Here is a 57,671-nt window from a genome sequence, read left to right as displayed (position 1 = left end):
ACCACTATTGTGGAAGAAACCGCAAATGATTGTTTAGCAATAATTAGTAATATCTCTAATTAATAAATATGAAAACCGCTAACCCTACATTTGGACTCGTACTCACCGGTGGAGGTGCAAAAGGAGCATATCAAGCCGGTGCATTAAAATAGTATATCTTATGTTGATTTGAGCGATCGCTAAAGTTTGGTGCAAAAGGAGCATATCAAGCCGGTGCATTAAAATATATTGCTGAACTTGGTTTAGTTCCTCACATCATTGCAGGAACTAGCATAGGCGCTCTTAATGGTGCTGTTTTATCATCCTATCGCCCCTTTCCTCAAGCAGTACAGCACCTAAATCAATTTTGGGAAGAATTAGCCGACGCGAAGATTTTACGCCCCAACACGGGGACAATTCTCCGCACATTGAGTTACACTGCTCAAACTTTTATTCCCACATTTCAGAAATGGATGCTTCATTTTTTAATAGAACAAGGATTATTAAAAGATACTACTGCTATTTTTGATCCTGCACCTATTGAAAAATTGTTAAGAGAAAAAATCCATAGCAACAATTTGAGAAATGGAATTGAATTATGGGTTACAGTATTTCCTTCTTTAAAAATTCCCGGTTTAGGTTATGATTGGTTAATAGATTTTGTTCGCTCCCGTACAGGAACAGATGCTCACTGGCTTTGTGTACAAGATTTTAAAGATGATGAAACCTTATACAATTTGCTTTTAGCTAGTGCTGCTCTTCCTTTAGCATTTCCTAGTCGAGAAGTAAATGGAAAATCCTATGTTGATGGTGGTTTAGCTGATAACGTTCCCTTAAAAGCTTTAGCTGCGCGTGGTTGTACTCATGCAATTATTATTCATCTTAATAATGGAGTAACTTGGAATCGTCATGATTTTCCCGAACAAACCATCATTGAAATTAGACCAGAACAACCAATTAATAAATCAGATATACCAGTTATAGGTTTAGTTGATAGTTGGTTAGACTTCAGTTATGAACGTATTACCGAACTTAAACAATTTGGATATGAAGATGCAAAACGTTGTTTAACTCCCATTATTCAAATTTTTAGTACAATTAAAGAGCAACGTCAAATTCATAATCAATTGATTAATTCAACAGAGCATTTACTCAATGATTTTCATTTATAATCCTTTTGACTCCTGTACAAACTTCTAATTATCATCAAAAAACTTTTTTAGCAACTCTTAATTATGAACTTTACTTGGTTAGATAGCAATAGTTGGTTGATTGAAATTGGTGAACAGCGGATACTAATTGACCCTTGGTTAATTGGTAATTTAACCTTTAATAATTTAGATTGGTTATTTAAAGGTTCTCGTTCTCAGGATCGATCAATACCAGATCATATAAATTTAATTCTACTTTCTCAAGGCTTAGAAGATCACGCACATCCACCCACTTTAAAGCAACTTGATAAAAATATTCCTGTTGTTGCTTCTCCCAATGCAGCCAAAGTAGTAGAACAACTGGGTTATCAACAAATAATCAGCCTCAATCATGGTGAAACTTTCACCTTAAATAATCAAGTAGAAATCAAAGCTTTTCCCGGTTCTCCCATTGGACCAACCTTGTTAGAAAATGGCTATTTGCTCAAAGATTTAGCAAGTAATTCCACATTGTATTATGAACCTCATGGCTATCATTCCCCCCAACTAAAAGAGGTAGCACCCATTGACGTAGTAATTACACCAATTATTGATTTGGGATTACCTGTACTCGGTCCGATTATCAAAGGCATGAATAGCGCCTTAGAAGTGGCAAAATTAGTAAAACCTCAATTTATACTCCCTACCGCAGCAGGAGGGGATATTTTGTTTGAGGGACTGCTGATCAAATTTCTCCAAGCTAGGGGAACAGTGGAAGAATTTCAGACATTATTAGAGAAAAACAATTTAACAACCAAGGTAATCGCCCCTAACCCTGGTGAAAAAGTCAATCTTCAATTAAAAACACTTACCCAAAAGTAAGCTCAAAACTAACCACAGAGATTACGGAAAAATGAGAGTTGACAATGATTTCTGGATAGGTCACAAGAATGTTATCATTTACGATTTAAAGAGTTAATGCAGATGTATCTGTATTAAGTTTTGTGAATATATCAGAAGTTAATCTCTCTATGTTAAGACCTCGTGTTTCCCTAGCTTTAAGTATAGCTACCCTAGCCAGTGGGTTGTTTCTAGCCGCTTGCGAAAATCCTAATCCTTCATCACCTACCGGAAGTAATACTACCAGTAATGCTAAAGGATTAAAAATTGGTAGTTTATTACCAACAACAGGTGACTTGGCTTCCATTGGCCAACAAATGGTAGGTTCAGTTCCCTTACTTGTAGAGACAGTCAATGCTTGTGGGGGTGTGAATGGTGAAAAAGTCAGTTTAGTCGAAGTAGACGACCAAACCGACCCCAAAGCGGGCGCTGCGGGGATGACGAAATTAGCAACTTTAGATAAGGTAGCTGGTGTAGTCGGTTCTTTTGCTAGTAGCGTTTCGACTGCGGCGGTTTCTGTGGCTGTTCCGAATAAGGTGATGCTAATTTCTCCTGGAAGCACTAGCCCCGTATTTACCGACAAAGCTAAAAAAGGCGACTTTCAGGGATATTGGGCGCGGACTGCGCCTCCTGATACTTACCAAGCATTAGCTTTAGCCCAACTTGCTAAACAAAAAGGTTTTAAACGAGTTTCCACAGTAGTGATTAACAATGACTATGGTGTGGGTTTTGAAAAAGCATTTGTGGAAACTTTTGAAAAATTAGGAGGAACAGTAGTTAATAAGGATAAACCTGTTCGCTACGATCCCAAAGCTCAAACTTTTGATACAGAAGCAAATGCTGCCTTTGCTGGAAAACCAGATGCAGTTTTAGGTGTGTTATATGCGGAAACTGGGAGTTTATTTCTCAAAGCTGCTTACCAGCAAGGTGTGACTAAAGGAGTACAGATTTTACTCACAGACGGTGTAAAATCCGCTAGTTTCCCCGAACAAGTAGGTAAAAGTAGTGACGGCAAGTATATTTTATCTGGGGCTATTGGGACAGTCCCTGGTTCTAGCGGTAAAGGGTTAGAAAATTTTAATAAACTTTGGCAAGAGAAAAAAGGTGGTTCACCAGGAGAATACGCACCTCAAGCTTGGGACGCTGCGGCGTTATTGGTATTAGCAGCCCAAGCTGCTAAGGATAATACAGGGGTGGGTATTGCTAGTAAAATTCGGGAAGTATCCACTGGCGATGGTACACCTGTAAGTGATGTCTGTGCAGGATTGAAGCTACTCAAAGAAGGGAAACAGATCAATTACCAAGGCGCAAGCGGTGATGTGGATGTTGATGCTAACGGCGATGTCATTGGTACTTACGATGTCTGGACTGTCGGAGATGACGGTAAAATTAAGGTGATTGATAAGGTTAGTCCTAAGTAGATTGGAAGCAGGGGAGGAATTTTCTTTTTTCCTCTGATATGCTGGGCGCAGACCCTGCGCCCCTACGGAACTCCTATCTTTTAAAATCCACTGAAGTTATAACCAACTCCTAATAAAAGTCCAATATCAGTTTCATTAAAAAAGCCAGCGTTTACAGCAGCCGTGGCTGTAAATCTATTATTTAGAGGTACGTCTACACCACCAGTTACTAGAAAAGCAGTTTCTGATTGATCACCAGTTTTAATGACTGCACCTACTCCTACATAAGGAGCGATCGCTAAAGGTTCAGCAAATGGATCTGCTGTTTGAAAGGAAAAGTCGTAGGTGACAGGAATCAGAATTGTTGTGTTGTTTCCGAGGAGGACGGATGGTCTAGCTGATAGAGTTCTGGTGATACCAATTTTACTAATAACGCTGAAGTTACCATCACTCAAGTCGGAAGAGCCTCCAGAGATACCAATGTTTCCACCAACACCAATATAGCTACTACCACCACGAGTTCCTCTTCCTATTTCAATGTCAGCTTGTGCTACTTGATTCGATGGTTCTGTTTGTGCGCTAGGTTCTGTAAAACCAGGATTGAGCATGGCTGATGAAGTTTCCACTGTTCCTGGTTGAGGTGTCATTGTCCGGTTGGCTATTTCTTCGGTAGCAACGGTGGATATTAATTCTTGGTTTGTGGATAAGTCTATTGTTTCTGGTTCGGCTGTCTGAGCATTTACAGATAATCCGCTACCTAAAATTGTCAGTACGGCCAGACTTGGTAAGGCTAAAAAACTTTTACGAAGAATAATATTTCTCATGTTCAGTCCTCAATAGGTTAAGATTGACACCTTGTAGATATCATCTTAAGTTAACAAATTTCGTTAATACTCACCATTTAACACGAATATCCAACGGAAAGATAGAGACTAGAGGCTGAAAAGGCAATAAACAAAAGATAGAGACTAGGGACTTGATAACTGTGGTTTACTCTTCCGGATCATCTCCAAGACGCATTCTCTCAGGGTGTTTGTAATAAAATATATAGTCCTCTCGGTTTTTAAGCACTGGTATGGGAATGTTGATCAGCACCACAATGATGACAATAAGGTAATTCTTTGTAGGTCAAATTATGACAATTGTGGCATTCTACATATTGATAATAACCGCAGTGTGGACAGTGGTTATCTTGAGGACGGATTTTCTTTCCACACCGAATACAGCGGGATTTTTGAATTCGGCTAACTGCTTGAACTTTAGGATTAAATACAACTGTTTGGAAGAATTTAATCATGCCAAAGCCAATTAAGGGAATTAGCAAAATATAAGCGTAACTAATTAGGAAAATTAATCCCCCAAACAGGGAACTAATGACATCAAATAAAAATTGAAAGATAATACCAATTTGTAGAAATTGGAATATTTTCAGAATTAACGGAATTAAAAATATAACTAGCAAATGCCAGCTAATTAATGCTATTAATCCATATCCTTTGTTTTGGCTAAAGTTGTTAACTAATAATGCAATCAAAATTAATGGAACTAAAAAGATAGATTGAAAAAATAGTTGGATGCTAGGATACCAAAATGAAGCGTCTTCATAGCCTTTTTTAACTTGATTAAATTTAGTTTCATCTTTGAGAAAAGACAGAAAAGCGATACTTTCAGGTTTTGTCAGCAGTTGATTCTGTAGATTATTAATTTCCTGTTTTAAAGTAGAAATTTTCTGGCTATTTTGTGCTAATTCCTGTTTAGCTTTTTCTGCACGCACTTGATTAATCGAATTTGCTGAAGATTGTCCAGCAATTTTTTCTAATAGCGTAGAATCATATTGCTGACGAATAGTAGCATTTGCTTGTTCAAGACTATTAATTTTATCTTGTGTCTGATTTATTGTTGTGAGAATTTTCTGATTTTGCGGATTATTCAGTTTATCTTTAGACTCGCCATAGTTCAAACATATTTCGGAAACTTTACCTAAATGTCCAACTTCTACATCTTGATATCTTTGCCGAACTCTTTGCTCATTGCTACCGTAAGGTAATGAATTTCTCAGGATTTCATAATCTTTATTTTTGGTAGTTTGTGTTTTGTAATTATCCCATTCGGTATAACATGGATAAGCTTGGTATGGGCTAAGATGCCATTCACTAATATTATTTAAACCTGTAAAAACGTTGATGAGAATGAAAATATCAACTAAGATAATTACAATTAAACTTACTTTATTTAGTGGTTCATTGTTAACTGTCCGAGAGTTATTAAAAAAACGACTTAAAAGACGACGGATTCGAGTAAACATATAAACAGGATTTAGAATAGTTACAACTGAAATTAATTTACCATTTTCTGGTTACTTGTTTATTTTAGAGAATTTTTAGTTGGCTTCACTTTTTTTATCTCACGCAGAGGCGCAGAGTCACAGAGAGAAATCAAGAGTGTGGTATAAATATTAAGTTTAAAATGACACTATAGTGATACTATACGTATAATTTACTTTGTAGCAGTTATGACTAAGCCGAAGCCGAACAAATCTACTTGGCCAGAGTGGTTTCCATATCCTAGTTCCTGGTTAAAAGCCTTTATTTTAGCCTTATTTTTAGGAATTATTATTAGAATAATATCATTTACTGGTAATATTGGCTATAAAATGGCTAATTTTGCCAATAGTCCAGAATTATTCATGATAGTTACAATCTTGGTAATTATCTTGCCAATTTTTATAATTACTTTTACTCACCATATATTTCATATATTTATCAAAAAATTATTCCCTAAAATTCAATCTCCAGAGATGCAAAATGTTCAAGGATATATACCAACAATAGTGAGTATTTGGGAAGGTTTATATGGTTGGTTAGTTATTTGTTTATCTTCACTAATAGCATCTCTTCTCACTATATTTTTAAGTCCTATTTCGGATATAAATTTTTATGAAACCACCAAGTTTTATAGAGATTATGAAAGTTATCAAGAAACTATATTAACGATATTGGGATTAACTTGGATAACTACTGGGGCATTAATTTATCAAGTTGATTTTTTATTTAAAAGACGTTTATTGTCAATCTCATTAACAAATACTATTCCTAACCAAGAATCTCAAATTGATCATGTAAAAGTAGAACCAAATAACCTAAAGGGAGATAATGATTTCACTCAAATGAAAGAATCAAAAAAATCATCAATAACTTCCCCAATATCTTCAATTTCACAACAAAAAAATAAATTTGAAGAAGCTATGAATTTAGCTAAAAGAGCAGCACAAATAACTCGCATTGCTAAAAGTAAAGCCGAGTGGTATCAATCAAGTATTGCATGGGAAAAAGTTATAGAAATGATGAAAAAAGTACCAATTTCTGATCCTAATTATGAAGCAGCACAGCAAAAGATAATTGATTATCAGAAATACATAAATTACGCTCAAAAAGCAGTTAATAGTCAAAATATTAACTGAAAATTCAAATAAATTCCTTCCGCGCTCTTCTCCATGCCTCTGCGTCTCTGCGAGAAAAAACTCTTATCTAATCTAACTCAAACCGCCAACTTCACATCCCATAAAGGTAAGGTAATAAAAGCGATATGTAAAAATTTATTTTTCTTCCTGTTTTATTGGCTGGGTAATAGCTTGACAATATTTGCTTAAAGTGTCAATACGTTCTTCAATGGTTTTCAGCCTCGATTGTGATGTTGTTAATTGCTTTGCACCTTGGAGAAACATGACATCTACTTCCAACAGCCGCAATTGCTTATTTATCTCCGTTTTATAGGACTGTTCCAGGTAGTTAGCATCAACTAAAGGGACAATTTGCTGCACAAAAAATTCCTGTAATTGGGCTAAATTCTGCTTTAATTCGTGTAAATTAACTTTACCTACCGTTACATTAGCCCGTAACTCATCTAGAAATGTTGCCAATTCCTGATATTTATCACAATTAAAAGACATCTGTTGCTAGTTAAGATAGTATTAATGTCAAGAAAATTTTCTTATACAACCAACTTTCTTTTGTTTCTTATCAAAACCACAAGTCTCAAATTTTAGTTTGAGGCTTGGTTTGTCGTCAATAGTTTTTTTGATTATGTTTGAAGGAAACTGACTATGGATGATGACCACAGGCAATTAGGACATCATCATCTCCAACTTTGTTTCTAGACCACTAGACGACAGCATCTATTTATAGAGGTGCTGTCAATTTGACTTATCTCCTAACCTATCCACATATCACCTTTTTGATTTTATGAGTAGTGTAGCTATCAAATCCCCCATTGATGTCGTTCTCCCAGACTGGCTTAACAAATGTTTAATTGAACCACCTGCACCGATACTTACTGAGGAAGAAGACCGAACGTATAACGGTAACGCCTTAATTTGTCGGGCATTTCAGTTTGCCTATCAACTACATGGGGGTCAAACTCGTAAATCGGGAGAACCGTATATTGCCCATCCTGTTGCTGTAGCTGAAATACTCCGTGAATTAGGTGGTAGTCCTGCTATGATAGCAGCCGGTTTACTCCATGATGTAGTTGAAGATACAGAAATTACAGTTGAAGATATAGAAGCACGTTTTGGTCCAGAAGTACGGCTGTTGGTAGAAGGCGTGACTAAGTTATCGAAAATCAACTTTACTAGCAAAACCGAAAGTCAAGCGGAAAACTTCCGGCGAATGTTTTTGGCTATGGCGCAAGATATTCGGGTAATTGTGGTGAAACTGGCGGACCGTTTGCATAATATGCGAACTCTTCAATATATGTCAGCAGCTAGTCGTCAACGCAGCGCCCAAGAAACACGAGATATTTTTGCTCCTTTAGCGAATCGCTTGGGAATTTGGCAAATTAAATGGGAATTAGAAGATTTAGCATTTAAATATTTAGAACCAGAAGCCTATCGAGAAACTCAGCAAAGTGTAGCTGAAAAACGCACGGCACGGGAAGAAAAATTACTCAAGGCTACGGATACTTTGCGCCGTCGGTTACTCAAAGCTGGTGTTAATTGTCTGGAAATTAGCGGTCGTCCCAAACACCTTTATAGCATTTATCAAAAAATGCAACGGCAGCAAAAGGAATTTCATGAAATTTATGATTTGGCGGCGCTGCGAATTATTGTCCAAACGAATGAAGAATGCTATCGGGCTTTGGCAGTGGTTCATGATTCTTTTCGTCCCATTCCTGGTAGATTTAAAGACTACATTGGATTGCCTAAACCAAACCATTATCAGTCCCTCCATACTGGGGTAATTGGCTTGACTGGCCGCCCTTTAGAAGTGCAAATTCGCACCTTGGAAATGCACCATATTGCGGAGTATGGAATTGCTGCCCATTGGAAATATAAAGAAACCGGTGGTTCTGATCATACTAATTTAACAAGCTCTGAGGAAAAGTTTACTTGGTTACGCCAGTTGCTAGATTGGCAGAGTGATTTAAAAGATGCTCAGGAATACTTAGATAGTGTTAAAGACAATCTATTTGAAGATGACGTTTATGTCTTCACCCCTAAGGGGGATGTTGTGCCTTTAAGTCCTGGTTCTACAAGTATAGATTTTGCCTATCGGATTCATACAGAAGTTGGAAATCACTGTGCTGGAGCAAGAGTAAATGGACGCATTGTGCCTTTGTCAACGCGACTGCATAATGGCGATATTGTTGACATTATTACCCAAAAGAATAGTCATCCTAGTTTAGATTGGTTAAATTTTGTTAGCACTTCAGCGGCTAAGTATCGGATTAAACAATGGTACAAGCGATCGCGCCGAGAAGAAAATATCGCTAGAGGCAGAGATTTATTAGAAAAGGAATTGGGTAAAACTGGTTTTGAAAGTTTGCTCAAATCTGATGCTATGCACACTGTGGCGGAAAAATGTAATTATCACAGTGTGGAAGATTTACTTGCGGGTTTGGGATATGGGGAAATTACCTCAAACTTAGTGCTGAACCGTTGGCGGGAAGTCGTTAAAGCGAGACAACCTGTTACTGATGTCATTACATTTATTCCCAAAGAATCAACAGCAAAAACTTCACGGGATACACCACCAATTAGTTCTCGTGCTAGTGATTCTCCCATTATTGGAGTGGAGGGTTTGGTTCATCATATTGCTGGCTGTTGTACCCCTATTCCCGGTGAACCAATTGTGGGTGTTGTCACACGCGGTAGAGGAATATCAATCCATCGCCAAGGCTGTCATAATGTAGATCATGTTGAGTATGAGCGGTTAGTTCCCGTGCGTTGGAACTCAGCTATGGAAAATCGCGGTCGTCCTCATACTTATCCTATTAATTTACAAATTGAGGCGCTTGACCGTGTGGGGGTATTAAAGGATGTTTTATCACGGTTGAGTGACCAAGGTATTAATGTCCGTCATGCTCAAGTGAAAACTTCTCTGGGACAACCTGCTTTGATGGATTTGGGTATTGATGTCCGCGATTGTTCTCAATTGGAACATTTATTTGCTCAACTTAAAAAAATGAGTGATATTCTGAATGTTCGTCGTCTTTGTGAGGCTGAGGATTGCGGTTAGTGGGGTGTTACAGCTATTTTCATATTTTTTATCTCACGCAGAGGCGCAGAGGCACAGAGAAAGAGATACAGAAAGATTCATGAAAATGGCTGTAATTTAGAAGTTTTACATAATTTCATTTAAGGTTTGCAGAAGTTGATCTATTTCTGCGGCTGTGTTGTAATGGGCTATTCCTATTCGCAAGAATCCTCCTGATGTTTCTAGGTCTAGTTTTTCGGTGAGGTTGATTGCATAGAAGTTACCGTACCACGCAAATATTCCCTGTTCTCCTAATATTTGGGCTATGGTTGCTGGTGTTTTTCTTTCTATTCGCATAGATACTGTTGGTGTGCGCCATGTAAATTGGCTGGGTTCGGTAATTCCATATAAGGTTAAATTAGGGATTTTTAGTAGTCCGGAAATGAGTTTTTTGCTTAGTTCTCTTTCATATTGTTGAATGGCTGACATGGCTGCGACTAATGCGGCTCGACGGCTATGATAAGCTGATGCTAATTCATGGTTTGGTTGTTCTATTTCTGTCAGAAAGCGAGGACAATGGAAGGTGGTTAAGCCTTCTCTATCGGCTTCTATTAAGGAGGAAAGTAATTCATTATCTAAGGTTGGGGAAACATGACAACCTAGTTTTGCTAAATAATTAATTGCTGCTACTAATCCGGCTAAACCTTCATGATTTAATGTTCCTGTTTCCCATTTTGAGGGAATTTCATCAGATGCGGCTTTAACTTTATAAGGGGAAAATCTGGCTAAATGTTCTCTTTTTCCGTAGAGAATTCCTACATGAGGCGCAAAGAATTTATAAGCGGAACAGGCTAAAAAGTCACAGTCTAAATGATGGACGTTAATGGGTGCATGGGGAGCATAATGGACGGCATCTACATATACTAAAGCTCCGACTTTATGGGCGAGTTTGACTATTTTAGTAATATCATTAATTGTGCCGACGGCGTTGGAAGCATAAGTAACTGCTACTAATTTTGTTCGGGAATTAAGTTTTTGTTCTAAATCATTTAAATCTAATGTACAGTCGGTAATGTTGATATCAACAACCCGAATAATTACACCTTTTTCTTCTAAAGCATACCAGGGAGAAATATTGGCTGCATGATCTAGGTTTGTGACGATAATTTCATCACCTGGTTGTAATTCTCTACCGATAGCGCGACTCATAGAGAAGGTGAGAGTAGTCATGTTTGCGCCAAATACTACTTCATCATTATCGCATCCTAAGAAGTCGGCGATCGCTGCTCTTGCGGAAGTAATTAAGGCATCGGTTCGCATACTGGTAGCAAAAGCACCGTGAGCATTGGCATTTGATCTGACTAAATAATCACTAATTGCGTCTAATACTCCACCGGGTACTTGTGTTCCACCTGGTCCGTCAAAGAAAATTGCTGGTTTTCCGTTGATTGTTTGTGTCAATGCGGGAAACTGAGAACGAATCCATTTTATGTCTAGAGATTCCATGATTTTTCTTCTTTTTTTTGATGAAGGTTTCACGCAAAGGCGCAAAGGAAGAAATATAAGTAGTGAGACAGAATTAATTACACAATGTCATTGCGTTCGCGGAGCGTGGCGTTAGCCATATGGAAAGAAGTGGAATGAAGCAATCGCAAGGGTTGGGATTGCTTCGCTTCGCTCGCAATGACTGTAAATATTTTTGTCCAATTACTTATTAACTTAGATTGTAATCTAATACCAATTTTATGTGGGACTGCACAAAATTATGAAATCAATTAATTCATCCGCGTTTATCTGCGTTTATCTGCGGTCAATTATTATTTTTAATTTTGTTGTTTAGTAAACGCAACTTTGCTTAAAATGTTTATGGGTTTGATATCTTTAAGTAATTGCATTTGTTGTTGATTTTTTACTAATAATGCTCCTGCAAATCCTAGCGAATTGATGGAAATGTCCGCAAATTCTTCACATTGTCGAGGGACTATTAACATCCATTCTCGCGTAATTAAAAGATTATATGCTCCTGATTGGATATTATTTTCTAGAGGTTTAATTCCTACATTTTCCAGTAAGGTATGATATTTTTTTAATGTTACTTCGGCACTTTCTCCACTATCAAGAGTAGTGAATGCGTGTAAAAAGGGAAATTCTGGGATATTTCCCAGAGAATTTGCTAATTTTGTGGATTTGATAAGTGGTGAAATCGGTATATCTGTTTCTGCAAACGGGACAATTTGTAAATGTTTATGACGTTGACTTGCACCTGCAAGTTTACCACCATTATAAAATACTAAACCCTCAAATTCTTCTAAACAAGCCCACATAGCTGTAAAGTCTTCTAGGGTAAGTAAGCTTTCTTGTTCTGCAAAAGCACGGGTGATAATTAGTAAGTGATAATCAACCACATTAAATTTATTTAAAATACAAACATGGGTATGAGAAATATCTGTGACAAATAAATCTTCTTCGTAAGGTAAAAAGGGATTAAATTCTTTCCCAGTTTGAGCAGCTTGTTGATCTTTTTTTTCTTGATCAACTTTTTTACGATTTATATTTTCTAAAATTCTGACAACGAATTTTACTCCTGCTTCTTCAACAACTTCTAACTCTGTAGGAATAGATTTTAAAGCCCCAGATTTTAAAGCCAGTTCTGTTGTTTTTTTAATCTTTGTCCATAAAGTACCTGGTTCAAGTAGGATTTTTTGCTGATTCATCTCTTTTAAAATTGATCTTATTACTCATACAAATTATTATATAGCAATTCTCAAATAAATATCTCTTATTCCTCCATCTCTGCGTTCTCTGCGCCTCTGCGGTTCGTTAAAATTATATAATAAAAAAACATAAAATCAAGCAATTAAAAAATAAGTAATTAATTCTCCCCTCCCCTTAACCTTAATTATGCCCCGTTCCTCTAATTTAAACTCATCTTTAATTAAAAAATAAGTAGTTTCAGAAACTTGGATTTTGCCGGGAATACCATGAGATTCCATGCGACTAGCTAGATTTACTGCATCTCCCCATAAATCATAACTGAACTTTTTTAAACCGATCACACCAGCCACTACAGAACCTGTATTAATGCCAATTCTGAGTTGAAAAGATTGACCTGTAGGGGTTTGAAATTTAGTAATTTCCTGCTGCATATCTAATGCCATTTTAGCGACGGCTACAGCATGATCTGGGTGGGGATTTGGTAAACCACCAACTACCATATAAGCATCACCAATAGTTTTGATTTTTTCCAAACCGTAAGTTTCTGCTAAACAGTCAAAACTGGAAAAAATCTGATTTAAAGAATTGACTAATTCAATAGGTGAGATTTGAGCCGCTAATTCTGTAAAGTTAACAAGATCAGCAAAAAGGATTGTCACTTCATCAAAACGATTAGCAATTGCGCTTTGTTGTTGTTTTAATTGTTGAGCTATTTCTGCGGGAAGGATATTTAATAGCAAGCGTTCAGATTTTTCCTGTTCATTGCGTAAGGAAATTTCTACTTGTTGGCGATCGCGTATTTCTTGTCTAACTCTGGTAAACATTTGGTAAAATGCTAATATTACCTCTCCCATTTCATCTTCGCGTTTCTTCGACATAGTTAAAAAAACGGGATCATCACCATTTTGACTAATGGCTTCTCCAGCAATGATCAAATCATCCCGCAATTGTAAAATTGGTCTAATTACTGTTATTCCCAAAATTAATATAGTGGTTAGAGTCACAAAAACTGAGATGATAAATACCAACCCTGCTACCCTCAAGGAGAAAGCAAATAATTCCTCTTTCACTGGTGCAGAATTATGACGAATAATTAATATATATTTTCCCTCAAACATTGACGCAGACCAAGCTACATCATACCTTGTCCCATTTTGACTTTGTACCCGAATCATATGTGCTTGACCCAGATCATTGCATGAAGTAGTCGGTTTTTCACCAAATGTTCCTACTAAGTCTCCATTAGCGTGATACAATGCTCCACCTAAAATCACAGAACTAGGTTTGAGTTTTTGACTGATCATCTGGAGAATTTTCTGAGAATCTTCTCCCTTTTGAATATTGACAAGAATGGAAGAAAGAACCTCACTAGAAACATTTTCTAAATTGGTAAGTAATTCCTGTTCCCGACGAAAGTAAGAAGGTATTAAAATTGCGATTTCGACAACAACAATACTAGTAAATACCCAGCCAACTATATACCTTGATAGCTTTGCTTGAAAGAGTTTTAGGCAAGTTTTTACCGGTTTGAGCATCCGCTATTTTCTCCAGTATGATTGAATTTGAGGAAAAGAGACTCTCGACTTCTTTGAAAAGTCGAGAATCTAGATATCAAATCATCTAAGGACAATCTAAAGTTTCTCTGGTATCCCTACCTGTTACAGGATTAGTGCCTTTAGCCAGTTTACATAGTTTCTTCTGTTCATCTGTACGCAGTAATACATCGGTAAAATCTGCTCCCTCAACTATAGCACCATCAAATTTGGCGTTAGCGGCAAATGCACCTTCTAAAATGGCGTTGGTTAAATCGGTTTTAATCAAACGCGCTGCATCTAATGTAGCATTAGTTAAATTAGCTCCCCGCAAATTTGCTGATTCTAGATTGGCTGCGAAGAAACTAACACCACTTACATTAGCATTACTAAAATTGCTGTAGCGAAGATTTGCTTTAGTAAAGCTGGAGTCTGTTAAATCACGTCCAGAAAAATCTGCTTGAACAAGAATTTCTTTGTTATATTCCAGTGCTAACGCTGTAGGTACGCTACCTATTGCTGTTATGGTAGAAATGATTGCCCAAAGTAATAAACTGAGTATACTTGCCCAATTTCGATTCTTAGTATTCATGATATTTTTGATAAATGGTTAATCCTTCTCCATCTAATTATGCAGAGATTGGCAACATAGGTGAAGAGCTAGTAGCTAAGTGGCTAAAATCTACAGGTTGGAAAATTCTGCACCGTCGCTTTTGCTGTCGTTGGGGAGAAATTGATATTATTGCTCAATACCAAGACACAATGGTGGCATTTATAGAAGTGAAAACCCGCAGTGTCGGTAATTGGGATGAAGGGGGGATTAATGCTATTACTCTCCAAAAACAGGCTAAACTGTGGCGGACAGCGGAAATATTTTTAGCTGAATATCCGGAAAAGGCTGACTATCCATGTCGCTTTGATGTCGCCTTGGTTCACTATGAACGCATATCAAAAGAGCTAGACAATAGGAAAATTATAGAGGAAGGATTTTTAGATAGTTTATCTACATCTGCATATAAGTTTAAGCTGCGACAATACATTGAGGCAGCTTTTGGACAATAACAACGGTTAAGAAAGAATTATTTTTCACTTCATGACACTACGCAAATAATTTTGTTGCTGATAGCTTAATGTCAGCACTCTCTGGAATTCTTTAAGCCAGTGTTTCGGGACAATATCCTAAGCCTCTAACAAACTGTTGGCGAAATGCTTCAATTTCTTCCCTTTCTGGGCTACCATGAGAAACAATTGCTACTTGATAACGACGCATTACGTCTACAGGAGCTTGTCCTGCTTCTAAACTCCAAAGTGCCATTTGCACTCTCATTGGTGGTTGATAGCTAATTCCTAGTTCATTCAGAAAAGCCCGAAAATCGCCATCTTGTTGTTCTGAAACTGGTTGTGTAAATTTAATTCTGACTACCCAACCATCAATTTGATGAATTACAGTCACAAAGGAAACAGGAAACTCAGGTTTACCATGTAAATGTTGAACAATTCTCAAGGTGAGACTGGCATTTGCTAGATAGTATAGGTATTCCATCATAATATTTTGGATCAAGGCTAGTTCTACATCTCTATCTTCGTGAATAAAGTAGTGATCCCGGTAGGGTAAAAGCACCCGTCTTGCTATGGGGAGGTTTACCCAATCTGGGGAGCAGGGGAGCAGGGGAGCAGGGGAGCAGGGGAGCAGGGGAGCAGGGGAGCAGGGGAGCAGGGGAGCAGGGGAGCAGGGGAGCAGAGGAGCAGAGGAGCAGGGAGAATATTTTTTCTACTGACTACTGACTACTGACTACTGACTACTGACTACTGACTACTGACTACTGACTACTGACAATTACCAATCACCAATCACCAATTAATATGGAGCAAAAAATACTACAAGCTGTAAATTTAGATTGTTCATTATCTGGTTATGACTACCAACTTCCACCAGAACTAATTGCCCAAAACCCTGTTGTTCCTAGAGATAGTTCCCGGCTATTAGTTATCAATTCTCCTGAAGCTGGTAAAACCATACCACCTCTACATCACATTTTCCATGATTTGCCGGGATTGCTCAAACCGGGGGATTTGTTGGTAATGAATAATACAAAGGTAATTCCCGCTCGTTTGTATGGCTGTAAGTCTACGGGTGCAGAGGTGGAGGTGTTGTTGTTGGAGGAACGACGGCATAATTGCTGGTTGGCTTTGGTAAAACCGGGTAAACGGTTTAAGGTGGGCAGTGAGATTATTTTTACAGGGGAGGAAGAGGGGAAAAAACAGATATTAAAAGCGACGGTGGTTGAATCAGATCCGGAGACAGGGGGGCGATTATTACAGTTTGATTTACCGCCAGAAGTTCCTTTAGTACAGGTTTTAGGGAAATTTGGACAAATTCCCCTACCGCCTTATATTACGGCTTCTACTGCTGCTGATGAACAGTATCAAACTGTGTATGCTCAGGAACAAGGAGCGATCGCTGCACCAACGGCAGGGTTACATTTCACACCGGAATTACTGGAAAAATTGCGTAGTAGTGGCATTAATCAAGCTTTTATTACGCTCCATGTTGGTGTCGGTACTTTCCGTCCAGTGGAAGTAGAAGATGTTACTACTCACGCCATGCACGAAGAATGGATTGAAGTCCCTGCTGATACTGTGGAGCAAATTCGGGCTACTCAGGCGGCTGGAGGGCGAATTATTGCGGTGGGGACTACAGCGGTAAGAGCTTTGGAAGGTGCGGCGCAATTGGGAGATTTACAGCCCTTTGTCGGTAAGACAAATTTATTTATTTATCCTGGCTATGAATGGCGCGTTGTGCAGGGTTTAATCACCAATTTTCATTTACCCCGTTCTAGTTTATTGATGCTGGTTAGTGCTTTGATTGGTAGGACTAGATTACTAGATATTTACCAAGAAGCGATCGCTTCTGAATACCGCTTTTATTCCTTCGGTGATGCAATGGTGATCTTACCAGAAGGGAAAACAATAAAATTATAGTTTTCAATTGTCAATTATGAATTTTTGATGTAGTTATAGATAATCTAATTTGTATTAGATCAATATAACTAAAGGGTTGCAAACCATGTATCAAAAATATCATAAGCATCCGCATTTAGACGGAACTAAATCTGCATATAGACAGGCATTAGTGGGAGTTGTCTGTGCTTCGTCAGCATTTTTAATCTTGACTTTACCAGCAATTATTAATTCTTCCAGCAGCAAGCTGTTAGCAGAAACAGTTATTTCTCAAGATTTAGATGCAGCAATGTCTTTTCAACAGGGAGTAACTTTTTATAATCGTCAAAATTTTCAGGGTTCGGAAATGGCTTTTCGGAAAGCCTTACAGCGAGATCCTAATATTGGAGAAGCGCGGAATTATTTAGGTAATATTCTTTTACAGCAAAATCGGTTAGATTTAGCAATTCAAGAATATGGAGAAGCGATTAGATTGAATCCCAATTTGGGAGAAGCTTATTATAATTTGGGGGTGGCTTTACAAAAACAAGGACAAAAAGAAGCCGCTATTACCGCTTACCGTCAATCTTTAGTTGTCACTCCCACACTGGCTAATGCCCATTATAATTTGGGAGTTTTGTTGTATGAACAAGAACAGCGCCAAGATGCGATCGCTGCATATGAACAAGCGATTAATTTAGATAGAAATCATGCAAATGCTTACTTTAATTTAGCCATTGTTCAACAACAAGAAGGTGAAATAGAATCAGCAATTTCTGCTTATCGTCAAGTCCTAAAAATAGCACCTGAAAATACTGTAGCTTACAATAATTTAGGTAGTCTTTTAGTAATTCAAGGCAAAACTGCCGAAGCAATTAATATTTATCAACAAGCAATCCGCCAAAATCCCAATAATGCTTCAGCTTACTATAACTTAGGAGTAACTTTATATAATCAAGGTGCTTTCAAGGAATCTGCTCAAGCATTTAGACGCGCTCGACAACAATATACAACTGAAGGAAATACTGAGCAAATTGCCAAAACTGAGCAATTAATAGAGCAAATTGCCCAAGTTTTAGCACCAAAACCATCGCCAGTCAATCAACCAAGTAGCGAAACAGCAATTACTACTCCACCTGTTGAACAAGCACCCGCAAATCTTCCCCCCATGGAAGAAGCACCTGCGAATACACCAACATTTGGAGAATCTACATTACCTGATTTGACACCAAAGAAATAGATAAAAAATCTCTAATAATTGTCAATTGTCAATTGTTAATTATTGCCTCAAATTGGTAAACGATTAATATCTTTATTGCAACCAATTACTACCATTGCAGAACCTTTTTCTAACCGTTTAGTTGGTTCGGGATTAATGATAAATTTACCATCATGACTTACCGCCAACATATTTAAACCATAACGGTTACGAAGTTGAAGTTCAGCAATGGTTTTCCCATTAAATTCATCAGGAACAATCAACTCAACAATACTATGATCTGTGTCAAGATCAAATCTGTCTAAAATGCCGGGTTTAGTAAGTGTACGTGCTAAAGCACAACCAGCTTCATATTCAGGAAACACGACATGATCTGCTCCCACTCTTTTTAATAATTTCTGGTGAACTTCACTTGAAGCTTTTGCAACTACGTGAGGTACACCACCTTCTTTTGCATTTAAGGTAGTGATAATACTTTCCTGAACGTAGTTACCAATAGCAACAATCACAGTATCAAATTCAAAAATTCCCGCTTCCTTTAGGGCTGCTGGTTCGGTTGAATCTAGTTGTAAAGCATGACCAACAATTTCTTCATTTAAAGCTTCAGAAACCCGTTTTTCGTCAATATCTGTAGCTAAAACTTGATATCCTAAATTATGGAGTGTTGAACAGACAGAGCGACCAAAACGCCCTAAGCCAATTACGGCAAATTGGTGGTTATCTTTACGTAAACTGCGAAGAAATTTTAATGATGAAAGATTCATATTCATAGTTTGTCAGTTGTTAGTTACTAAACCATTTTATCCAACAAGTAGATTTTCTTCGGGGTAGTGAATTCTCGTAGGACGAGGATCGCCTAGTATGGATGACATTAATAATAAAATACCAACTCGACCAACATACATTGTGAAAATTAATATTACTTTGGCTGCGGTAGAAACAGTAGCTGTAATCCCTGTGGAAAGACCTACTGTAGCAAAAGCTGATACTACTTCAAAAAGAATTTGAATGAAAGCTAAGTTGGGATCAGTAATACTAATTAAAATCGTGGCAATAATCACTGTAGCGAGTGAACCGAACACCACACCAACAGCTTTTAAAATTAATGAAATGGCAATTTTACGCTCATATAATAACACGTCTTCTTTGCCTTGAAGAATTGATTGTGTACAACTGGTAAGAACTCGTAAAGTAGTTGTTTTGATTCCTCCTCCCGTACCTCCAGGACTTGCACCAATAAACATGAGGGCAATGATAATGAATAATCCAGCATTAGTCATTTGACCAATATCAATGCTATTAAAACCAGCCGTTCTGGTAGTTACTGACTGAAACCACGCTACTAATAATTTTTCGAGTAAATTTAATTGCCCAAAGGTACTATCGTTTCTAACTTCTATAAAAAATATGGCAATTGTTCCTAAAACTAATAATATTAAAGTTGTACTAGTAGCAACTTTAAAATCAAGAGAAAATACTAAACAACTGGTTTTTTTAATAAGGCGATCGCGCAACCATAGATACATATCTAAAATCACCTGATAACCAATACCTCCAAAGATAATTAAACCGCTGATAGTTAGTGTTACCAAAGGAGAAGACTGATAACCAATTAAGCTATCTTTAAATAAGCTAAATCCAGCGTTATTCCAAGCACTGACACTATGAAAAACTGCCAACCAAATTCCTTCTTGCCAACCTTTTTCAGGCACAAAGGCTGCCATTAATAAAAATATTCCCGTGATTTCAAAAAATAAGGTAGTCGCAATAATAGAACGGATAATTTGCGTACTCCCACTCATACCTGGGCGGTCTAAAGCTTGTTGAATTGCTACTTTTTGGCGAAGATCAAATCTTCTGCCAATTAACAAAATCAAAAATGTGGTAGTTGTCATATAACCTAAACCACCAATTTGTGCCAATAGTAAAATAAACAATTGACCTAAAAAAGAAAAATCACTACCAGTATCCACTACCGCTAAACCTGTGACACAAACCGCCGAAGTTGCCGTAAATAGTGCCACAATGGGATCATTCCAATCACCACTACTGGTAGAGAAAGGCATTGTCAAGAGAATTGCTCCCAATACAATGACAGCTACAAATCCCAAACAGATTGTCCTAGCAACAGTCATAAGTAATAAAGAATGAATAAACGTTGTATATGCAAGCCTTATCATCAGGCTATTTTGAATTTTCCCCAGGGTTTGGTATCTTCACAAGGTAGAATTAGTGAGTTATTCCCAGGCAAAAAAATATCCCTATCTAATTAGAAACATAGATGGTAGCCTACAAATAAGTTTTTTTTGAATTTCCTGTCATCTTTTTATTGATAAATTAATGAGTCAAATACTTTACAAGCAAATTCAGCAATTTTACGACGCTTCCTCCGGTTTATGGGAACAAATTTGGGGCGAACATATGCACCACGGTTATTATGGTGCAGATGGTAAACAGCTAAAAGAACGTCGTCAGGCACAAATTGATTTAATTGAAGAGTTGCTAAAGTGGGCAGATGTTAAAGGTGCTGAAAATATCCTTGATGTCGGCTGTGGCATTGGTGGTAGTTCTTTATACTTAGCTGAAAAGTTTGGGGGCAATGCCACGGGAATTACATTAAGTCCTGTACAAGCCGCTAGAGCTACCGAACGGTCTTTAGCCATGAATTTGAGTCAAAAAACTAGATTCATGGTTGCCAATGCTCAGGAAATGCCCTTTGAGGATAATTCTTTTGATTTGGTGTGGTCACTGGAAAGCGGTGAACATATGCCAGATAAAACTAAGTTTTTGCAAGAGTGTTACCGCGTGTTAAAGCCGGGTGGGACTTTGATTATGGTAACTTGGTGTCATCGGCCGACGGATAAATCACCACTGACAGCGGATGAACAAAAGCACTTAGAGGATATTTACCGAGTCTATTGTTTACCTTATGTAATTTCTTTACCTGAGTATGAAGCGATCGCTCGGCAACTACCATTAAATCATATTCGCACGGCTGATTGGTCAACCGCTGTTGCTCCTTTTTGGAATGTGGTAATTGATTCTGCATTTACACCCCAAGCATTTGTAGGTTTATTGATGGCTGGTTGGAGTACAATTCAGGGGGCATTATCTCTAGGGTTAATGCGTCGAGGTTATGAAACTGGATTAGTTCGGTTTGGGTTATTGCGTGGGACAAAATAAAACAGGAGTCGTAGGGGCGAAGCATTCGGAAAATAACCTTGGACAAAACTTGATAATTTATCGCCCGAATGCTTCGCCCTTACAGGAGTCAGGAGTAAAAGTCTTGTATGACATAGCTTTTTGATCAACTTTTTTACCTCATATAGCTACAATATGCTATGAGTTAAATCCCTTAAGGTGCAGAAAACAAAAAAGAGCAAAAGATGAATCAATTTTATAAACAAAGTTCTGCTATTTTTCCAGGAAGTTGGTTTTCAGCTTTTTGGAAATTTTCCCGTCCTCATACGATTATGGGGACAAGTTTAAGTGTTTTGGGTTTATATTTAATTACCCTTGGTGTCACTTCTACAAAATTTTCTAGTTTGCATATTAGTCAAATTTTAGCAACATGGATTGCTTGTATATGTGGCAATATTTATATTGTGGGGTTGAATCAATTGGAAGATATTGATATTGATAAGATCAATAAACCTGATTTACCTTTAGCGTCAGGAGCATTTACCAGAGGACAAGGACAATTAATTGTTATTATTACTGGTATTGTCGCTTTAGCTGTAGCATGGCTAACTGGTCCATTTTTATTAGGAATGGTAGTGATAAGTTTAGCAATTGGTACAGCTTATTCTTTACCACCAATTCGTTTAAAACAGTTTCCTTTTTGGGCTGCTTTATGTATTTTTTCAGTCCGGGGAACAGTAGTTAATTTAGGGTTATTTCTGCATTTTAATTGGTTGTTGCAGGGAAGCCAAGGGATACCGGGTGCAGTCTGGGCTTTAACAGTGTTTATCTTGGTATTTACATTTGCGATCGCTATTTTCAAAGATATTCCTGATATGGAAGGCGATAGAGTTTACAATATCACAACTTTTACCCTCCAACTCGGACAACAAAAAGTATTTAGTCTCGCACTTTGGGTATTAACAATTTGTTATGTAGGCATGATTTTAGTAGCGTTATTCCGTCTTGCGGAAGTTAACACTATTTTTATCTTAATCACCCATACAGTAGCTTTAATTGTCATGTGGTGGCAAGGTAATGGTGTAGATTTACAAGACAAAAAAGCAATTACTAATTTCTACCAATTTATCTGGAAATTGTTTTTCATTGAATATCTAATTTTTCCCATCTCCTGTTTATTAGCTTAAATTCATGTTAGAAACATTTTCCAACTCGTCTGATATTATAGCCATTTCTGTAGTCATTATTGGTCTTGCCATTCTTGGTTATTTGAGTATCAAAACATTGATTACCTCTAATTTATTTCAGAAAGGAATCAATTTATATCAAGCCAAAGATTTTGAAAATGCCGAAATAGTTTTTAGAAAAGTTATTGCTATCAACTCTACTAATGATATGGTACGGTTGTTATTAGGAGATATTTTAAATCAGAAGGGACAAGTTGCCGAAGCAAAAGCGTTATTTTGTGAAGTAATTGATAGCAGTCCCAAAAATCCTGATGCTTATTTACGTTTAGCAAATATTCTCATGCAGCAAGAACAAGAAGTAGAAGCCAAAGCTAATTTAGTTCAAGCAAAAGAGTTATTGCAAAAACAGCGTCAACCAGAAAGAGCGAAAAAAGTCTCTCTTTTGTTAGATAAAATGACTGCTAAATTACAATAGATATCTCCTTGACACTCTCCGACCTAAAGGTGCGGAGATTCTTAAGACCTCACAGTCTTAATATTCTGTTTACACAGATTCCCAGGCTGACCACGTTTGCCTTGTAGGGCGTAATCATATCTCCTCAAGAGTGTTTTGGGCGTAGACTTTCCCCCAGTCCAGGGGTAGGTTTTTAAATCTTGTACTGATTAGAATATTTTAACATGGCTGAGTCCTTTAGGACTCATCTAGCTTTCATCCCCTGCCTAAAGTACGAAATACGCAACTGCGTTGCTGTTTCTCAGGGGTTTTCAGCATTTCCCTTATAAATTAAATATGCGTCACCGAGAACCCTTGTAGATGTCTAATGATCAGGCATATTTTGAGATTGCTGCTTGAGTAAAATGCTCCTGAAAAAAGTATCAAAAATATCAATTGATGTGCTAACCATTCTGTCAATTGCTATAAATATTGTTAAAGATTCTGTCGCTTTTCTGTCCTGTTTTTCGAGCTTTCATTTGCATAAGTTAGGAGTAAGCCATCTTATCGGCAATGTCTAACCTAAAAAGAGTGAAATCAATAGTCATCACAGAAAATTCATGGTTGCAGAAAATCAAAATACAGTAGTGGTTACAGGAGCTTCAACAGGAATCGGTCAGGCCTGTGCTTTGCTTTTAGACCAGTTGGGCTTCTCTGTTTTTGCTGGTGTGCGTCAAGACGTGGATGCTCAAACACTTAAACAGAAAGGGTCTCAAAGACTGATGCCGATTTTTTTAGATGTGACTGATGCGGAGTCAATTGCATCTGCGGTTGATACAGTCACAAATGCAGTAGGTGGTGCTGGGATTTTAGGTTTAGTGAATAATGCCGGAATTGCCGTCCCTGGACCTTTGGAATTATTAGCGATCGCTGAATTTCAACAACAAATGCTGGTTAATGTCACTGGTCAATTAGCTGTAACACAAGCATTCCTGGGTCTATTACGCCAAAGTCGCGGTCGAATTGTCAATATGGGTTCTATTGCTGGTAGAAGCCCGACTCCGTACTTAGGAGCTTACAATGCGTCAAAATTTGCCCTTGTTGCACTCACTGATGTGATGCGGATGGAATTACGACCTTGGGGAATCTCGGTTTCCATTATCGAACCTGGTGCGATCGCTACTCCCATCTGGGAAAAGTCCCTAAGTCAATCGGAAATAGCACAGGATAATCTCCCGCAATCGGCACAAAATCTCTATGGTCAGTCCATGAATATTGTCCGTAAGAAAATGCAGATTCTCGCATCTGGGGGAATTTCTGCGGATATTGTCGCTCAGACTGTTGTCCATGCGCTAACTGCAAAACAGCCAAAGACACGCTATCTCGTTGGCAAAGATGCCAAAATTGGAGCGATACTGAAGCACATTTTGCCGGATCATCTCCATGATCGGTTAATTTTATACTCAATGGGTTTGTAGATCACTTGGTACAGATAGGGATCATTGTGACATTATCTCTTATGCTTCTTCCCAGACTTGGCGAATTTTATCAGGTAGCCAGGTAGCAATTTCTTGAATTCGTTCTGATGACAATTCGTCTTTAGTGGCTGAAAATACGGCTTTAACTACTTCTTTTGTGTCTACATTTGGTGGCATTCCCCCTTCATTTTCAACTCGAAATAAAAAGCGATCGCTATCAATTCCTCTAAAGATACCTGCCGGTTGTAAAGGTGGACGGACTCGACTTAAAAAGGCGACAATTGGGTTGGTATCATGCCATAAATCTGCAACTTCTAATTGCAGGGATTTATCTTTAGTTACTTCGGCTGGTTCATGCAGTTCTGCTTCTACTCTGTCCGCTGCTTCTGTTGTCATTAAATCGCGCATCACCCGGAAGACTACTTCCGTTATATCTCTGGCATCAAAAATATCTGGTAAGCCACTTTTTGCCATGACTTTTTCTAAAAAAGGCAAATTTTTATCAGCAATAGCCACTGATGGTTTTTCTGCTGATATTTGTGGAGGATTAGCTTCCATCTTGTTTAATAGCTGCTGTCCTTTTTCCGTCATTTCTGCTTTTTTAAAGGTAATCAAATGCGGTAATGGTCCATCCGATGCGCCCAGAGTATTAGCAATTCGCAAGTCAAATTCCTGGGTATGAATAAAATCAGGAACGTCTTCTTGATTGGCATAAGCATTACCTGTAAATTCAGCATTGATATAATGCTTTTGATTTAGGTAATCTAAATGTCCCAAAAATTCGGCTATTGTTATTGGATGATTGGAAAAATCAGCTTTATTAAAGTGAACTTCATGCATTCCTTGCCCAGTTTCGTTAATTTTCTTGAGTAAGGTGTAGGTAATATTGTCTCTGATAGTAATTGGCATAAGTCGCTTTCCTCCAATTCAAATCTCAACATCTAAAGTAATTGTAGTAACCTAACCTAGATGTGATATTTATTTTAGTTTCAACTACTTGTAACGTAATCAATTAATATATTGGTCTTCATCTATCACAAGAAACAAATATAAAATCAATAATTAATTCTCAAGAGTTATTTAGCAAGTAAAAACTTCAGAAAAAAATAGTGCAATATGCTTGCAAGCAAATATTAATTGCACTTGCAAGCATCCCGATCTTACACCTTTCTGAAACTATTGATAGTTAAGGATTACCAAGGAAATCTCGCTTACCCAGTTCTACACCACAATGTCTAAGAATGTCATAAGCAGTAGTGACATGAAAATAGACGTTAGGTAAAATGAAGTAAAGTAGATAGGGCAATCCCTCAAAATTCATGGTTTCTTTACCTACTGGTAGGGAAATTGACCTTTCTTCTGAGCCATCAATTTGCTCAGGTGTTAATGTTTCCAGATAAGCGATGGTTTTTTGAAGACGCGCAATAAGCTCAGGAAAGGTGGTTTCAGTGTCTTCCATCTGGGGGGCTTCCAATCCGGCCAGTCTAGCAGCACCTTTTCTAGCAACATCAGAAGCGATTTGAATTTGTCGCGCTAACGGCAACATATCAGGATAGAGTCGGCTAGTGATCAGTATTGATGGATCTATTTTCCTGGCTTCTGCGTGTGCAGCACCCTTTTCCAGAATTGCTATGAGATTATTGAGAGAGCGAATGATTGATGGAACTAAGGCTTGATACATGGAAATAGTCATAAGAATCTCTCCTAAAAGCAGGTCTTCAAGACTATTCTCTGTTGATAAGGGACAAAAAAGTTAATATCTGAGTAAAATCTGGTTTAGGATTTTTTCAATAAATTAATTCAGTTAGCAGATATCAATCAACCACTAATAGTAATCCCTCCAAACATTTGGAGACAAAATATTAGATAATTAAAGAAACCAACAGTAAATGACAATGGATAATTTTTTGTTCTTGACCAGTGTATTCCCATCAGTTGATATTTTTGTAGGCTTGAAACCAGCTTTAAAAAGAAATACCAAAGGCAAAACAATTTTTACTTTTTCTGATGTTGATGACAATTTAATAGGTAGTCGAGTATTAAAAGAAGCAAGAGGTCTCAAAAGACTTGCAGTTCCTTCAATAACTCATAAAATACATATTAAATCATTCAATGAAGATTACTATCTTGTTGATGTCAAATTAATGATTGAGGACTGCATTAAAGATAAAATTGCCTGCGTGAAGAGAGATTATGGATTATCACCTGAAGAATATTATCAAGAAATCCTAAAAAGTCGTGCAAAAGCAGCTTTAATTAAAGAGTCTGCTTTAAGAAGAATTGATGAGTTAAAATTTTCAGGTAGTGAGAAATTGGAAGTTAAAACTGATTAGATAAAACTAGCCTCTATCACTAAATATAGAGGCAGTAAATATCGCTATTATAATAAACCATACCGCGAAATTGTTCCATTATGTTGTATCCAAATTTTACCATCTTTGATATCAAAAAGACGCAAAAGAAGAGTTTTTTTTAAATTCATTGTAGGGATTTAGCAAAAAATCAAATCCTGGATATCCTGATTCACACATTCATCAATTTTACCTACTACTAGCAGTTATGGGTATCATATCAATTATCACTTTTTGATTAAGGACATGAGCTATTTTTTGCAACATTGATAATGAATGTCCCTCATAATTAGCATCTTCTAATCTAGCAATTACAGGCTGTTTTGTCCCCATAAGTTCTGCTAGTTGTTTCTGGGTTAAACCTGCTTTGGTTCTAGCTGCATAAATTAGTTGTGCGACTTCTGCATTGATAGATTCTTCGGCTATCATTGCTTCTAATTCAATATCGTTACCAGTCATTTTGTCAAGGATTTTAATTGCATTATTACTCTTGGTCATTTTCAACTTCCTCTATATAGGTGTGACTTTCTGGGTTCTATGCAAATAAACTCTTTCTATAGCTTTTTCGGCGTTGCTGATAGCCTGCGTGGCGATAGCCATATTGAGGTATGAAATTCCTAAATTGAACCTTTAAAACTCTTACCTTTGCGTCTTTGCGCCTTTGCGTGAGACTAAAATTCATACCGTTAATCAGCAACGCCCAATATTGCTATAATACAGCAGCCAGAGTTGTTTATTTTTTAATTAATATCTCCACTGTCAGAATCAGGATACTCAGGATTAAAGGATTTTCAGGATTTTTATTTGATTAACTATCATATATTTTCAGATTCATTTAAAAATCATATCTTTCCTACATCATAATTCAGGTAACATCCAAAAATCCTCACATTCCAAAAAATCAAACTTCACACAAAATCCTGTTAATCCTCAAATCCTGGATATCCTGATTCAGACATTTTCGGTTAAAAATATTTGAAAGGGTAAAGTGCTACTAAGTTATGGGAGAGAAGACGACTCGAAAACCGCAGTTAAAGTAACGATAAGCACGGGAATTTCCACGACGACTAGCCGAGCAACAATACTTAGCATCATCTATCCAAGAACCACCACGCATTAGCTTAATATTGCGTTGACTAATCAGATTACTCCCAAAATCAGGTGCTTTTATATAATTTTCATACCACTCATCTTCACACCACTCCCATACATTCCCGTGCATATCATACAAACCAAAAGCATTAGGAATAAATTTTCCTATATCTGTGGTTTGTTCATACTTCCCATTGTGATTCACTAAATCTGTACTGATGGTATCACCGAAGTGATAGGGAGTTGTAGTTTTGGCTCTACAGGCATATTCCCATTCAGCTTCGCTCGGTAAACGATATATTTTACCTGTAGTGTTACTTAGTCTAGTACAAAATTCCTGTGCATTAAGCCATGATACATTTTCAACGGGGAGATTTGTCCCTTGGAACTGTGATGGCTTGGGATTTAAATCTATCTTCACTTTTGGTAAAACTGCTACCCTTTCCCATTGTGCTTGAGTGACAGGATATTTCCCCATATAAAAAGGTGGAACTGTAACTTCATGTTGGGGTTTTTCATTATCATTTCCTTCTCCTACTGGTGAACCCATGAGGAATGTCCCTCCAGAAATAGCTACCATTTCTAAAATCAAACCATTCCCTAAATTTTCGTTATGCGTAGGAGAAACTGGTAGTTTTGGTGGTAAAGAAATAATTTTTGGTGGAACTGTTAGTACAGGAATAGCAGAAACTGGTAATTTTGGTGGTGTTGGAAATTTCCTATTTTGCAATGCTAAGAAAACTTCTTTAGCAGACTGAAAACGATTAATAGGTAAATCCTGCAACATTTTATCAAAAACTATTTCTAACCCCTTACTTACAGAAATCTTTTCTTTCCATACCCACTGCATTCTCATAGAATCAAAAAGTGCATCAGAATCATCAGCGTTTTGGAAACATCCCGTTAATAATCGAATACAAGTTACAGCTAAACTATAAAGATCACTATTAGGAAAAACCATCCCGCGAAATTGTTCCGGTGGTGCATATCCCGGCGTTCCTGTAATCGTCCCCACTCTAGTCAGAACACTTCCCCCAACTTCCTTAGAAACTCCAAAATCAATTAAGAATAAAGCGCCAGTTTGAGAACTTCTAATAATATTTTCTGGTTTAATATCTCTATGAATGACCTTATTATCATGGACAAATTGTAAAATAGGTAATAATTCAATTAATATCTGTTTAACTTCCGACTCGCTAAATTTCCCTTTTTGTTCTAATTCATCTAACAGATTTTTACCTTCAATAAATTCCTGAATTAAATATAATCTTCCTTCTTGGGGAAAGAAAGCCAGTAAATCTGGAATATGTGAATGTTTCCCTAAATCTCGCAGTCGAAAAGCTTGTTGTTTAAATAACTCCGTCGCTTTTTCTAAAGCCGCACTTCCCGACTGTTGGGGTAAAAATTGCTTAATTACACAGGGAGTATCTAATCTTTGTTCGTCTACTGCTAAAAAGGTTCTCCCAAAGCCACCTTCACCAATAACCCGTACACCACGATACCGTTCTTGTAATACCAGTTTACTCCCACAACGTTGACAAAATATCGTCTTCGGTGGATTTTGCTGTAGACAGTCGGGGTTAAGACACTGACTCATAAATGCTCGTTGGGGTTAATTATCTCAGTATAATTATACAATATTGTCTATTTTTACCCCAAACCTAATTAACTCACCGCAAAATCACTATACTTTCTTCTAGTTGGTGAATGAAATGCTAAAACAATATCTTGTTTTGGTACTCCTAATTCTAATAAATCTTGAGCAATTCTTCTTTCAGTTCCATTATGTTGTATCCAAATTTTACCATCTTTGATATCAATATGTAGCATGATTCCATAAATGCGTTTTTCTCCATTCCATCCCACAGTCATTAATTGATAATGATTATGTTCTTTATCAAGAATTACCTGTAATTCTACATCTCCATAGGATGGTTTATATTGACTATATTCTTCGAGAATACTTTCAATATAATGTTGATATCTTTCTAATTTATCCATGTATAGTCTTGTAAAGACTTCATAAGAATTATATCATGTTTGAGTAACTTTATTATAATATAACAACCTTTATTGAGGAGTAATTACTAAAAATGATTACAGAAATGGGTAAAGTTTATCTAGTTGGTGCTGGTCCTGGAGATGTAGAATATTTAACAGTTAAAGCCTATCGTCTTTTGGGAACTGCTCAAGTATTGGTTTATGATGCTTTAGTTGATAGTCAATTATTAGATTGCGTCCCTGCTGATTGTCTAAAAATAGATGTTGGTAAACGGGGTGGTAAACCCAGCACTTCCCAAACTGAAATTAACGATTTTTTGGTAAAATATTTTTTAGAAGGCAAACAAGTTATTAGACTAAAATCAGGAGATCCTTTTATATTTGGTCGCTGTATTTTAGAAATTGAAGCTTTAAAAAAAGCAGGTTGTGAATTTGAAATCATTCCCGGAATTTCTTCCGCATTAGCAGCACCATTATTAGCCGGAATTCCTCTCACAGATAATGTACTTAGTCGTTGTTTTACAGTCTGTACAGCCCATGAACCAGAAACTTTAAACTGGGAAGCATTAGCAAGCTTAGAAACCTTAGTAATTTTGATGGGAGGAAAAAATTTACCAGAAATAATCCATCAACTGATAAAATATAGAAAATCCTCTTCTACACCCATTGCTATTATCCGTTGGGCTGGAACACCAAACCAACAAATCTGGACAGGAGAATTGGGAAATATCCTCCAACAAACCGCTGGTTTATCTCTCTCTCCCGCAGTCATAGTCATTGGTGAAGTTGTACGATTACGCAATTACCTGTAATCTAAAAAATCTCTTCTTTGCGTCTTTGCGCGAAACCAAAAATTATTAATGCAACAACCGTGAATTATAATCTTTCTCCCCTTGCTGGTAAAACCATCTTAGTTACCCGTTCCGTGGGACAATCAAATCAATTGAGCGATCGCTTAACGGCAGCAGGTGCTAAAGTAATAGAAATGCCAGCTTTAGAAATTGGACCCCCTAGCAGTTGGGAAGCTTTAGATCAAGCAATTTCGGATTTATCATCTTTCAATTGGCTAATTCTCACTTCTAGTAATGGTGTAGAATACTTTTTTAGTAGATTAGAAAAATCTGGTCAAAATAAAAGTGCTTTAGCTGGTGTAAAAATTGCCGTTGTTGGTGAAAAAACCGCCCAAAGTTTGCAAAAACAAAATATTCAACCGGATTTTATTCCTCCTAATTTTGTTGCTGATTCTTTAGTTGAAAACTTTCCCGAATCACTAACAGGTAAAAAGATATTATTTCCCAGAGTTGAAACTGGTGGAAGGGAAGTATTAGTTAAAGAGTTAACCGCAAAAGGTGCAGAAGTAATTGAAGTTCCCGCTTATGAATCTTGCTGTCCTCAAAGTATCCCTGCTGCGGCTGAATATGCCTTGGTTAATAATACCATAGATATTATTACTTTTGCTAGTTCTAAAACAGTGCAATTTTTCTCCCAGTTAACAGCGCATATCTTTACTTACAACCCGGAAAATTTAGCTAGAGTTTGTATCGCTTCTATTGGTCCCCAAACTTCAAAAACTTGTCATTCTGTCTTTGGAAGGGTAGATATTGAAGCGGAAGAATATACTTTGGAAGGTTTAACAAATGCTATAATTAAATATCTAAGAATAACGAACCGCAGAGACGCAGAGAGCGCAGAGACGGAGCAGGAAGAGGTTTAAATATCCTTATTTATAACTAACTAATGAATAAAAACTTAATTGGTTTAACTGGTGGTATTGCGACTGGTAAAAGTACAGTTGCGAATTATTTAGCTACTGCTTACAATTTACCGATTTTAGATGCAGATATTTATGCGAGAGATGCGGTATCTGTCGGTTCTCCTATTCTGTCACAAATTGCTGAAAAATATGGGACAGAAATCATATTACATGATGGTAATTTAAATAGAGCCAAATTAGGAGAAATCATTTTTAATCAACCAGAAGAACGTGATTGGGTAGAAAGTGTAATTCATCCTTATGTGAGAAATTGTTTTGATCAAGCTATTAAGGAATCATCTGCAAATACGTTGATTTTAGTAATTCCCCTATTATTTGAAGCCAATTTAGAAAGCCTAGTTAATCAAATTTGGGTTGTATCTTGTTCAGCACAACAGCAACAACAACGATTAATAGAAAGAAATAATTTAACACCAGAACAAGCAGCAGCAAGAATTAACAGCCAATTACCCATATCTGAAAAAATCGCCCGTGCTGACGTAAATTTAGATAATTCTTCAACTCTAGAATCACTATTACAACAAATAGATCTAGTGATAAGAAAGAGTATTTAAATACCCTCTTTCTTCCTTTGTGGTATTTAGAAGTTATAGCTTAGAAAAAATCAGAAATAAAATATTTACAGAAAAGTACCTATTAAATTCTCATGAATTAAATGTCCTAAATTTGATTATTTCTTCCTAAACACCTCCCATAAGTTCCCAAAAATCAAATACCCGACTGCTTGGAGAAGTCGAGTATGTAAAATGAATGATAATTTTTCGCGTTTTATGGGTTGAGGCTATTGACTTGCGCCAAAAAATATGTTAAAGTTAATCTTGATAAGGAAGAACTATTCTCCTCCCACCACAACATCTCGAATGCGTAAACTTGGACCACCGCAACCGACAGGTAAACCATTTTGTCCACCTTTCCCACAACCCCCGGATTCATCCCAGTAAAAATCATCACCAATGGCTTCGATATCTGCGAGGGTTTGGAAAACGTTACCGGAAAGAGTGACATCCTTGACAGGTTCAGCAATTTTGCCATTTCTAATCATCCAAGCTTCCCCCGCACTGAAAGTGAACATTTCCCCATTCGTCATTCCCCCTAACCAATTTTGAGCAAAAACCCCTTCTTTAATCCCTGTAAATAAATCTGTGACTGGAGTTTTACCACGTTCAATCCAGGTATTCGTCATTCTGACAATGGGGGAAAAGTGATAATTGAGACAACGAGCATTACCTGTGGGTGTTTCTTCTAATTTACCAGCAGTTTCACGGGAATGCAGTCTACCAACTAATACACCATCTTCAATTAATTGCGTAGTCGTTGCAGGTGTACCTTCATCGTCATAAAAATAGCTACCGCGATGTCCTTGGGGTGCAGCACCATCAAATATTTGCAGTTCTTCGGGTCCAAAACGTCTTCCTAAAGTCATAACTTCGAGAATATCCGGGTTTTCATAGGCCATATCTGCTTCGGAAAGATGTCCAAAAGCTTCATGAACAAATAAACCGCTGAGAATAGGATCAATGACGACGGTGTACGTATTACCTTTGACTGATGGTAAAGATAAAGACGTAACCGCTCTTTCGGCTGCACCTTTAACTTGTTTGTCTAAATTAGTTAAGTCTTCATAAGCTTTGCGAGAACCTGTGGTTTCTCTACCAGTTTGGACGGTTTCTCCATTCCTGGCTGTAGCAGCAAAGCGCATTTCCATATCTACCCAGGATTGATCTATGAAAGTCCCTTCTGATGTGACGATAATTACACGCTGGGTGCTGTCATTATAACGTACAGAGGTAGTAGTAATTCGGTGATCAACTGTTTTGAGTAAGTCTGTATAGCGATCGCATAATTCCTTTTTCTGCTTTAATGAAACCTGACGGGGATCAGTACCCAATAGCGGTAATTTACATACAGCTTGTACGGGATCAATCGCTGCGAGTATAGTTTCTTCATCACCCACTATCCGGGCTGCGGCGATCGCTTCTTCTATGCGTTCTTCAATGGTTGCTAATTTATTAAAACTACTTAATCCCCAGCCACCTTTGTAACAAGTGCGAACATGGCCACCAATGGAAATTCCCTCGCTGAGAGTTTCCACTTTATCACCACGCAAAACAATATCTGTTCCCTCTGCTTCTTCCAAGCGAATCATCAAATAATCCACACGGGAAGAGTAACGGGAAATTAAATCTGAGAGGAGATTTTGAACATCAGTAAGTTTAGTTGTCATTTCCGAAATCACTAATAAACAATATTTATTCGTCGTTTTAGTTGTAGAGACATTCCAGGTAACATCTCTACACAATATTTATTTTTTTATTCAAAAACATATTTTTTTGCTACTTTCCAATAACGGGAAAACCGCTGTAAATCAATATATCCATCATATTCAAAAAATGGTTCTACTGACAAAATTTCTAGCTTTATAGAATTATGAATTTGATTACAAATATCATTAAATCTCGGACTGGGGCTATCTGTAGTCACCACTAAATTAGCATTATGTTCTTTCGTAAAATTTAAAATTTCTGCTGCTATATTTCCCCGCCGAATTTCCACAGGTAATTCTAGCAAACATTCATAAATAAAAGTTAGGCGTTTGATACCAATTTGCCATTCAGAAATTAAAACATCATCCCAAACCCAAAGGGCGGGGGCTTGGGGATATTCTTGAAGTGCAGGGTTATGGGGACTTAGACAGTCTCCATTTATCCAAATAACTGGGTTATTCATTATCTTTGCTTATCTATGTGAATAGAAAAATAAATATATAACTATCCTAAATTATAACGGTGATAGTTGATCATTTTCCAGAAACATCAAATCTTTTAAATGCTGATTTTATAAGCATTTTGAGCCTTAACTCCACACATTCTGGTTGTTGTTGCCAATTAATTTTTAATCATTTATGAAAAATCGTAACTATAGATACATACAATTTTAGCAACCGTAGATAACATGATAAAAATATTCCCCTAGCAAAAAAACATCAAGAACCAAAATCATTGTTCTTGTTCATCTTAATAAACAGCAACCCACAGGAGTTTATCTTCCTAAATAATTTATCTGACAAAAATAATCTTTACAGCCTTAACCATCAGGCCAAAACAACTTTATCACAATTCAGGATGACATAACCAAAACTAGTCATACCAATTTGGGATTTTAGATCGGGAACAAAAACAATTTTACAGCAATTTCCCACACTACTAAATATCCGCAGTTAGCGTCATTGTGATATTTCAGCTAAAAAATTAAGGAGTTGATCATGCTTCGACAAATGTGCTGGTTATCTAAGTCTGGCGGCGATGATGAAAAGATTTTACACCTGCAAACTGCACCTGGACAACCTTGGCGGCCTTACACAGCTTTCCCCCAACTTTCAGTTCCAGATTATCGCATTCCTGGCGGTTCTAAGGGTTGGGCAACTTATCAAAAACTCTTGAAAGCAGGTTGGACTTTAGTACCTAGCGCCAGAGGTAGCGAGTTTGGTGCTAGTAGCTATGCAGAGTCAACTGTGCAGCGTTAATAGCCTATAGTACCATCTGGGGAACGCCATCAAGATGATCTCATCCCCAGATCGGTGTATTTGAGCAAGTAAACCCCAAACACCTTAAAATAGATAGGTGTATTTACTTCTGTCTCGAACATTTATATTTATGCCTCCTCGTTGGCCTCGCAAACCAGATCGCAAAGATCCAGATTTCCGTAAACTAGATGATCGCATGAATTTCGCTGTTCATGTCGGTATTTGTGCAACTGTCAATTCCGGGTTGTGGTTTTTCCACATTTTGAAAAATACCACCTGGGAATGGCTACCCGGAGTAACAATTGGTTGGGTGGGAGTATTATTACTGCATCTAATTTACATTGGTGCGATCGCTAATTACAACCCAACGCCACCAAAATCTACCTAAAGAAGGAAGAATCAAGCTAGGGTATTGTAACCTATAGTGGTAGATCAAGCCTAGCTAATTGCGCGATAATATAAAGAAAGGGAACGGGGAATCAGAATTTTATCTCTTCCCCAATTACCAACCCTTCGGCTACGCTCAGGGCAAGTCACAAATTACCAATTACCAAGAGATTATACCTATGGCTAATACTAGTACCACAGAATTATTAGAAGCCCTAGCAGCAGAAATCGGTGAAAGTGTTTATATAGATATTGCGAAATGGCATCTTTATCTATCTGATGCTAAATTGCATACTACTGTTGCTGAAAAATTGTATCCTTTAATTACTGCTAAGGGTATTAGTGAAGACAAAGTTATTGCAGCTTTAGAATCTATTCCTGTAAAAATTGGCGGTGGAAGAAAGGAAATATATTTAATTGATTTATTACCCTTGCAATGCCAAGTTACTTTAGTAGATATTGTCGAAAAATATCAACGAGAAATTTAATATTTTTTCTCTTCCCATTAGTAAATTTACACATTTAAATAATGGAGGGTTATCAATATGTTTTTACAAATCAAAAATAGCCAGGATTTGGTGAAAATAGTTGATATTCAAGAACTATTTGATCCCAATAGTGAGATTGTCCACGGCCAAGATCAAGAAGGACAAGAAGAACAGGAAACGGATATCTATCAAAAAGAAGAAATAGTATTTCCTTCTGGGGAAAAACTACCACGCTGTTGGTTAGATGCCCACTATAGAGAATCTGTAGCAGCTTAATATTAATTACGTAGGGTGAACTAAACCACCCTACATTTATAATGGGTATTAACCCTAGAGATTGAATTTAAGATTAACTAGAAATGCCAGCCAAAGATATTTATCATAATACAGTTAAAGCAGCTTTAGAAAAAGACGGATGGAAAATTACTGATGATCCCTTTAAACTAAAGTGGGGTTTACGAGAATTATTCGTTGATTTAGGGGCAAAAAAATTACTAGCTGCTGAAAAAGCAGAACAGAAAATTATTGTAGAGATTAAAAGTTTTATTAGTCCATCTGCAATCGCTGATTTACAAAATGCACTAGGACAATATCTTTTATATACAGACATTTTGGAAGAAAGTGCAAACGAATATTTATTATATCTAGCTATTCGTGAATCAACATATAAAGAAATTTTTTCTGAACCTATTGGTACGTTAGTTTTGAAAAAACATAAAATCCACTTACTTATTTTTGATCCCAATCAACAGGAGATTATTCAATGGATAGACTAAATGAATATCAACAAATTATTCAAGAAGTATTAAGTGAATATGCTGCAATTCCTTATCACTATAGAGAATTGAAAACAGAATTAATTATTAGTAAAGACGATAAAGATTATTTATTAATAACTTCGGGCTGGGAAAAAAATGTAAGAGTTCATGCTTGTATTGTGCATATCCAAATTATTAATAGTAAAATTTGGATTCAAAGAGATGGAACAGAAGATGGAATTGCAACTGATTTAGTTAATGCTGGTATTCCTAAAGATCAAATTGTTTTAGGTTTTCATCCTTTGGAAATTCGTCCTTATACAGAATATGCTGTAAGTTAAATAAGGGTAAAGCGCATTGCTAAACCCCTACATGAATTTAACTAAACCCCAACTTTTTCTTCTACTGTCACACCTTCAGAACTTTTAGAAAAAGCTTTAGTAATCCAAGATGTGAAAATATGAGAAAGTACACCCATTGGACCAGCAAACAGACACAAAGCTAAAGAGTGAATTGTCCAAATATTGGTTTTTTGTCCTTCCCAATAAATCCATCTACCGACAAATAAATCCATTACCAAAAAATGAATCCAACCTGTAGCAGCAGCAGTTTCATTACTAAAAAACTTGGCTATATCTGCTAATTGAGGATTTGATAAAGCAGCGGCATTTTCTGGGGTAATGCTAATGACAAATAAATACACATAAGCAGCAGCTAAAACCACAAAAGGTAGATAAGATTCCATTACCTTGCGGGTGACATTCCAGTTAGGTAATAAAATCATCAAAGCCCAAAAAGGCAAAACAAAAAGATTGGCAACGTTAAATAAATCTGTGATATTCATATTACAAAGATACTAATTGAGATTCTATTTCTGAAGATTGTAAATTACGACCGATAAAAACTAAACTGGTTTGTTTTGTTTCTTCTACTTTCCAAGGACGATCATAAAATTTATCAAACCTATTTCCTACACCTTGCATAACTAACCGCATGAGTTTATTCTCAACAGCCACAAAACCTTTAATTCGGTAAATTTCTTGTTCTTGTGCCAATTTTTCTAATCTTGCTTGTAGCTTTTCTGGGTCAAATGTCCGGTCTAAAATTACATGAGTTGAGTTAATTTCATCATCATGATCATGGTCTTCTTCTGTGTCATGATGACTAGGACGATCATCTAAATTATCTTCAACTGCGGCTGCAAATCCTAATAAGATAGATGGGTCTAGTTTACCATAATCGCTTTCGACAATTTTCACAACTCTAGGTAATTCATGCTTGACTATTTCTAGGACTTTGGCTTGAGTTTCATCATCAACTAAATCAGTTTTATTCAAAATCACTAAATCAGCACAAGCAAGTTGATCTTCAAACAATTCTTGTAATGGTGTTTCATGTTCTAGACTATCATCTTCTTGTCGTTGGGCAGCGATCGCTTCTAAATCACTAGCAAATGTTCCCGCTGCAACTGCGGCACAATCTACAACTGTAATCACTGCATCTACTGTAGCAGCATTGCGGATTTCTTGCCAACGAAAGGCTTTAATTAAGGGTTTTGGTAATGCTAAACCAGAGGTTTCAATGATAATATAATCAATACTATCTCGGCGTTTAATTAATTCCCGCATTGTGGGATAAAATTCTTCTTGAACCGTGCAGCATAAACAGCCATTTGTCAGTTCAAATATATTGTTATTATTTTGGGTTTCTTGATTTGCTTCTGTTTCATCTTCGGGGCAAATTTGGCAGGATTTCAATAATTCTCCATCTATCCCCAGTTCGCCAAATTCGTTGACTAATACTGCTATGCGTCGTCCTTGGTTGTTTTGGAGGAGGTGACGGATAATGCTGGTTTTACCGCTTCCTAAGAAGCCTGTGATGACGGTAACGGGGATTTTTGTGGCCATGTTTTGTGTGTGGTTTTGAATTCAATTTTACACTATTTCCGTTGTGATGGAAGAATATGGAGTAAATGAACCACGAAGGGACGAAGTACACGTTCGCGAAGCGTCCCGAAGGGATAGGAAGAAAGAAGAAAGGAAGGAAGTTTTAAGAATATCCAATTTCTATCATCTTGAAAAATTCCTGTATGACTTGATCAGGATTGTTATAACATCTTTCAGAATCAAATCTTTCTACAACTTTGATACCGTTTTTTTTGAAAATGCGTTCTCTTTCTTGTTCTTCAACTCTGCGTTCTGCGGTGTGAAATAGTCCATCAACTTCTAAAACTCCCCATTTACCGTTATAACAAATGAGAAAATTAGCTTCTTTATTTTCTCTACCTTTGGGTGTGTTGAATCGTGCTAAGTAGGTAGGTGGGAAAACTTATAACTATGTCATTGCGAGTGGAACGGAGTGGAACGCAGCAATCCCAAGAGTTTTGGGTAATTTACAGTTCGTTACATAGTTGGGTTGATTAGCATCTACCTACTTAAATTCCCAATTGGGTAAGAGGAAACAGGGGGAAGAGACAATATTATGGTTTATTTCCTATACATAGTAAGTTTCCTGAGATTTTTCATATTAGGTATTGAAGAACCTTTGGCGTTAAGTTAACTAGTTTTTTAAATATTTTCTATGACACAATAATTTACAGCACTTCCCGGTGTTATGAGGTACAAGAACCCTTGCTAAGAAATTACCAAAACGATTGGAAATTTGTTTACCTGTTCAATGGTAAATAACTATAACTGTATGTTGGTGACACTCAAATATCTTGGCAATTACTGCTACTTTTCAACCTTTTGCATTTCATCGCCACATCTGCGCTCGGTAAAGGGTTCGTTTACGAACACATCCAGCATGGTGCAGTTCATTATAAGGTCAATTCTTCTTCTGGGTTGAGAATTATACATAGAGGGGCTGGTATAGCACGTTAATTGAATAGCCGTTCTATTTTATATTTAATTACGACCATCTATTTAGTGTGATGCTATGAATAAGAACATTAAATCATACTTTAATAGTATTTCATAAAAGTGGGTAGTTTTTTAAAGATTGTGTAAAGTCAAACATATTCTATTTCGGATATTTCAGTAATAGTGTAATTTATAAGGACATTCAACACCGAACAATTAACTAACTACTATGTTTCTAAAATTTTCAGTCGCTGCTTTAACCCTTATCACCTTCGCCTCGATTGCTGATGTTAAATCAGCACAAGCATCTGGCCTCATTAATGGTGGATTTGAGACTCCTGGTACTCCTTATCAACAACCTGGAACCTTTTCTTTTAGAAATGAAAGTGATGTTCTTGGATGGGAGACAACTGACTCTCAAAATAAAATTGAGATTTGGGGAACAGGTTTTAACGGAGTGTCTGCTGCTGAAGGAACTCAATTTGCTGAGTTAAATGCTAATAGTGCTTCTACCCTGTCTCAGGTTGTCAGTGGTATTGCTTCTGGGTTGGAGGTTGGATTTGAATTTTTCCATCGAGCCAGAGTCGGTACTGACGTTATGAACCTAACTATTACTGACTTGGGACTAGACAACATATTTGGTAGTTCAGATGATACTAGCTTGTTCACCAAAAACTACTCTGCTACCACAGCAGCATGGGTACAAAATACCAATGCAGGTGAAGCTCCCATTATAACCCTGGGTAATAATCTACGTTTTGCTTATTCAGCAATTTCCACTGGTTCTGGTAATGCATCAGTTGGTAATTTTCTTGATGGAGTTAGTTTCGGAGTAGGAGTAGGAGCAGTTAATAGTCCTCAAAGTGTTCCTGAACCTGCTTCCATGTTGGGCTTGTTAGCTTTTGGTGCTTTGGGTGCAACTTCCCTGAAGCATAAACAAAAAGAAAAGGTGTAAGCATCCAATTCTCATGCTCAGGCTTTTAACATTTTATTAATAACAAAATATTTCAACCATTTTGTTATTAATAAATCGCCAAAAGCTTTTTTAAATAAAGAGTTGAAATTTCGCCTTTCCGAAAGTGACGAAAGAGGGATAGCAAATCTCCTACTCGCAAGGGTTTTAGCTCTTTACTTTTATTATATAGCAATCCTATTGGAATTACAATACTATTGCCAATTTTCCTAAATAGGTCTGAAACCCAATCAAATCGTGACGATATCAATAGGGTTTCAGGGTTTTGGCAATAGTATTGAATTATGAACGGATTTTTTTTAACTAACCGCAGAATATCGCGCTTCTATACCTGATGGTTATAACTCCCAAGTTTTATTTGATGATGAACATGGACGTTATCTAGTGTTAGATATTGGTTGGAATGATGATCAATATCTACATACCACACCTATTCATGTAGATTTAATTGATAATAAAATTTGGATTCAATATGATGATACAGAAGAAGGTATTGCTAATGATTTTATAGCAGCAGGTGTTCCTACACAGGATATTGTACTTGGTTTTCGTCATCCTAAAATCAGACAATATACAAACTTTGCTGTTAGTTAGTACATCATTTTCGCCTGATTTACTTTTTAATTTTTTTCTTGTGATTTATTTTCTGGAGAAAAATTTGATACTATCTATAAATAGACTGTAACTCATATTTTTATGACTCAAGTAAACCTAGACTTACCCCCAGAAGTATTTTCTGCTCGTCGTCTTTCTCCAAATGATTTTGTGCGCGATATGCGCCTAGCAGCAGCTATATATTGGTATCAAAAAAATGAAATCTCTCAAGAAAAAGCCGCACAGATAGCTGGATTAAACCGCCGTGATTTTATTGCAGCCCTTACCCGTGAAGAAATAGATGTGTTTTCTGTAGACTTTGATGATTTACAACAAGAGTTAAATCGTGGTTGAACAATTACTGAGTGAAGCTATCAAACCAGCAATTAATACCTCACCCTTGATTTTTTTGACATCTGAAATGTATCTATCTCAGAAAGTTATCAATCAAGCACTGGCATTGGTGGGAGAATAAATAACAATATTATCTGTATCTCTGATTTCAAGAAAGTTGGCGAACTTCTCGCACAAGTTCACAAATTTCTTCTGTTGTTAAAGGATGAGTATCACTTAATTCTTCTCTTCTTTTTCTTAATTCCTGCCAATCAAATTTAGGAGCTTTTTCTTGTTTGATAGCATCTGTAACAGTATGGGTGGAAATAGTAAATTCTGCTTTAGTCATAAAATTATAATTCTTTGTAATTTTTCATTCTCAAAAAGCTTAATACTATTATAGGGCAGCGACTATAGTTAATCACTGCCCCATAAATGTGTTCTCTATCTAAAGACTTGCTTACGCAGGCATCAAGACTGTATCAATAACATGAATAACACCGTTATCAGCAGCAACATCTGGTGTTGCAACCTTAGCATTATTGATCTTGACACCATTGGAAGCGTCAATTTTTACATCTGAACCTTGTACAGTAGTAGCTGATTTGAGCTTAACTACATCTGCTGCGAGAACCTTACCTGAAACAACATGATACGTCAGGATTTTCTTGAGCTTGGGAATATCATTCAGTAAAGCATCTAGCGTACCTGCTGGAAGTTTAGCAAATGCCTCATCAGTAGGCGCAAAAACTGTAAATGGTCCAGGACCTTTGAGAGTATCAACTAACCCAGCAGCCTGAACCGCAGTAACTAAGGTGTTAAAAGAGCCAGCGTTTGCAGCGGTATCAACAATGTCAGCCATGTTTTCTCACTAATTTCTTTACATTTCCTGACAAATCTAAACTTTTTTAGGCTGGATTGTATCTATCCTTAGATATGTGCCTAAACTCAATTTGTTGATAACAATGTTGAGTTGATAAAATGTAACTTTTTATTCACCAAATAGTTGAGCTAAAAGCTATGGTTTATTCCCTAATAAAATCTATATGAGCAGCTACAAGCATCTGTGCTTGTCTTAAAACGTTGCTAAATAAATAAGTAGGAATTTGCCAAGCTGCTACTGTTCTTTCTTTAGTAATATCCTGTACGCTAATTGCTATTAATTCATACTCTGATGGCTCTTCTTCAACTGTACTAGACCAAGTAAAAGCTAATAAAAAATCGTCATGTCCAGGCAAAGATGCAACCAAGCACTCTTCTGGAACTGCTTGGCAATTAATCCCGTGTTCATTTGCAAGTGTTACTAATTTCTGGAACTTCTTGGAACTCATCATTTCTCTTGTGCGTTGTATCAACAGCAGCTATAGCAATCCAAATTCAGATATGAGAAAATACGGAAATTAAAAGTATATATTTATAACTATTTCACGCGTCTTCTCTCTCCAGAAGGATTTAAAATTGCTATATTATCAAATTTCCTCGCGGGGTGTGCAAGAATTTCGGCTGCTGAATGAAAAAATTTAGGGGTAATCTCCCTCCGGTTGCTTTCATGCACAGAAAACAATCACAGGGAAATTACCCCTATATAATTCGACATTCGTTAATTATAGCTGTGACAATGAAAGGTTTTTCACACTGTCACCTAATTACTCAGCAGTCACCAATTCAGTGCTACCTTTAGCACGCTTCCGGGTTAAGGTGTTGAAAACCATAATCCCGATCGCTTTAATCAAATTACCTTCTAATTCCTGGAACATCTTCATATTCACACCAAAAGCAGCATTTGCTTCTTCTACAATGCGATCGCCTGTAGCATCATCAATAGCCATTTCATCCAAATTCTGCCGATACTGAGATTTAAATGCCTTTTCATCGGTAATATCTGCAAATTCATAAAAAGCAGTCCCTTCACCTTCACCCAGCTTCATCGCTGTGACTGCAATACCTTTAAGAATTTGCCCACCCGATAAATCACCTAGATAACGGGTATAAGAATGAGCAATTAATAATTCTGGTTCAGTAGCGGAAATCTCCCGAATCCGGTTTACATAAGCCGCACCCGCAGAAGATAATTTGATTTCCTCGCGCCAGTTGTAACCATAGTAGTAAGTTAAGTCTTGCTCTAAGGTATGCTTGCGGTTAAGTTGCGGAAAATAAATTTTACTGAGAATTGGGTGATGCTTATGTTTTTCCATCTCCTCTTCCATAGCCGAGTAGATGAAATAAAAATTAGCAACCAATTTGCGGTAGGAGTGTTTCTCTACAACTCCTTTTAAAAAACACTTGACAAAACCTACGTTTTCTGCCATAGTGTGTGCTTTCTTCGTACCTACACGTAATTTGCTTGCTAAATTGCTGCTCATATTAAAATTCTCAACTGTAAAAAAATTAACTGTTGGAGTTTTTTGTTCACAATGATTAAAAAACCCCATTAAAACGTTACATTAGAACTATTTGATGAGAATTTATATTAAAAATCATTAAGTAAAGAGTGGATTTGGTGTTTCACCACCGTCGAGAATGATTGAAGAAAGTGCTATTCTCCTGTGTGATTGTGTGGAGTGTTTAAAATTATGGTTTCATCAATGGCTCGGACTCAAGGCTATACTTCGGGATTGGTAACAGAAGTTGATAATAATTGGATGTTAAATTCCATACCATTACCAACCAATCCTTTATTCGGTACAGATGGTATTCGTGGTCAAGTGGGAGAATTGCTAAATGCACCTTTAGCCTTACAGGTGGGTTTTTGGGCGGGGATTGTCTTACGTAGTCATGTTACTCATCCAGGACCAATTATCCTGGGACAAGACTCCCGCAACTCCAGCGATATGTTAGCCATGGCCTTGAGTGCTGGATTAACCGCCGCCGGTTTAGAAGTGTGGTATTTAGGATTATGTCCGACACCTTGCGTAGCCTATCTGGCCAGCATTACTAATGCTATTGGCGGAATGATGATTTCCGCCAGCCACAATCCCCCAGAAGACAATGGTATTAAAATATTTGATGCTGATGGTGGGAAGTTGTCTCAAGCCCTACAAAGCGAAATTGAGGCGGGACTCAGAGGTAAATTATCTCCAGATTTTACTATAAAGAATTGCGGTAGACATTATTTACGCCCAGAATTAATCAAAAAATATAGCCAAGCCATTCAAACACCTTTAGAATCTGGAATCAATCTCCAGGGGATGAAGATTGTTTTAGATTTAGCTTGGGGTGCAGCCGTGGGTTTAGCACCAGCGGTATTTACAGAAATGGGTGCGGAAGTTATTTGTTTACATAATGAAGCAGATGGCGATCGCATTAACGTTAATTGCGGTTCTACACACTTAGATATTCTCCAAGCCGCCGTCAAAGAACACCAAGCGGATATGGGTTTTGCTTTTGATGGCGATGCAGATCGGGTTTTAGCTGTGGATAATACGGGTAGACCAGTTAACGGTGATTACATTCTTTACCTTTGGGGTCGTCATTTACAACAACGGCAACAACTACCAGATAACCTGATAGTTTCCACAGTCATGGCTAACTTAGGTTTTGAACGAGCTTGGCAACAATTAGGCGGTAAATTAATTCGTACTGCTGTAGGTGATCAATATGTCCACGCCGAAATGCGGAAAACTGGGGGAATGTTAGGGGGAGAACAATCAGGACACATCCTTTGTAGTCATTATGCCATGACTGGAGATGGCTTATTAACAGCCTTGCATATTGCCGCCGTGGTGAAAGAAGCAAATCTCTCATTGGGAGAAATGGTAGATCAAAGTTTCCAAACCTACCCCCAAATATTACGGAATGTGCGAGTATTAGATCGTGAGCGGCGCTTAGGATGGGAAAATTGTCAACCAGTCCAAAAGGCGATCGCTAAAGCCGAAGCTGCAATGGGTGATAATGGCAGAATCCTTGTCCGTGCCTCTGGTACAGAACCTGTAATTAGAGTCATGGTAGAAGCAGCTAACCCTGAACTTGTCAACCATTGGACAAATGAACTAGTCTCACAAGTTCAAGAACATCTGGCATAAAAACGCAGGAGGTAGGAGTCAGGAGACTGTAACATGGCAAAACTGAAAAAATCCCCCAAATCGAAAAAACAGTCGCAAGTAGAGACTCCTACTCTTAGCCTTAAAGAACAATTAGCCCAAAAACGTCAAGCCGCAAAAGCCCGCAAAGAATTTATCAGCATCTTGAGTACGACTGTAGGATGCGCTTTATTTTTAGGAATGATAATTTTTTTCGTAAGCGGAGTGAAATTAGCCGTTCCCGCTGCTTTAGGAATCATCGTTCTCACTCTTTCCTACAAATACCCCCGTCCTGCTCTATATGCCTTTATCATTTACCTACCCTTTGCCGGCACAATAATCTATATGTTGGGGAATAGTCCCATAATGCAATTAGCCAAGGATGCTTTTTATGTTCCTGCTCTAATTTCTATATGGCAAACTTATAAAAAACAGAATAAACCCTTTGTAATTCCTAAAGCCATTAAAACCCCCCTGCTCATTCTCTGGATTTGCTGTTTATTAACATTAGTTTTTATCAACGGTGGACAGCAATTCGCTCCACCCGATATTACACCACTGTTGGGTGCAAAACCACCGACGGAAATGCCCATAGGACTGGGAATTTTAGGGTTAAAAGTATTTATGGGTTACATACCCCTAATTACTTGTGCATATTATTTAATTCGCAATAAACGGGATTTTCTGCTGTTAACCCGGCTTCAGATTGTCCTGATACTAGTCTGTTGCGTGCTAGGATTTATTCAATACATATTATTAATAACTGGCGTATGTAAAGGAACAACAGAATTAGAGGGAGCAGCCTTATTTAAAGCCACCCTAGAAGCTCGATGTTATTTTGGCGGGGCGCTAGTATATAGTCCTCAACAAGGAGTAATTCGTCTTCCAGGCACTTTTGTCGCCCCTTGGCAATGGGCATGGTTTTTAATTTCTAGCACTTTTTTCACCTTTGCAACTGGTTTTAGTGATCCCTCTGTTCTCTGGAGATTGATCAGTTTAGGTTCTTTAGCATTAGTTTTTGTCAATGCAGTTATTTCTGGACAGAGAATTGCCTTAGCCCTAGTCCCAGTTTGCTTCATATTGCTACTATTATTAACCGGTCAAATTGGTAATCTTAAACGGTTTATTCCCTTGGGTGGTGGACTGGCTTTAATTTTAGGCATAGCCATGGCCACTAATCCCGTCGTTGTTCAAGAAAGGTTGGATAGTTTTACCACTCGCTGGGAAGCTTCACCACCGCAAGCATTTATTGTGGCTCAATTTGAAGAGAATTGGAAAAATGTAGATACCCCTATCGGTTCTGGTTTAGGTAGAGCTACTAATTCCGCTCGTGTCTTAGGTGAGACTAAACTCGTAGAAACTTATTACCCCAAAGTCTTGTATGAAGTTGGCATTGTTGGTGTATTGGTATTTCTAGCTTTAGTTACTGCCTTAACAGTCAGTGCCTTTAAGACATATAGAGGACTTAAAAACCGTGTATTCCGCATTTATGGGGCTTCTATGGCAACTTTTGTCCTATTTATCAGCTACAATACTTACTATTATCCTTTAGATGTTGATCCCGTGGCTGTTTATTATTGGTTTTTTGCAGGACTAATATTTAAATTACCAGAACTTGACCGACAAGAAACAGAAGATATTAACTCTCAAGCACCTGAAGAAAAAAAGCGAATGAAAATAAGAAAGTAGTTAAGTTATTATCAAAGAAATAAATACTAAAAATATGCTTAATTATCCTTTGGTTTCAGTCATCATCCCCACCTACAAAAGAGAACAACTCCTTTGTGATAGTATTATAGATGTCTTAAAACAAGATTATCCCAACTTTGAAATTTTGGTGGTAGATCAAACTAAAACCCACGAACCAGAAACGCAAACTTTTCTAAAAGAAATGGCTGCCACAGGTAAAATTAAGTTATTTAATTTAGATTGGGCAAGTTTACCAGGAGCGCGAAATTATGCGATCAAAAGATCAGCAGGTGAGATCATATTGTTTATTGATGATGATGTGCAGTTACGTCCAGAATTTTTAACCAGTCATGTCAATAATTATCTGGAAAATCCAGAAATTGGGGCTGTAGCTGGACGGGTTTTAGATAGAGAAAAACTAGCTACATCTGGGGGGAAACTAGAAATTGAATATTTACCACCAGCAGCAATTGATCCTGCACTTTTTTTATATCATCTTGATTTAGTTCATACTATTAAACCTCAGCAAGTTTTAACTGCTAGAGGCTGTAATATGTCTTTTCGACAAGAAGTATTTACTAAATACAATTTGAGGTTTGATGAAAGATTTCGCGGGAATGCAATTCGAGAAGAATCAGATTTTTGTTTGCAATTTAGAAAGACAGGATATAAAATTTGGTATGATCCAGAGGCTTATTTGGTGCATTTAGGTGAAGAAAGCGGCGGTTGTCATAATATTAGTACCCAATCTCTTGAGTATCAGCTAAATTTCTACCATAATCATTTTTTATTATGTTTGAAAAACTTGACTTTTTCTCAAATTGTACGGTTTTGTTTTCGGATATTTGATTGCCATGTTCTCGGAAATCCACCTTGTAATAAAAGCGGTTCTCCTATTAAAGTTTTATCTCGCAGTTTTTTCTACTTTTTAGGTTTTTTGAAAGCTTTAGCGACTATCATTCAATCAATCTGGAACAATGGACAAATTTATAGCAAGTTAGATCAATATTCTTGAAACTGACAAAAAATGAAAATCTTACATATTGTTCCTTCTATTTCTCTGATTTATGGTGGTCCTAGTCAAATGGTATTAGGATTAGCCCCTGCATTGGTAAAAGCAGGTGTAGAAGTTACTATTCTGACGACAGATAGTAATGGTGATTCTGGACAAAAACCTTTAGATGTTCCTTTAAATCAACCAATCAAACAAGATGGTTATGAACTAATTTATTTTCGGTGTTCCCCATTTCGCAGATATAAGTTTTCTTTAGATTTATTGAAATGGTTAAAAAATCATGCTAAGGAGTTTGATATTGCCCATATTCATGCTTTATTTTCTCCTGTTAGTAGTGCGGCTGCGATAGTCTGTCGTCAACATAAACTACCGTATATTTTACGCCCTTTAGGAACTCTAGATCCGGCTGATTTACAAAAGAAAAAACAATTAAAACAGCTTTATGTTCAACTGATAGAACGTGGTAATTTAGCTGGTGCAGCCGCAATTCATTTTACTAGTGTTCAAGAGTCCAAAATCTCTGCTCGATTTGGTGTCAAAACTAAAGATTTAGTGATTCCTTTGGGTGTGATTCCTCCCCAATCAAATGGGAGTAGCTTAGTCAATCAATGGAATATTCCCAATGATAAACCTTTGATTTTATTTATGTCGCGTATTGATCCTAAAAAAGGGTTAGAATTATTAATTCCGGCATTAGAGAAATTATTAATAGCAGGTTTTGATTTTCATTTTGTTTTAGCAGGGACAAATCCCCAAGATCCCAGTTATGAGGATAAAATTAAATCACAAATTGCTAATTCACCTTTAAAATCCCAGACAACAATTACAGGGTTTGTGACGGGAGAAGCAAAAAGAAGTTTATTGCAAGCTGCGGATTTATTTGTGTTACCTTCTTATTACGAAAATTTTGGGATTGCTGTCGCTGAAGCAATGGTAGCAGGAACACCAGTGGTTATTTCTGACCAAGTGCATATATATCAGCAAGTGTTAGATAGTGAATCTGGTTGGGTGGGAACTACTGATGTAAATTCAATTGTAAATTTATTAAAAACAGCTTTGGCAAATCCTGAAGAACTTCAACAGCGGGGATTAAATGCCCAAAGATACGCTCTAGAAAATTTTAGCTGGGATGCGATCGCCCTGCAAATGATTCAAGCATATCAACAAATTATCACGTCTAATTAGCTGGCTTGTCCTCTAATGTTTTTTTGTAGTATATTTTTATCAATTTCATCGCTGGCATTTCCACAGTAAATGTTAATATACTGGCAATTACAACTGCTATTGCTGCTTTGAGGATAACAGCAATTTCTGAGGGTAAAACATCAAAGCTAGATTTTAATAACCAACCAACTTGGATATGAATTAGATATAAACTATAAGATATACTTCCTAAAAAAATAAATGGTTTGATGGCTAAAATCTTTAACTTATCAGCAATTGCTAAGTAAATAATTATCATAAAGATTGTAAATAGAATAAAAACATACAAATGTGCATCCCCAGCATAATCAAAAGCTTTAGCTACAATACATAATCCTATGATCAAAAATCTATACCCAGAAAATCCCATGATTTTAATTTGATATAGCATAATTCCCGCGATAAAAAAAACTGCTCGACCTTGCATAAGGATAAAATTTATTTTGATGAAATCCTTGAAAAAGCCGATAATGTTGATAGCACTCAAGGAAAGAGGAGGAAAGTTAAATGTACTAATTAAACTAGGATATATAAAATTAAAACTATTTATTTGATAATGTTCCAGAGAATAATTTAATATATGATTCGCATTTCCTGCTAAATTGCCTTTGGCAACATCTATTAAAATAATGACTATCCAGCAGCCACAAATAAAATCTATATACTTAACTGCTTTGAGTTTATATATTATTAACATAATGATATAAAAACATATTTCTAGAGTTAAAGTCCAATAAACAATATTTACCGACTTACCACCAATGAAATCTTGCAAGAGGAAAAAATTACAAAGAATATCATATATTTTTTCAGTTCTTGGTTCAGCCATTCTCAAAATATTGGTGATTAAAACAGTCGTGATCACGGAAATAAGATATACTGGATATAACCGCGAAAATCGCCCCACAATAAAATCCAGACTTCTATTAATACGTTTAATACTAATTAAAATTACAAATCCACTAATAATAAAGAAAATTTGCACACATTGTTCGAGATAAGTAAAATTATTATAAAAATGACTATCAGCCCATTTATAGGAACTAGCATAATGAAATAAAACAATACCCAGAGCAGCTATTCCCCGAATTGCATCAACTTCTAGCATCCTATTCATATTTTTCATATCTTATGTACTTCTCCGGTGAATTATTGAGTACAGCTGCGTAATAGCTTATCTCAGTAATTCTATCACACTCCATAGAGAGGATATTATAGGAATTCCTATCTGCTCTATAGTTACTTCTCGATAAATTCTGTGAGAATAGTTAAAATCTTGTTGCCAACAGCGACAGCCCAATGCCATAATCTTCCTTCTGTGTGATCATGTCACAGTAGAATATAGATGTCTTTTTAGAATACAGGGAATCTTGCATGACTCTTCGTCTTGGTGATACAGTACCTAACTTTACTCAAGCCTCTACCCATGGGGAAATTGACTTTTACACATGGGCTGGTGATAGCTGGGTAGTGCTATTCTCTCACCCTGCTGACTTTACACCAGTTTGCACAACCGAACTAGGAACTGTTGCAAAACTAAAACCAGAATTTGACAAACGCAACGTTAAGGCGATCGCTCTGAGCGTTGATGATGTAGAATCTCACAAGGGCTGGGTGGGCGATATTGAAGAAACCCAAAGCACCACTCTCAATTACCCAATTTTGGCAGATCCAGATCGTAAAGTTTCCGAACTTTATGATATGATTCACCCCAACGCTGCGGCTACAGTGACAGTGCGTTCCGTCTTTGTTATTGACAACAATAAAAAACTGCGTCTTTCTTTCACCTATCCTCCCAGCACCGGACGCAATTTTGATGAAATTTTGCGAGTCATTGATTCTCTGCAATTAACTGATAATTATAGTGTTGCTACTCCAGCCGACTGGAAAGATGGTGAAGATGTTGTCATTGTTCCATCTTTGAAAGATCCTGAAGTCCTCAAAGCCAAATTCCCCAAAGGTTATCAAGAAATTAAACCTTATTTGCGGATGACACCTCAACCTAACAAGTAAATTGACCAAAAATATGGGGTATAAGCCTCATTCCTTCGACAAGCTCAAGACAAGCTTTCTAGGACGGCTCGATGGTAAACTATATCTAGTTGCCATAGGTCATTAGTATAAATGAACGTCAAGGGATGGTAAGACTAAATCGAAATAGCACAACCCAATGAAGCGTTAAACAATCCTCGGACTTTAGGACGGGGATTTATGTCAATTGATACTCCCCGCATCTATAAGGCGGGGATTATTGTTTTATGGTGCAACTACGACTTGGTTGCGTCCAGCAGACTTAGCACGGTAAAGAGCAGCATCAGCAGCTTGTAGAAGGGCTGTGCCTGTTGCGCCGTGTTTCGGGAAGCCTGCAATGCCGAGTGAGATAGTGAGGTTGCCCAAGTGCTGTCCATTGTATGCAAGAATCAGTGTAGCGATCGCCTCTCGAATCTCTTCAGCCTTAATATTTGTTTCCTCTAGGGAAGACTCCGGCAGAATTAGGGTCATTTCTTCTCCTCCATAGCGACAGGCAATATCTGACCCACGCACGCTTTCTTTGAGTAGTATGCCAATGGTTTGCAGCACATAGTCCCCCACATCATGACCGTAGGTATCATTAAATCGCTTAAAGTGATCCACATCAATCATCACCACACCGATTGGGTGTTGCTTACGTTGGCCACGGGCAATTTCTTGAGTCAAAACTTCTTCTAAATACCGGCGGTTAAATAAACCAGTGAGAGGGTCACGGATGCTTTGATATTGTAAGGTTTCGCGCAGATTTAAGTTAGCGATCGCCAGTGCCACCTGTTCTGCAACAGTGCGAGCAATTTGCCGTTTAGCTTCAGGAAGGGCATTAGGGTGATTGGTACTCAGATAAAACAAACCCAAAGTCTCACCCTGGGCAATCATCGGGATGCAGAGAGTGGTGGCGATCTCCCGACCTGCCGGGATATGCTGACAGCGTAGCCCCAATTGATCGTGGTTACAAGTATGCAACCTACCCCGCCGCAAAGCCCAGCAATCCTGGGGGTGAAAGTCCGGTGCAGATTGTAGGGAATCGCCCCAAGATGAGATAACTTCCACACGGTTTCGAGACGGATTGGTAATGAACACTCCCCCGGAACAGCCAGGAAAAAGGGGTTCTACCAAACTGCTGAGGGTTGCACAGGCTTCTGTCACCGTCAGACAGGCTTGTAGAAAATCGCTGATTTCGCTCAAAATCAACATTTCTGCATGGCGTTGGTCAAGATCGGCAACCCGTTCTTGCAGTTGTTGATTCACTTGCTGAATTGCCTGTTCCGATTGTCTCATTGCCGTTATATCCCGGAAGGTAACAGCAAAACCATCTTCCAATTTGACCGCAATATTTTCAAACCAAGACTCAATACCATCATGGTTGTAGTAGAATTCTCGCTTATAAGGTTTCTCTGATTCCACCACATTGACATACTCATCAAATAGTCCTTCTTTGAGGTTTCCAGGCATTTCCACCAGTAAATGTTTACCAATCAGTTGTTCCGATGAGCGCCCCACCAGTTGACAGGCGGCGGGATTACTTAACAACCATTCAAAGTCAATAATCATCCCCTGGTGATCGCGTACCGCCCGAAACGCCATAATCCCATCCAAAGAACTATTTAAAACACTGGTGAGTTGGATCTGGGAAGATTTGAGAGCCTCTTGAACAGTGACAAGTTCCGTAATGTCAGTGAGTAAGCCAGTTATGCCCATGAAGTTGCTTTGATCATCTAACATCGGTGTAGCTGAGACAATCGCCCACAGAGGAGTTGCATCCTGGCGCTGAAACTTGAAAGGATGCTGTTCCTCAATGCCCTGCTGTCGCCGTTCTAGATAGATTTGGGCTTGGGGGCGATCAGCCAGAGCAATGAAGTCCATCAGCGTAGTACCTGCCATCTGATCCGCAGTGTAGTCCAACATATCTGCCATCCTCTGATTGACAAAGGTAGTCTTGCCCTCTGCATCTAGCATCCACACCCCTTCTAGGGTGGTTTCAATGATGTTACGATAGCGGGCTTCGCTGGCGGCTAGTTGCTGTTGTCCGTATTTGCGATCGCTGATATCTTTGAGAAAACAGTAATGTCCGATGAATTTTCCCTGCTCATCATAATCAGTAATCATGATCACCTGCTTGTAAAACACAGAACCATCCTGACGTATGCCTCTGGCTTCAGCCTCGACTTTGCCCGTTTCCAGCATGGTTTTATAAGCCGATTCCAGTCCTGGCAAATCCTCTCCATAAACTGTCACCGTCCATATCTGACCGATTAATTCATCGGGACCATAGCCACAAATCTCAGCATAGGCGCGGTTGACACTGATATATCTCCCAGTAGTATCTAAGCGAGCAATACCTTCTACAGCGTTTTCCAATATCAGGTTAATGTGGCGGAGGTTATTTTCCGCTAGTTTGCGAGCAGTAATGTTTATATGACAGCCAATCATCCGGAGGGGTTTGTCGTCCTCATCCCAGGAAATCACCTGCCCCGAACTCATTACCCAAACTGTTGAGCCATCTTTGTGAAGATATCTGACTTCGTTATAAAAGGGAATCTCCCCATGACTTTGAATATGTTGCTCAAAACAGGCTAATGCCCTGCTTAAATCCTCTGGAAAAATCAGTTTTTGCCAGCTATTTGGTAAATTTGGGAGTTCGTGATCATCATAGCCAAACATCCGTTTAAAGCCGGAACTGAGGTATTCTTGATTGCCATAAATATCCCAATCCCAATAGCCTGCAAAGATGATTTCTAAGATTTTCTCTAGAAGTTTGAGTTCATAACTGACTTGTTCCGCCTGGCGCTGCATTGCTTCGGCACGCTGATGTTCAATTTCCAGTTGTTTGCGTTCACTAATATCTTGCACCGTATAGGAAAATTGCGATCGCCCACTGTCAGCAATGCCAATAAATTGAACTACTGTTGACAACCAGTAAGTCTGATCCTCGGTTTGATGTTCATATTCAAATTGAATCGGCTGTTGCATCTCCTGGCTTTTATGGTAGTGAAATAACCAACGTTGAATATGTTCTGGTGGAACTCCAATTTCACTAGCCCATTTATAGTCGAGGGCTGCGGGCGAAACCCCAAAAAACTGGAGGTTGGCTGGATTATGGTGTGTATGGAGAATGTCATTGTCTGACAATTCCACCACTCCCAGAATCAAGGGGGACGACTCATAGAAGATGCGGAGAATCGTTGCTTGCTCTTGGAGAGTTTTTTCCACCTGACGTTGGGCTGTCACATCCCGCAAGATGGCGCGGGTGGCAATAGGTATCCCTGCTTCATAGCGGACATTGATACTACCTTCGAGGAGAATCTTCTGCCCTGTTTTACTGACAAAGGCAATTGCCAATCGCTCAACATGGTCAACTGCTCCCGATTGCAATTCCTGAAATATCCTTTGACAATCCGGGAGGCAGTCAGGGGCAATCAGGTTAAATACAGTCAAGGCGGCAAGTTCATCTCGTTCGTAGCCTAGAGTAGTGAGCCAGGCGTGGTTAACATAGAGAAACCGCCCATCCTGCAAAGAGACGCTCTGGATTAGGTCGCTGGCACTGTCGAAAAAATCTTCGAGTTGGGCGTTACTCTGGCGCAGCTTCAGTTCGGCTTGATCCCGTTCGGCTTCCAGGCGTTTATGTTGGCGAATATCCCTGGCAATTTTCGATGCGCCAATTACCACACCGTTTTCATCCCGAATCGGGGAAATGCTCAACGCTACATCCACTAAGCTGCCATCCTTGTGTTGCCGTTGGGTTTCATAGGTATCAACTCGCTCCCCTCGGAAGATGCGCTGCAAAATCAATGCGGCTTCAGACTGGCGCTCTGGTGGGATCAGCATCGTAATTTGCTGACCAATGGCTTCGGAGGCAGTATAGCCAAATAATCGTTCTGCTGCCTGATTCCAACTGGTGATCCTGCCATCAAGGGTTTTGCTGATAATCGCCTCCTGAGACGATTCCACGATCGCTGCCAGTTGAAACCGTTCATCTTGGCTTTGGCGCAGGGCAATTTCTGCTTGTTTGCGTTCGGTGATGTCAATACCGGAGGGAATGAGATGAGTGATCTGCCCGGTGGCATCGTGCAGGGGATTGAGGGAAAAGTCAATGATGATGCGATCGCCTCCCCGCACCTGTATGGGAATATCAAACCGCACGGAGTTTCCTTGCTGGGCTTGGGCGATCGCCTCTCGAATTTGTGCCTGTGCATCCGGTGAGTAGCTCCACCAGTAGGCATCGGCAAAGGGCTTGTTAATGACATCCTCACGGGTAAGTCCAGCGACATCCAGGGGAGCTTGGTTAGCCTCGATCAAAACCCCATTTGGGTTCAATACCCCCACAAAAGCAAAGATACTGTTCAGCACTTGACGCAAAAACTTTTCGCCCTCGCTGACTACTCCCTCAAGCTGGTGACGCTCTCTTACCTCTGCCAGAAAATCAAGATTGGTTTGTTCAAGTTGCTCTGTTCGCATTGCCATCAGAGCAACCAATTTGGCCTTTTCTGTCTGTAATTGTTCAATCAAATATGCTTGGTGAATGGCGATACCCAGATGGACAGCAATCTGCTCCAAGCCTTCCATCTCTTCTATCTGCCACTGACGAGGTGCTGTGCAGTTATGGGCAATCAGCAACCCCCAAAGCTGAGATTCGCGCAGCACTGGAACAACCAGGTTGGCTTTTACCTGAAATTTAGCCAGAAATTCAGCATGGCAGGAGGTGAGGTTGGCGGCTGCAACGTCGGCGATCGCGCGTATCTGTTTCTCTTGATAGGTTTCCAGCCAGCAGGATTCAAAGCAGGTATCATGTACCACCAGATCCACTAATGACCACTGGGGGTCGGAAATAGCTTCTACCACCACTTGACCGCTCCAATCTGGTTCAAACTGGTAGAGCAGAACGCGATCGCACTGAAGAAGCTGATGCACTTCGTCCACAGTGGTTTGTAAAATTGTTACCAGGTCTAAGGATTGACGGATCTTGAGAGCGATGATCGCAATTAAGTAATCCCAATTAAAGTGAACTGAGAGAGTATTGTTATTTTGGTTATCAATATAGATATTCATATTGGTTTGGTACAGTTTTTTCTTGGCATCCAGGCGTTTCCAGCATCTTATCAATTTCTAATCATCACTAGGATTTAAACAAATCGGCTTGAATATTTATAAATCATTGTTTTGAAAACAAGATTGCAGCTATTATATTTGGATGGAATGCGGGGTAAAAAGACTATATAAATATGGTTCTTCGGTAGTTGTTATGCCAAATATGAGTTTATTTACCCCAGAACCCATATAAATAAAGGGTTTCATTGTTTTTGATGCCAAATTTATGTCAAATTCACCAATAAATTAACATAAAATCCTTATATGGCAAGGGTTTTGGAATTTGACAAAATAATTTAGCATACCAAGTGCCGAAGAGCCATAAATATTGGCTCTAAAACTAATCAAAAATTTGTTCTCATCCCTACAGCACAAATCAAAAACCGTATTGCTCAATTGTGTAAACAATACGGAATTAGGTTTGTTGAAACCGAAGAATATTATACTTCAAAAGCATCATTCGTGGATAATGATTTTTTACAAAAAAGGTAACAGGTAACAGGTAAGAAACTTTAGTTGGTGAGTTTCAAGCTCAGTCAAAAAAAAGATGTTTTTAAAAGATGACGAGCAGCGAAAAAAACAGTGTCATTATTTCAATCTCATGTTTAACTCAAACATGAGTTTTTCTGTTCCCTGTTGCCCGTCAAGAGTTCCCTCTGAAGCCAACCTGTCACCAAAAAAACTTTTTCAGCAGTCCCTCTAATTAAGCAATTCTCAAGTCGAATACTTGCTGGTAGGAAAAGATTCTGATGTAGCTTCATTAATAGTTACTGGTAGAACTAATCCTTCTTTAGCCATAATTGCACCCGCAAAACAAACATGAGCTTCTTCCCCAATCCGATCTAAAAACTCATCATTGTGGGCTGGATCATGATGGTAAATTACTAGGGTTTTAACATTGGCAGCTTTAGCAACTTTGATAGCTTCTTGCCAAGTAGAGTGTCCCCAGCCAATTTTCGGTGATTTG

At 37.9% G+C, this 57,671-nt stretch carries 56 protein-coding genes and 3 pseudogenes (2 of these 59 cut by a window edge); 32 read left to right on the top strand and 27 right to left on the bottom strand.

Annotated features, from left to right (window positions below):
• The 4 genes and pseudogenes from FJR04_RS02090 to FJR04_RS02075 form a co-directional block, all read left to right on the top strand.
• Window positions 1-63 carry the 3' portion of a diguanylate cyclase regulator RdcB family protein gene (locus tag FJR04_RS02090; protein WP_168491358.1) on the top strand. The gene continues 996 nt to the left of window position 1, outside the view, so the window shows 63 of its 1,059 coding nt (coding positions 997-1,059); its start codon lies off the left edge, out of view; the stop codon is at window positions 61-63.
• 137 nt (window positions 64-200) lie between these two features.
• Window positions 201-1,151: pseudogene (locus FJR04_RS26015) on the top strand (patatin-like phospholipase family protein); the annotation flags it as partial.
• 63 nt (window positions 1,152-1,214) lie between these two features.
• Window positions 1,215-1,991: an MBL fold metallo-hydrolase gene (locus FJR04_RS02080; RefSeq protein WP_168491357.1), complete on the top strand. Its 777-nt coding sequence runs from the start codon at window positions 1,215-1,217 to the stop codon at window positions 1,989-1,991.
• A gap of 149 nt (window positions 1,992-2,140) precedes the next feature.
• Entirely contained in the window at window positions 2,141-3,430 is a 1,290-nt protein-coding gene (locus FJR04_RS02075) for an ABC transporter substrate-binding protein (protein WP_168491657.1), read from the top strand.
• A gap of 80 nt (window positions 3,431-3,510) precedes the next feature.
• On the opposite strand, the gene FJR04_RS02070 is transcribed toward FJR04_RS02075, so the two are convergent.
• Together FJR04_RS02070 and FJR04_RS02065 are read right to left on the bottom strand one after the other, a co-directional pair.
• The gene (locus FJR04_RS02070) at window positions 3,511-4,233 is read right to left on the bottom strand and encodes a hypothetical protein (protein WP_168491355.1); all 723 of its coding nucleotides are present in this window, start codon (window positions 4,231-4,233) and stop codon (window positions 3,511-3,513) included.
• A 239-nt stretch (window positions 4,234-4,472) separates the two neighbouring features.
• Complete coding sequence (locus FJR04_RS02065) at window positions 4,473-5,714, bottom strand: hypothetical protein (RefSeq protein WP_168491353.1); 1,242 nt, start codon at window positions 5,712-5,714, stop codon at window positions 4,473-4,475.
• 207 nt (window positions 5,715-5,921) lie between these two features.
• On the opposite strand from FJR04_RS02065, the gene FJR04_RS02060 reads away from it, so the two are divergent.
• Complete coding sequence (locus tag FJR04_RS02060; RefSeq protein WP_168491351.1) at window positions 5,922-6,869, top strand: hypothetical protein; 948 nt, start codon at window positions 5,922-5,924, stop codon at window positions 6,867-6,869.
• 135 nt (window positions 6,870-7,004) lie between these two features.
• Here the strand turns inward: FJR04_RS02060 and patD are convergent, their stop codons facing one another.
• Window positions 7,005-7,358, bottom strand: a complete 354-nt coding sequence (gene patD, locus FJR04_RS02055; protein ID WP_168491349.1) for a heterocyst frequency control protein PatD — start codon at window positions 7,356-7,358, stop codon at window positions 7,005-7,007.
• 292 nt (window positions 7,359-7,650) lie between these two features.
• Here patD and FJR04_RS02050 point away from each other — a divergent pair, with 292 nt between their 5' ends.
• Complete coding sequence (locus tag FJR04_RS02050) at window positions 7,651-9,924, top strand: bifunctional (p)ppGpp synthetase/guanosine-3',5'-bis(diphosphate) 3'-pyrophosphohydrolase (RefSeq protein WP_168491348.1); 2,274 nt, start codon at window positions 7,651-7,653, stop codon at window positions 9,922-9,924.
• Window positions 9,925-10,029: 105 nt separating this feature from the next.
• Here the strand turns inward: FJR04_RS02050 and FJR04_RS02045 are convergent, their stop codons facing one another.
• The 4 genes from FJR04_RS02045 to FJR04_RS02030 form a co-directional block, all read right to left on the bottom strand.
• The gene (locus FJR04_RS02045) at window positions 10,030-11,388 is read right to left on the bottom strand and encodes a cysteine desulfurase-like protein (protein WP_174763493.1); all 1,359 of its coding nucleotides are present in this window, start codon (window positions 11,386-11,388) and stop codon (window positions 10,030-10,032) included.
• A 317-nt stretch (window positions 11,389-11,705) separates the two neighbouring features.
• On the bottom strand, window positions 11,706-12,596 hold the full coding sequence (locus FJR04_RS02040; RefSeq protein WP_168491346.1) for a phosphorylase: 891 nt from the start codon (window positions 12,594-12,596) through the stop codon (window positions 11,706-11,708).
• A gap of 135 nt (window positions 12,597-12,731) precedes the next feature.
• Entirely contained in the window at window positions 12,732-14,132 is a 1,401-nt protein-coding gene (locus FJR04_RS02035; protein ID WP_168491345.1) for an adenylate/guanylate cyclase domain-containing protein, read from the bottom strand.
• Window positions 14,133-14,217: 85 nt separating this feature from the next.
• Window positions 14,218-14,721, bottom strand: a complete 504-nt coding sequence (locus FJR04_RS02030; RefSeq protein WP_168491344.1) for a pentapeptide repeat-containing protein — start codon at window positions 14,719-14,721, stop codon at window positions 14,218-14,220.
• Between the two features lie 14 nt (window positions 14,722-14,735).
• On the opposite strand from FJR04_RS02030, the gene FJR04_RS02025 reads away from it, so the two are divergent.
• Window positions 14,736-15,191: a YraN family protein gene (locus tag FJR04_RS02025; RefSeq protein ID WP_168491343.1), complete on the top strand. Its 456-nt coding sequence runs from the start codon at window positions 14,736-14,738 to the stop codon at window positions 15,189-15,191.
• 91 nt (window positions 15,192-15,282) lie between these two features.
• On the opposite strand, the gene FJR04_RS02020 is transcribed toward FJR04_RS02025, so the two are convergent.
• A complete protein-coding gene (locus FJR04_RS02020) occupies window positions 15,283-15,672 on the bottom strand; it encodes a hypothetical protein (protein ID WP_168491654.1) in 390 nt (129 codons plus the stop codon).
• A gap of 320 nt (window positions 15,673-15,992) precedes the next feature.
• On the opposite strand from FJR04_RS02020, the gene queA reads away from it, so the two are divergent.
• Complete coding sequence (gene queA / locus FJR04_RS02015; protein WP_168491342.1) at window positions 15,993-17,111, top strand: tRNA preQ1(34) S-adenosylmethionine ribosyltransferase-isomerase QueA; 1,119 nt, start codon at window positions 15,993-15,995, stop codon at window positions 17,109-17,111.
• An 85-nt stretch (window positions 17,112-17,196) separates the two neighbouring features.
• Complete coding sequence (locus FJR04_RS02010; protein ID WP_168491341.1) at window positions 17,197-18,309, top strand: tetratricopeptide repeat protein; 1,113 nt, start codon at window positions 17,197-17,199, stop codon at window positions 18,307-18,309.
• Between the two features lie 47 nt (window positions 18,310-18,356).
• On the opposite strand, the gene FJR04_RS02005 is transcribed toward FJR04_RS02010, so the two are convergent.
• Together FJR04_RS02005 and FJR04_RS02000 are read right to left on the bottom strand one after the other, a co-directional pair.
• Window positions 18,357-19,052, bottom strand: coding sequence for a TrkA family potassium uptake protein (locus tag FJR04_RS02005; protein ID WP_168491340.1), 696 nt, complete (start codon window positions 19,050-19,052; stop codon window positions 18,357-18,359).
• A gap of 36 nt (window positions 19,053-19,088) precedes the next feature.
• Window positions 19,089-20,423 (bottom strand): TrkH family potassium uptake protein, encoded by a 1,335-nt coding sequence (locus FJR04_RS02000; RefSeq protein WP_168491339.1) that lies wholly within the window; start codon window positions 20,421-20,423, stop codon window positions 19,089-19,091.
• A gap of 205 nt (window positions 20,424-20,628) precedes the next feature.
• On the opposite strand from FJR04_RS02000, the gene FJR04_RS01995 reads away from it, so the two are divergent.
• From FJR04_RS01995 to FJR04_RS01980, 4 genes are all read left to right on the top strand, one after another.
• Window positions 20,629-21,471: a methyltransferase domain-containing protein gene (locus FJR04_RS01995; RefSeq protein WP_168491338.1), complete on the top strand. Its 843-nt coding sequence runs from the start codon at window positions 20,629-20,631 to the stop codon at window positions 21,469-21,471.
• A gap of 203 nt (window positions 21,472-21,674) precedes the next feature.
• Window positions 21,675-22,616 (top strand): homogentisate phytyltransferase, encoded by a 942-nt coding sequence (locus FJR04_RS01990; protein WP_168491337.1) that lies wholly within the window; start codon window positions 21,675-21,677, stop codon window positions 22,614-22,616.
• 4 nt (window positions 22,617-22,620) lie between these two features.
• A complete protein-coding gene (locus tag FJR04_RS01985) occupies window positions 22,621-23,091 on the top strand; it encodes a tetratricopeptide repeat protein (protein WP_168491336.1) in 471 nt (156 codons plus the stop codon).
• Window positions 23,092-23,669: 578 nt separating this feature from the next.
• Window positions 23,670-24,527 carry an SDR family NAD(P)-dependent oxidoreductase gene (locus FJR04_RS01980; protein WP_168491335.1) on the top strand — a complete coding sequence of 286 codons (858 nt, stop codon included), beginning with the start codon at window positions 23,670-23,672 and terminating at the stop codon, window positions 24,525-24,527.
• A gap of 39 nt (window positions 24,528-24,566) precedes the next feature.
• Here the strand turns inward: FJR04_RS01980 and FJR04_RS26570 are convergent, their stop codons facing one another.
• Together FJR04_RS26570 and FJR04_RS01970 are read right to left on the bottom strand one after the other, a co-directional pair.
• On the bottom strand, window positions 24,567-25,085 hold the full coding sequence (locus FJR04_RS26570) for a DUF2267 domain-containing protein (RefSeq protein WP_217359204.1): 519 nt from the start codon (window positions 25,083-25,085) through the stop codon (window positions 24,567-24,569).
• Window positions 25,086-25,713: 628 nt separating this feature from the next.
• Window positions 25,714-26,220, bottom strand: coding sequence for a DUF1993 family protein (locus tag FJR04_RS01970; protein ID WP_168491333.1), 507 nt, complete (start codon window positions 26,218-26,220; stop codon window positions 25,714-25,716).
• Window positions 26,221-26,416: 196 nt separating this feature from the next.
• On the opposite strand from FJR04_RS01970, the gene FJR04_RS01965 reads away from it, so the two are divergent.
• On the top strand, window positions 26,417-26,860 hold the full coding sequence (locus FJR04_RS01965; RefSeq protein ID WP_254445182.1) for a hypothetical protein: 444 nt from the start codon (window positions 26,417-26,419) through the stop codon (window positions 26,858-26,860).
• Between the two features lie 207 nt (window positions 26,861-27,067).
• Here the strand turns inward: FJR04_RS01965 and FJR04_RS01960 are convergent, their stop codons facing one another.
• The 3 genes from FJR04_RS01960 to FJR04_RS01950 form a co-directional block, all read right to left on the bottom strand.
• A complete protein-coding gene (locus FJR04_RS01960; RefSeq protein WP_168491330.1) occupies window positions 27,068-27,376 on the bottom strand; it encodes a helix-turn-helix transcriptional regulator in 309 nt (102 codons plus the stop codon).
• 496 nt (window positions 27,377-27,872) lie between these two features.
• Window positions 27,873-29,567: a bifunctional serine/threonine-protein kinase/formylglycine-generating enzyme family protein gene (locus tag FJR04_RS01955; protein ID WP_168491328.1), complete on the bottom strand. Its 1,695-nt coding sequence runs from the start codon at window positions 29,565-29,567 to the stop codon at window positions 27,873-27,875.
• A 68-nt stretch (window positions 29,568-29,635) separates the two neighbouring features.
• Window positions 29,636-29,971, bottom strand: coding sequence for a XisI protein (locus FJR04_RS01950; protein WP_168491320.1), 336 nt, complete (start codon window positions 29,969-29,971; stop codon window positions 29,636-29,638).
• 92 nt (window positions 29,972-30,063) lie between these two features.
• Between FJR04_RS01950 and cobA the strand changes: the two are divergent.
• Together cobA and coaE are read left to right on the top strand one after the other, a co-directional pair.
• Window positions 30,064-31,685, top strand: a pseudogene (gene cobA, locus FJR04_RS26565) (uroporphyrinogen-III C-methyltransferase).
• A 23-nt stretch (window positions 31,686-31,708) separates the two neighbouring features.
• The gene (gene coaE, locus FJR04_RS01935) at window positions 31,709-32,299 is read left to right on the top strand and encodes a dephospho-CoA kinase (RefSeq protein WP_168491316.1); all 591 of its coding nucleotides are present in this window, start codon (window positions 31,709-31,711) and stop codon (window positions 32,297-32,299) included.
• Window positions 32,300-32,577: 278 nt separating this feature from the next.
• Here coaE and FJR04_RS01930 read toward each other — a convergent pair whose 3' ends face one another.
• Both FJR04_RS01930 and FJR04_RS01925 read right to left on the bottom strand, forming a co-directional pair.
• The gene (locus tag FJR04_RS01930; RefSeq protein WP_168491314.1) at window positions 32,578-33,969 is read right to left on the bottom strand and encodes a TldD/PmbA family protein; all 1,392 of its coding nucleotides are present in this window, start codon (window positions 33,967-33,969) and stop codon (window positions 32,578-32,580) included.
• Between the two features lie 86 nt (window positions 33,970-34,055).
• Window positions 34,056-34,472 carry a deoxyribodipyrimidine photo-lyase gene (locus FJR04_RS01925; RefSeq protein WP_168491312.1) on the bottom strand — a complete coding sequence of 139 codons (417 nt, stop codon included), beginning with the start codon at window positions 34,470-34,472 and terminating at the stop codon, window positions 34,056-34,058.
• 535 nt (window positions 34,473-35,007) lie between these two features.
• Between FJR04_RS01925 and FJR04_RS01920 the strand changes: the two genes are divergently transcribed.
• The 6 genes from FJR04_RS01920 to FJR04_RS01895 all read left to right on the top strand — a co-directional run bounded on the left by FJR04_RS01920 (window position 35,008) and on the right by FJR04_RS01895 (window position 37,242).
• Complete coding sequence (locus FJR04_RS01920) at window positions 35,008-35,268, top strand: hypothetical protein (protein ID WP_168491310.1); 261 nt, start codon at window positions 35,008-35,010, stop codon at window positions 35,266-35,268.
• A 130-nt stretch (window positions 35,269-35,398) separates the two neighbouring features.
• Window positions 35,399-35,656, top strand: coding sequence for a hypothetical protein (locus FJR04_RS01915; protein ID WP_168491309.1), 258 nt, complete (start codon window positions 35,399-35,401; stop codon window positions 35,654-35,656).
• 178 nt (window positions 35,657-35,834) lie between these two features.
• Window positions 35,835-36,143, top strand: a complete 309-nt coding sequence (locus FJR04_RS01910) for a DUF3181 family protein (RefSeq protein ID WP_168491307.1) — start codon at window positions 35,835-35,837, stop codon at window positions 36,141-36,143.
• A 57-nt stretch (window positions 36,144-36,200) separates the two neighbouring features.
• Complete coding sequence (locus FJR04_RS01905) at window positions 36,201-36,419, top strand: acetyltransferase (protein WP_168491305.1); 219 nt, start codon at window positions 36,201-36,203, stop codon at window positions 36,417-36,419.
• A gap of 83 nt (window positions 36,420-36,502) precedes the next feature.
• On the top strand, window positions 36,503-36,919 hold the full coding sequence (locus FJR04_RS01900) for a XisH family protein (protein WP_168491304.1): 417 nt from the start codon (window positions 36,503-36,505) through the stop codon (window positions 36,917-36,919).
• A complete protein-coding gene (locus tag FJR04_RS01895) occupies window positions 36,907-37,242 on the top strand; it encodes a XisI protein (RefSeq protein ID WP_168491302.1) in 336 nt (111 codons plus the stop codon). The genes FJR04_RS01900 and FJR04_RS01895 overlap by 13 nt, the downstream gene beginning before the upstream one ends.
• A gap of 41 nt (window positions 37,243-37,283) precedes the next feature.
• On the opposite strand, the gene FJR04_RS01890 is transcribed toward FJR04_RS01895, so the two are convergent.
• The 3 genes from FJR04_RS01890 to FJR04_RS01880 form a co-directional block, all read right to left on the bottom strand.
• The gene (locus FJR04_RS01890; protein ID WP_168491300.1) at window positions 37,284-37,745 is read right to left on the bottom strand and encodes an ABA4-like family protein; all 462 of its coding nucleotides are present in this window, start codon (window positions 37,743-37,745) and stop codon (window positions 37,284-37,286) included.
• A gap of 1 nt (window position 37,746) precedes the next feature.
• Entirely contained in the window at window positions 37,747-38,808 is a 1,062-nt protein-coding gene (gene cobW, locus FJR04_RS01885) for a cobalamin biosynthesis protein CobW (RefSeq protein ID WP_168491298.1), read from the bottom strand.
• Window positions 38,809-38,950: 142 nt separating this feature from the next.
• Entirely contained in the window at window positions 38,951-39,157 is a 207-nt protein-coding gene (locus FJR04_RS01880) for a DUF559 domain-containing protein (protein WP_168491652.1), read from the bottom strand.
• Between the two features lie 834 nt (window positions 39,158-39,991).
• Between FJR04_RS01880 and FJR04_RS01875 the strand changes: the two genes are divergently transcribed.
• From FJR04_RS01875 to FJR04_RS26435, 4 genes are all read left to right on the top strand, one after another.
• Window positions 39,992-40,717 carry a PEP-CTERM sorting domain-containing protein gene (locus FJR04_RS01875; RefSeq protein ID WP_168491296.1) on the top strand — a complete coding sequence of 242 codons (726 nt, stop codon included), beginning with the start codon at window positions 39,992-39,994 and terminating at the stop codon, window positions 40,715-40,717.
• 345 nt (window positions 40,718-41,062) lie between these two features.
• Window positions 41,063-41,329, top strand: a complete 267-nt coding sequence (locus FJR04_RS01870) for a XisI protein (protein ID WP_168491650.1) — start codon at window positions 41,063-41,065, stop codon at window positions 41,327-41,329.
• A gap of 102 nt (window positions 41,330-41,431) precedes the next feature.
• The gene (locus FJR04_RS01865; RefSeq protein ID WP_168491294.1) at window positions 41,432-41,683 is read left to right on the top strand and encodes a UPF0175 family protein; all 252 of its coding nucleotides are present in this window, start codon (window positions 41,432-41,434) and stop codon (window positions 41,681-41,683) included.
• Window positions 41,676-41,804: a hypothetical protein gene (locus FJR04_RS26435; protein WP_256366786.1), complete on the top strand. Its 129-nt coding sequence runs from the start codon at window positions 41,676-41,678 to the stop codon at window positions 41,802-41,804. The genes FJR04_RS01865 and FJR04_RS26435 overlap by 8 nt, the downstream gene beginning before the upstream one ends.
• Before the next feature lie 27 nt (window positions 41,805-41,831).
• On the opposite strand, the gene FJR04_RS01860 is transcribed toward FJR04_RS26435, so the two are convergent.
• The 4 genes from FJR04_RS01860 to FJR04_RS01845 form a co-directional block, all read right to left on the bottom strand.
• Window positions 41,832-42,011 carry a hypothetical protein gene (locus FJR04_RS01860; protein ID WP_168491292.1) on the bottom strand — a complete coding sequence of 60 codons (180 nt, stop codon included), beginning with the start codon at window positions 42,009-42,011 and terminating at the stop codon, window positions 41,832-41,834.
• 111 nt (window positions 42,012-42,122) lie between these two features.
• Entirely contained in the window at window positions 42,123-42,524 is a 402-nt protein-coding gene (locus FJR04_RS01855) for a fasciclin domain-containing protein (protein WP_168491290.1), read from the bottom strand.
• Between the two features lie 163 nt (window positions 42,525-42,687).
• Window positions 42,688-42,996: a hypothetical protein gene (locus tag FJR04_RS01850; RefSeq protein ID WP_168491288.1), complete on the bottom strand. Its 309-nt coding sequence runs from the start codon at window positions 42,994-42,996 to the stop codon at window positions 42,688-42,690.
• Between the two features lie 312 nt (window positions 42,997-43,308).
• The gene (locus FJR04_RS01845; RefSeq protein WP_168491286.1) at window positions 43,309-44,025 is read right to left on the bottom strand and encodes a heme oxygenase (biliverdin-producing); all 717 of its coding nucleotides are present in this window, start codon (window positions 44,023-44,025) and stop codon (window positions 43,309-43,311) included.
• A 210-nt stretch (window positions 44,026-44,235) separates the two neighbouring features.
• On the opposite strand from FJR04_RS01845, the gene glmM reads away from it, so the two are divergent.
• From glmM to hpsP, 4 genes are read left to right on the top strand one after another with little or no spacing between them, the layout of a single operon-like run.
• Complete coding sequence (gene glmM / locus FJR04_RS01840) at window positions 44,236-45,684, top strand: phosphoglucosamine mutase (RefSeq protein WP_168491284.1); 1,449 nt, start codon at window positions 44,236-44,238, stop codon at window positions 45,682-45,684.
• 33 nt (window positions 45,685-45,717) lie between these two features.
• The gene (hpsL, locus tag FJR04_RS01835) at window positions 45,718-47,370 is read left to right on the top strand and encodes a hormogonium polysaccharide biosynthesis protein HpsL (protein WP_168491282.1); all 1,653 of its coding nucleotides are present in this window, start codon (window positions 45,718-45,720) and stop codon (window positions 47,368-47,370) included.
• Between the two features lie 34 nt (window positions 47,371-47,404).
• Entirely contained in the window at window positions 47,405-48,385 is a 981-nt protein-coding gene (gene hpsN / locus FJR04_RS01830; protein WP_168491281.1) for a hormogonium polysaccharide biosynthesis glycosyltransferase HpsN, read from the top strand.
• A gap of 12 nt (window positions 48,386-48,397) precedes the next feature.
• The gene (gene hpsP / locus FJR04_RS01825) at window positions 48,398-49,570 is read left to right on the top strand and encodes a hormogonium polysaccharide biosynthesis glycosyltransferase HpsP (protein WP_168491279.1); all 1,173 of its coding nucleotides are present in this window, start codon (window positions 48,398-48,400) and stop codon (window positions 49,568-49,570) included.
• Here the strand turns inward: hpsP and FJR04_RS01820 are convergent.
• Entirely contained in the window at window positions 49,563-50,714 is a 1,152-nt protein-coding gene (locus FJR04_RS01820) for an acyltransferase (RefSeq protein WP_168491277.1), read from the bottom strand. The two genes, hpsP and FJR04_RS01820, sit on opposite strands and share 8 nt — an antisense overlap.
• A 248-nt stretch (window positions 50,715-50,962) precedes the next feature.
• On the opposite strand from FJR04_RS01820, the gene FJR04_RS01815 reads away from it, so the two are divergent.
• Window positions 50,963-51,601 carry a peroxiredoxin gene (locus FJR04_RS01815; protein ID WP_168491275.1) on the top strand — a complete coding sequence of 213 codons (639 nt, stop codon included), beginning with the start codon at window positions 50,963-50,965 and terminating at the stop codon, window positions 51,599-51,601.
• A gap of 243 nt (window positions 51,602-51,844) precedes the next feature.
• Here the strand turns inward: FJR04_RS01815 and FJR04_RS01810 are convergent, their stop codons facing one another.
• The gene (locus FJR04_RS01810) at window positions 51,845-56,665 is read right to left on the bottom strand and encodes a PAS domain S-box protein (RefSeq protein WP_168491273.1); all 4,821 of its coding nucleotides are present in this window, start codon (window positions 56,663-56,665) and stop codon (window positions 51,845-51,847) included.
• Window positions 56,666-57,025: 360 nt separating this feature from the next.
• On the opposite strand from FJR04_RS01810, the pseudogene FJR04_RS26005 reads away from it, so the two are divergent.
• A pseudogene (locus FJR04_RS26005) lies at window positions 57,026-57,184 on the top strand (RNA-guided endonuclease TnpB family protein); the annotation flags it as partial.
• Window positions 57,185-57,418: 234 nt separating this feature from the next.
• Here FJR04_RS26005 and FJR04_RS01800 read toward each other — a convergent pair.
• A protein-coding gene (locus tag FJR04_RS01800) for an MBL fold metallo-hydrolase (RefSeq protein ID WP_168491271.1) crosses the window boundary here: on the bottom strand, window positions 57,419-57,671 show its 3' portion. 644 nt of this gene lie beyond the right edge of the window; only the last 253 of its 897 coding nucleotides appear in the window; its start codon lies off the right edge, out of view — the gene reads right to left on this strand; it ends in the stop codon at window positions 57,419-57,421.

It is taken from the genome of Anabaena sp. UHCC 0204 (assembly GCF_009711975.1).
GTDB lineage: Bacteria > Cyanobacteriota > Cyanobacteriia > Cyanobacteriales > Nostocaceae > Dolichospermum.
This window is presented reverse-complemented; position numbering and strand designations above follow the sequence as displayed.

Bases quoted from the DNA above. Each gene is read 5' to 3' on its own strand.
- FJR04_RS02080 (WP_168491357.1), top strand. From the start codon at position 1,215: ATGAACTTTACTTGGTTAGATAGCAATAGTTGGTTGATTGAAATTGGT.
- FJR04_RS02075 (WP_168491657.1), top strand. From the start codon at position 2,141: ATGTTAAGACCTCGTGTTTCCCTAGCTTTAAGTATAGCTACCCTAGCC.
- FJR04_RS02070 (WP_168491355.1), bottom strand. From the start codon at position 4,233: ATGAGAAATATTATTCTTCGTAAAAGTTTTTTAGCCTTACCAAGTCTG.
- FJR04_RS02065 (WP_168491353.1), bottom strand. From the start codon at position 5,714: ATGTTTACTCGAATCCGTCGTCTTTTAAGTCGTTTTTTTAATAACTCT.
- FJR04_RS02060 (WP_168491351.1), top strand. From the start codon at position 5,922: ATGACTAAGCCGAAGCCGAACAAATCTACTTGGCCAGAGTGGTTTCCA.
- patD (WP_168491349.1), bottom strand. From the start codon at position 7,358: ATGTCTTTTAATTGTGATAAATATCAGGAATTGGCAACATTTCTAGAT.
- FJR04_RS02050 (WP_168491348.1), top strand. From the start codon at position 7,651: ATGAGTAGTGTAGCTATCAAATCCCCCATTGATGTCGTTCTCCCAGAC.
- FJR04_RS02045 (WP_174763493.1), bottom strand. From the start codon at position 11,388: ATGGAATCTCTAGACATAAAATGGATTCGTTCTCAGTTTCCCGCATTG.
- FJR04_RS02040 (WP_168491346.1), bottom strand. From the start codon at position 12,596: ATGAATCAGCAAAAAATCCTACTTGAACCAGGTACTTTATGGACAAAG.
- FJR04_RS02035 (WP_168491345.1), bottom strand. From the start codon at position 14,132: ATGCTCAAACCGGTAAAAACTTGCCTAAAACTCTTTCAAGCAAAGCTA.
- FJR04_RS02030 (WP_168491344.1), bottom strand. From the start codon at position 14,721: ATGAATACTAAGAATCGAAATTGGGCAAGTATACTCAGTTTATTACTT.
- FJR04_RS02025 (WP_168491343.1), top strand. From the start codon at position 14,736: ATGGTTAATCCTTCTCCATCTAATTATGCAGAGATTGGCAACATAGGT.
- FJR04_RS02020 (WP_168491654.1), bottom strand. From the start codon at position 15,672: ATGGAATACCTATACTATCTAGCAAATGCCAGTCTCACCTTGAGAATT.
- queA (WP_168491342.1), top strand. From the start codon at position 15,993: ATGGAGCAAAAAATACTACAAGCTGTAAATTTAGATTGTTCATTATCT.
- FJR04_RS02010 (WP_168491341.1), top strand. From the start codon at position 17,197: ATGTATCAAAAATATCATAAGCATCCGCATTTAGACGGAACTAAATCT.
- FJR04_RS02005 (WP_168491340.1), bottom strand. From the start codon at position 19,052: ATGAATCTTTCATCATTAAAATTTCTTCGCAGTTTACGTAAAGATAAC.
- FJR04_RS02000 (WP_168491339.1), bottom strand. From the start codon at position 20,423: ATGACTGTTGCTAGGACAATCTGTTTGGGATTTGTAGCTGTCATTGTA.
- FJR04_RS01995 (WP_168491338.1), top strand. From the start codon at position 20,629: ATGAGTCAAATACTTTACAAGCAAATTCAGCAATTTTACGACGCTTCC.
- FJR04_RS01990 (WP_168491337.1), top strand. From the start codon at position 21,675: ATGAATCAATTTTATAAACAAAGTTCTGCTATTTTTCCAGGAAGTTGG.
- FJR04_RS01985 (WP_168491336.1), top strand. From the start codon at position 22,621: ATGTTAGAAACATTTTCCAACTCGTCTGATATTATAGCCATTTCTGTA.
- FJR04_RS01980 (WP_168491335.1), top strand. From the start codon at position 23,670: ATGGTTGCAGAAAATCAAAATACAGTAGTGGTTACAGGAGCTTCAACA.
- FJR04_RS26570 (WP_217359204.1), bottom strand. From the start codon at position 25,085: ATGGAAGCTAATCCTCCACAAATATCAGCAGAAAAACCATCAGTGGCT.
- FJR04_RS01970 (WP_168491333.1), bottom strand. From the start codon at position 26,220: ATGACTATTTCCATGTATCAAGCCTTAGTTCCATCAATCATTCGCTCT.
- FJR04_RS01965 (WP_254445182.1), top strand. From the start codon at position 26,417: ATGACAATGGATAATTTTTTGTTCTTGACCAGTGTATTCCCATCAGTT.
- FJR04_RS01960 (WP_168491330.1), bottom strand. From the start codon at position 27,376: ATGACCAAGAGTAATAATGCAATTAAAATCCTTGACAAAATGACTGGT.
- FJR04_RS01955 (WP_168491328.1), bottom strand. From the start codon at position 29,567: ATGAGTCAGTGTCTTAACCCCGACTGTCTACAGCAAAATCCACCGAAG.
- FJR04_RS01950 (WP_168491320.1), bottom strand. From the start codon at position 29,971: ATGGATAAATTAGAAAGATATCAACATTATATTGAAAGTATTCTCGAA.
- coaE (WP_168491316.1), top strand. From the start codon at position 31,709: ATGAATAAAAACTTAATTGGTTTAACTGGTGGTATTGCGACTGGTAAA.
- FJR04_RS01930 (WP_168491314.1), bottom strand. From the start codon at position 33,969: ATGACAACTAAACTTACTGATGTTCAAAATCTCCTCTCAGATTTAATT.
- FJR04_RS01925 (WP_168491312.1), bottom strand. From the start codon at position 34,472: ATGAATAACCCAGTTATTTGGATAAATGGAGACTGTCTAAGTCCCCAT.
- FJR04_RS01920 (WP_168491310.1), top strand. From the start codon at position 35,008: ATGCTTCGACAAATGTGCTGGTTATCTAAGTCTGGCGGCGATGATGAA.
- FJR04_RS01915 (WP_168491309.1), top strand. From the start codon at position 35,399: ATGCCTCCTCGTTGGCCTCGCAAACCAGATCGCAAAGATCCAGATTTC.
- FJR04_RS01910 (WP_168491307.1), top strand. From the start codon at position 35,835: ATGGCTAATACTAGTACCACAGAATTATTAGAAGCCCTAGCAGCAGAA.
- FJR04_RS01905 (WP_168491305.1), top strand. From the start codon at position 36,201: ATGTTTTTACAAATCAAAAATAGCCAGGATTTGGTGAAAATAGTTGAT.
- FJR04_RS01900 (WP_168491304.1), top strand. From the start codon at position 36,503: ATGCCAGCCAAAGATATTTATCATAATACAGTTAAAGCAGCTTTAGAA.
- FJR04_RS01895 (WP_168491302.1), top strand. From the start codon at position 36,907: ATGGATAGACTAAATGAATATCAACAAATTATTCAAGAAGTATTAAGT.
- FJR04_RS01890 (WP_168491300.1), bottom strand. From the start codon at position 37,745: ATGAATATCACAGATTTATTTAACGTTGCCAATCTTTTTGTTTTGCCT.
- cobW (WP_168491298.1), bottom strand. From the start codon at position 38,808: ATGGCCACAAAAATCCCCGTTACCGTCATCACAGGCTTCTTAGGAAGC.
- FJR04_RS01875 (WP_168491296.1), top strand. From the start codon at position 39,992: ATGTTTCTAAAATTTTCAGTCGCTGCTTTAACCCTTATCACCTTCGCC.
- FJR04_RS01865 (WP_168491294.1), top strand. From the start codon at position 41,432: ATGACTCAAGTAAACCTAGACTTACCCCCAGAAGTATTTTCTGCTCGT.
- FJR04_RS01860 (WP_168491292.1), bottom strand. From the start codon at position 42,011: ATGACTAAAGCAGAATTTACTATTTCCACCCATACTGTTACAGATGCT.
- FJR04_RS01855 (WP_168491290.1), bottom strand. From the start codon at position 42,524: ATGGCTGACATTGTTGATACCGCTGCAAACGCTGGCTCTTTTAACACC.
- FJR04_RS01850 (WP_168491288.1), bottom strand. From the start codon at position 42,996: ATGATGAGTTCCAAGAAGTTCCAGAAATTAGTAACACTTGCAAATGAA.
- FJR04_RS01845 (WP_168491286.1), bottom strand. From the start codon at position 44,025: ATGAGCAGCAATTTAGCAAGCAAATTACGTGTAGGTACGAAGAAAGCA.
- glmM (WP_168491284.1), top strand. From the start codon at position 44,236: ATGGTTTCATCAATGGCTCGGACTCAAGGCTATACTTCGGGATTGGTA.
- hpsL (WP_168491282.1), top strand. From the start codon at position 45,718: ATGGCAAAACTGAAAAAATCCCCCAAATCGAAAAAACAGTCGCAAGTA.
- hpsN (WP_168491281.1), top strand. From the start codon at position 47,405: ATGCTTAATTATCCTTTGGTTTCAGTCATCATCCCCACCTACAAAAGA.
- hpsP (WP_168491279.1), top strand. From the start codon at position 48,398: ATGAAAATCTTACATATTGTTCCTTCTATTTCTCTGATTTATGGTGGT.
- FJR04_RS01820 (WP_168491277.1), bottom strand. From the start codon at position 50,714: ATGAAAAATATGAATAGGATGCTAGAAGTTGATGCAATTCGGGGAATA.
- FJR04_RS01815 (WP_168491275.1), top strand. From the start codon at position 50,963: ATGACTCTTCGTCTTGGTGATACAGTACCTAACTTTACTCAAGCCTCT.
- FJR04_RS01810 (WP_168491273.1), bottom strand. From the start codon at position 56,665: ATGAATATCTATATTGATAACCAAAATAACAATACTCTCTCAGTTCAC.